Raw genomic sequence first — 54,197 nt, forward strand, 5'->3', positions numbered from 1 at the left:
TTTATACCTTTTGTGATTGGTTCACTAGACTAGCTTATATTAATCTGCTCTGGATTCTATTTACTTTTAGCGGATTCGTCCTTTTTGGATTTTTTCCTGCAACAATCGCGATGTTAGCAACATTAAGACAGTTTATCCGAAAAAATCATCCGCCGGTCTTTCAGACTTTTTGGCATTATTATAAAAAGGAATTCATTAATAGTAATAAGCTAGGATTAATAATAGCAGCAATTGGTTATATCTTATTTATAAATTCCAGCTTTTTACAATCAACAACCAATAACATGACCTCACTTCTTTTTTATTCCAGCATTATTATGAGTTGTATTTACTTTCTCATCATTTGTTATACAATGGCTTCCTATGTTGAAGTGGATCAACCATTGGGAGTCCATTTTAAAAATGCACTTCTTATTACAATTTCCAACCCGGTCCCAAGCCTTTTTATCATTTCTGGTTTTGCTGCGGTTTACTTTGCTGTTACTTATTTATCTGGAATTGGGTTCTTTTTCAGCGTGAGCTTATTGGGTCTTGTGGTACTTTCTTCCGCTAATATGGCGTATAAGAACGTCCTAAGAAAACAAGAAAAATTAAGTGTCTAGAAGAGTTTTATTCTACTTTTTTAATAAATATAAAAAAACACCCAAAATTGTTGATTAGACAACATTTTTGGGTGTTTTCATTTAATCGTAATGATACCGGTGGTCGGGGTCGAACCGACACTCCTTGCGGAACACGATTTTGAGTCGTGCGCGTCTGCCAATTCCGCCACACCGGCATTTGGCAGGGGTAGTAGGAATCGAACCCACACCAAAGGTTTTGGAGACCTTCGTTCTACCTTTAAACTATACCCCTATAATGGTTATTTTGACTACCATGAAGAAACAAATGGTGGAGGGGGACGGATTCGAACCGCCGAACCCTGAGGGAGCGGATTTACAGTCCGCCGCGTTTAGCCACTTCGCTACCCCTCCACAAGAAAGAATGATTCTTAAAAATTATGGCGGAGGAAGAGGGATTCGAACCCCCGCGCGGTTTAACCCGCCTGTCGGTTTTCAAGACCGATCCCTTCAGCCGGACTTGGGTATTCCTCCGCAGTAAAAATTACTTCGCAAAAAACTTTGGTATTTTTTCCTAAGTAAAAATACTTGGTAGCGGCGGAGGGGATCGAACCCCCGACCTTACGGGTATGAACCGTACGCTCTAGCCAGCTGAGCTACACCGCCAAAAATCATAAAATTGCAAGTTATTTTGCTAAGCAAATCTTGGTGGAGCCTAGCGGGATCGAACCGCTGACCTCCTGCGTGCAAAGCAGGCGCTCTCCCAGCTGAGCTAAGGCCCCAAAATTTTTTAAAACATGGTCGGGAAGACAGGATTCGAACCTGCGACCCCTTGGTCCCAAACCAAGTGCTCTACCAAGCTGAGCTACTTCCCGTAAAAATATGGCGCGCCCGAAAGGAGTCGAACCCATAACCTTCTGATCCGTAGTCAGACACTCTATCCAATTGAGCTACGGGCGCATATAATTGATAGTTTATTTTCGCTTTTAAAGAAAAAAACTCTGGTGCCGAGGACCGGAATCGAACCGGTACGGTAGTCACCTACCGCAGGATTTTAAGTCCTGTGCGTCTGCCAGTTCCGCCACCCCGGCAACATTGGAGCGGAAGACGGGATTCGAACCCGCGACCCCCACCTTGGCAAGGTGGTGTTCTACCACTGAACTACTTCCGCAATGTTTTCTTTTTGGTTATTTTCTATCGAAAATAACTTGGTGCGGGTGAAGGGAGTCGAACCCCCACGCCTTGCGGCGCCAGATCCTAAGTCTGGTGCGTCTGCCAATTCCGCCACACCCGCATTAATTAAGCACTACATATACTAACTAGAAAACTAAGTTGCTAACTTCGCCACATCACAGCGGCGACATTGATAATCTTACAACGAATTACGACAAAAATCAACACCAAATTTTAAAGATTTTTTTGTAAGTGAAAAATAATACTAAATTAGCGGGTCGAAGCCTTTAAATCCAATACAGATTTAAACCAAATTAAAAATAAAATGGTTTAGAACCTTTATAATGGGAAAAAATACAATATGAATCATCCCCCAAAAAAGGAGCTGATGTAACCTTGAGTTATTACATGAAAAAAGAAACTGACAGAATTCCTCCAAATCAAGAAAATCAGGAAGAAAACGTAAATACTGTTGAGAAATCACCTGAATTTGATGTATTTGGAACAGCGATAAATGACCTGCACAGTCCTTTTGAATTTTAAAAACCCATCGTATAAAAGAGATGCTCCTCTTTTATACGATGGGTTTTTACTTATCTTTTTACCGCCTTTAGAACTATAGCTTCTCCAACAAAAGAAATTACTTTATCATTTTCAATCAAAATTCTAAATTTTTCTTGAATTTCTTTAGATGATTTTATAATAAGTTGAGTTAAATGATTCCTTTCTTGTTCCGTCAGCTTCATATTTGCACACCATGATTCAAACTGAAAAGACTTCTCAAATCGGTGCCATTCATATACTTCCATACCACTTTCCTCAATCATTTGAATCCATTCGGATTTTTTCCAAGCACGAAAATGACTATAATCGCGTAACTTCTCAATTGTATTATAGAATTGATCAAATTCATCCTTCTCTGGGACTACATTATCATCAAGTAGAAATTGTCCTTTTGGCTTTAATACTCGATGTACTTCCTTTATGAATGAATCCACTTGAGGGAAATGATGCGGCGCTATTCTACAAGTAACAATATCAAATGACTCATCCGAAAATGGCAGCTGTTCAGCATCACCTTGAACAAATTCAACATTTTGATGACCATTGCCTTTAATGAATTTCTCAGCCGCTTCAAGCATTTCTGCCGTAAGATCGACTGCCGTTACCTTTTTAACCAATGGTGCAAATGCATTCGCCGTATGCCCTCCGCCTGTGGCTATATCAAGAAGAATTTCGTGTCCAGTTATTTCAGTCATATCTAACAGCTTCACTAGGTCTTTACCATCCTTATGAATAGGGCTGGAAACGTATGAAGTCGCATTTTTTCCAAATTGCTGTTGAACATCTTTTTTAATATTCACTTTCATCACCTCTTAACTTTAATTTATAGTATTCAGGTAATAATTAAAATTACGAGGTTTTTATGATTTGTTATAAGTAAAACTTATTTTAGATTAAATTTTCAGTTCCAGCACTACAGGGCAATGATCACTCCCCATTATCTCACAGTGAATATCTGCAGAAACTAAGGAGCCACGAAGTTTTTCCGAGACAATAAAATAATCAATCCGCCACCCAATATTCCGTTCTCGAACCTTAGCCATGTATGACCACCATGTATAAGACCCTTCTTTGTCCGGATAAAAATGACGAAAGCTATCTACAAATCCTGACTGTAGAAGTGTCGTCATCTTTCCGCGTTCTTCTTCCGTGAAGCCAGAATTCCCTGAATTGGATTTTGGATTTCTTAAATCAATCTCCCGATGAGCAACATTTAAATCTCCACATAACACCACTGGCTTACTCTGGTCTAATTCTTTTAAATGCGAGAAAACTCGATCCTCCCATTCTAATCGGTAGTCTAGTCTCGCTAAATCTCTTTGAGAATTCGGTGTATATACATTAACAAGATAAAAACCCTCATATTCCAACGTTAGAATTCGGCCTTCATCTTGTGTATCCTCATTTCCTAAACCATAAGAAACTGAGATTGGTTCACTTTTTGTAAAAACTGCTGTACCTGAATAGCCCTTTTTAACAGCGTAATTCCAGTATTGGTGATAACCCTCAAGTTCAAGTGCGATTTGACCTTCCTGCAATTTTGTCTCCTGCACACAAAAGATATCAGCATTAACCTCTTTAAAGTAATCTAAGAATCCTTTATTTACACAGGCCCTCAGCCCGTTGACGTTCCAAGAAACAAGTTTCATAGTAAATTTCTTCTCCCTTACAGCCTTTTTCTATTGCATTGTCTGTCAGGTATTTTACCATAAAACAAGGCAACCCGCAGTCGCCTTGCCTTAAGGTATTAAATATTGTTCTGTTAATTGTGTGGAAAATAGCTTTGACGCAGGGACTATTTTAATGTTGCGTTGTTTAAATTCTTCCATTGATTGAAATATCCCAACAGAGCATATTTTACCAGTTACCCCAACATGTCCAATGGCAATGCCGCTGCCAGTAAATTCAGTGATTTTTGCCAATCTTCTCATTTGTTTTCTCACATGGCTTGAGGAGGATATATCATCCAGGAAGACATCTCTTTTTAGAAGCGGTACATTCATTTCCTTTGTAATCTCTGGAAACTTAGATTTAGGGCTTGTACCGCTATCGATTATATACAATCTTTTCTCCTTAGCAACTTCTACGATTGCTCTAACGATATCCTCGTCCTCGACCGCCAGAGAACCCATATGGTTGTTCAACCCGACTGCATGGGGAACAGATTTTAATGCTTCCTTTACCCTCTGTTTCACTTCTTTTGGTGAAAGATCGACCGTAATGGGTTTTGGACCAAGCCATGAGCGCTTTCCTTTTTTTGGCTGCATAGGTAAATGAACAATGACCTCGATCCCGTTTTTATGGGCCCATTCTGCATGCTTTCTTGAATGTTCTGTAAAAGGCATTACTGCAGCGGTAATGGGGATGTCCCCTTCTAGAAAATCTCTGACTCCTCCTGTTCCGCCGCCAAAATCATCAATAATAATCGCTGCTTTAAGCTGCTTATCATTATTTTTTTCTGCTGACACCGGTGTTTGGATGAACAATAGTAGAAATGAGATAATGATTAAAGCCATTCGTTTCATTAAAAAACCTCCCAAGTAAATATGTTGGCAGTTGATTTTAAATTAATTTGCCCTGAGAGTTTGGATTCATTCTTGCGTTTAATTGCACGAAAAAAAGAGCCCAATTGCTCGGCTCCTTACGTAATTCCTATTCGTCGTATACTTCCACTTTTTCCATAACATCGCCATTACGCATTGCTTTCGCTGCTTCAAGGCCAGAAGTCACTTTACCGAAAACAGTGTGAACACCATTTAGATGCGGCTGAGACTCATGTACGATAAAGAATTGGCTGCCGCCTGTATCTTTACCAGCATGTGCCATTGAAAGCGCACCAGGTACATGTGTATGTGGATTGCCTTGTGTTTCACATTTGATTGTATACCCTGGACCACCTGTACCAGTTCCATTTGGGCACCCGCCTTGGCTTACAAAGCCAGGAATAACACGGTGGAAATTTAAACCGTTGTAAAAACCTTCTTTTGCTAACTTTTCAAAGTTGGCAACTGTACCAGGTGCTTCGTTTGGATATAATTCAAATTCGATTTTTTCCCCGTTTTGCATTTGAATGTGTCCCTTTTTTGCCATAACTAACATCTCCTTTTATGTAAAAAATTCATTTTTATCATACACTTTCCAAAGCAGAAAAGAAAGTTTCTTGGTTTAAAACCTCAGGAAATGTGGTATTATAACAGTACCCCTTCCGAACATTCGCTTGTTGCGGGACACTTAACCACTGTACGGACGGAAGGGGTACGTAGTGTCGTTGGTAGCGGCATTACAAGAAGCCAAGACCTGAGGTCTTGGCTTTTTTAATGGTCTTTATTTGTTAATTGATAAAACAAAAAAATAATTGAAAAGAATATGAGGTAGCCAAAAAAGCTATAGATATGCTTCCAGTCAACAGAATGCTCAAACAAACCAAATAGTTCAGCAAACCTTTCACCTATAGGCATTAGTAAGCTTAGAAATAAAATAATTCCAACCTTCCCCCATTTTGTTACCTTTTTCATCATCATGAGGAAAACCAGCACAAGAATGGGTAATCCTACAAAGGTAAAGGCAATGTTAAATGACAATACCTCAGGAAATGGCCTGATTGGGAACATGTACATTTTCTTGCCAACAAAGTACAGATCTAAGGAAGTACCAAGCAAGATCGTTAATATGATTACGGGTCCATATTCCTTAATTAAAAATGGTGATGACTTTTTTGGCCAAGGCGGTAAGTTCAAGCCTTTCAAGCGTTTTACAGTATTCATCTTCAATCTCCCCAATGATTTGTGTTTCATTTTGCTCCGAGAGATAGTCAGCAATCTTCCAATCACTAAACCAATCTCCCTTTTCCGCTTCTTGGTGTTGAACATTTTTCCATGCAGAACTTAAATCTGGACTATAGATTTTTCTTGCACCCCATCTCAGTTTGCAGGCATTTAAGCGAAGCTGATAGGGAATTCCCGGAATCCCTTCATTCACATTATTAAAAATATGCGGCCAATAATCTTTTCTAGACCCAGTATGGCGGTGTTCATTTGCCCATTGAACAAAATGATTCAATAATTCCTTACTTTGAAAAAGAACGGCGTATAACCTTTTTCCTAAAAGGATACGCTCGTGTAATGATTGAAACTGATGGACTGTTTGCCCCGCAAGGCTATTCTTTCGGTAGGGAAACAAAATATGATTAAATGAAAGTACATCCTGAAGCTTAAACTCGATGGTGTTCAGGACACCCTTTTGATAGATAGGGTTTTGTATTACCCTTTTCTCTAAATAGTTTTGTTCATTAATAACCAGAGCAATTGTTAAGACATAGGAGTCCGATTTTCTCCAAAAATAATTCCAAATACTCTCCATAAAGGTGGATATGTTCATATAAGGGAGCAGATAAAATAATGATTTCTTTTTCTTAATGCTTTCACTATATAGTAATAATTGTGGATAAGCGTCTTGAAAAATCAGCCAATTTCCTCTTTCTATAAATGCGAAAAAGTCATTCCTCTCTTTTTTGGTAAGAAGCCGCGTGAGGAAATCACCCTTTAAATCCGTCATGTTCCAGCCGCCATTTCTAGATACCATATGTCCTAAAAATGCCCAATGGATTTCGGGATATTTTTGATAAATTTCAAAATAGGCGTTAGTCCTTGTCACATTATTTACATTTCTTTCACGTGTTTTCTTTTCTATCCTTTCTAAAAGATCCTGTTCCTCTTTTGGCAGGTTCTTGGAGTCAAGGATTCCCTGATCCTTTTTCATTTTTCCTTTTAATTCATCCTTAATGATTTTAATCGGCGTTTTATCCCTGCTACTGATAAAAAAAATAATCATAACCTCCCTTGAGAATTCTCTGTCTACTTGCTGAATATGTATAGTTGAGAATAATCAATTGGGAGAGGACTGAACGTTGGATTGATTAATACGACGACTGGTATTAACTGGCTGATTGAGATATTGAGAAGGGACCAATCTCCCGATGGCTCATGGCGATATCCTTTTGAAACTGGGTTATCGACAGATGCCTATATGATCATTTTATTACGGACATTGGAAATAAATGATGAAGAATTAATAAAGGGTCTTACTGAGAGGATTATTAATAGACAAGAAAAGAACGGTTCCTGGAAGCTTTTCTATGATGAAAAGAAAGGTAATCTAACTGCTACTGTAGAATCTTATTACGCACTTTTATACTCCGGTTACGTGAAAGGCAATGATAAAGTGCTTTCGGCAGCAAAAAAATTCATTTTATCTAAGGGCGGTTTGGATGAAGTTAATATGTTTACGAAAGTAATGTTGTCTTTAACAGGGCAAATGAAATGGCCATCCTTCTCCCCTCTTCCGCTAGAGTTAATTCTATTACCACTGAATTTTCCAATCAATTTTTATTCCTTTTCTGTATACGGCAGAGCGAATCTGACACCCTTGCTAATTCTGACTGATAAGAAATTTACGTTAACAACGAAAAAAAGTCCAGACCTATCTGACTTACGGAGAGAACGTGCTGATTCTGATACTTGGGTACGGTCGGAGGAATATCGTTCCATATTTTCATTTATTGAAAAAGGGATAAAGAATTTAATTGGACTGCCAAAGCAGCTTCATGAACTAGCACTGCAGCGGGCAGAAAAATATATGCTCGACCACATAGAATCAGATGGTACGTTTTACAGCTATTACAGCTCTACCTTTTTAATGATCTTCGCCCTCCTCGCTCTGGGTTATAAGAAAACCGACCCTGTAATAACCTCAGCTATTGATGGGATTAAAGCGATGAGAACGACGATTAATGGACTGCCGCATATGCAATACACTACAGCTAATATGTGGAATACGTCATTAATTGGATACGCGCTGCAAGAAGCAGGACTTTCAATAGAAGATTCAATGGTTTTGAAAGCGAATCAATATTTATTAAGCCGGCAGCATGACAAATTCGGAGATTGGGTGATTCATAATTCTAACAGTTTGCCAGGAGGCTGGGGATTTTCAGATATTAATACCATCAATCCAGATGTCGATGATACAACATCATCTTTAAGAGCCATTTCTAGAATGAATACTTCAGACGCATGGAGCCTAGGAATAAATTGGTTACTTTCCATGCAAAACGATGACGGCGGCTGGGCTGCTTTTGAAAAAAACACTGATACCAAGCTCTTTGAATTTCTGCCTATTGAGAAGGCACAGTTTATTCTAACTGATCCATCATGTGCAGATATCACCGGCCGTACACTTGAGTTTTTTGGGAACTATACCAATTTATCCAGAGACCATCAAAGTATTAAAGCTGGGGTTAAGTGGCTGCTAAATTATCAAGAGCAGGATGGTTCTTGGTATGGCAGATGGGGTATCTGTTATATTTATGGCACCTGGGGGGCGGTGACAGGATTAGCAGGTGTTGGGGTTTCTGCTCGTGATACTTCTATTCAAAAAGCAATACAATGGCTGCAGGGTATTCAAAATGCCGATGGCGGCTGGGGTGAATCCTGTTATAGTGACAGTAATGGAACCTTTAAACCGCTGGGAGCCAGCACCTTAACACATACCGCTTGGGCACTGGATACATTAATTTGTGTCGCAGAAAAACCCACTGCTGAAATTCAGAAGGGTATAACTTACTTGTTGAAGAACCTAGACAAAGAAGATTGGACCACTTCGTATCCGAAAGGCCAAGGAATGGCCGGTGCATTTTATATCCATTATCATAGCTATCGATATATTTTTCCGTTGCTGACTCTTGCACATTATCGGAACAAGTTCGAAAAATAAACTCGGGCGGGGACATATAATTCCATCGAGTTTTTTAAGAGTATTCATGCTATCACTCTTTTATATCCGTAAGTCCAAGGTAAATTTCTACGATTTCTTCCACTTTCATTCTTACTAGTCCGCTGGATGATGGGGCGACAAAATCAATGGTTCCCGGGACGACTGGTTTCTCCTGTCTCCCCCAGGGAACTTTTTTCATGCCGCTGTACTCCTGATATACTCCCTTTCCTACGAAACAGACTACCTCCGGATTAAGCTGCTCGATTTTTTTCCTTAGGATTTCTTTGCCCTCTTTGTATTCTTCCTTTGTTATTTCATCAGCAGCTTTCGTGGGTCTCGCGACAATATTAGTTATCCCCATTCCCAAATCTAATAGCTTGCCATCTTCAGAAGCATCAAATTTCCTTGGAGTCAGACCGGCATCACGCAAGATACGCCAAAACCGGTTGTTAGGGTTCGCAAAATGATGCCCCGTTTCACTTGAACGAATACTTGGATTAAAGCCTACAAACAGAATCTTCAAATTTTCTTTTATAATATCATTTACTAACTTCAATCTCGTAACCTCTATTCAATGATAATAATCCTATTTTACTAAATCATCTTTATTTTTCATAATGTCCACCGAGGTGATGATTGTCGCCAGCAGCCCAACAATTGAAACAATTAATAAGGAATATAATAATCTTGGCTCCCCAAGCAGCAGCAAGCTCGAGATAATAATAACAGTGTCCATCGCGAAAGCAATGATCCCTACATTTACCTTTGTCCATTTTGCAAACAGTAAAGCTAAAAGATCCATCCCGCCAGGACTTATCTGATTTCTTAACATCGTCCCAACTCCGATTCCGACGATTAGACCTCCGATGATCACCGAACTAATAATGGGTAAATGAAATACATTTCTTAAAGGCACTAACAGTTCAATCATGAAACCTGAGAAAAATGCCCCAATCAATCCATAAGTGAAATAGTTTAAATCAGACTTATACGCCAGCAAGTAAACGGGTATATTCAATACAACAAAAGTCAATCCAATACTAAAATGCCATAAATAGTTGAATAAAATACTGATTCCAAACATCCCGCCATTCATAAGATGGAAGGGCAATATAAATCCGTTTACGCCAACACCTATCATCGTACTTCCAAATCCGATAACACCCAATTTTTTAAGCATGATTCCCATCCCTTGTCCAAAAAATCTATATAACCACTTATATGTGGATACAAGGGAGTTCATTCTTATCCAAAAGGCATATTACGTTAAGCAGCTGTCACCCTTTTTAATTTTCGGACATGTTTGAAAAAGGAAACTACTAATGTTAGGAAGGGTAAAAGCCATAGAAATAAAGCATAGGGCAGATACTCCAAAATTGGAATACCCACGATGGTACTGCACATAATCGCCAACACACTCCAAGGTACCATCCCTGGAAAAAGCATCGTTGTATCTCCCATTACTCTCGCCAATTCTTCTTTTGTGTATTTACTGGACCAATGAGGTAAGAAAGACCTCCCCGTCAGGATAATCGGCAGCGTTTGATTAGCGGCGATAAAACTGATGAATAAAGTCGCAAGCAATGTTTTAAACGTGTCTCCTGTGAGTGTAGTTGAATTTTGCAGCCATTTATCTAGATAAGGCTGAATGACGTTCAATTCCTCCAATAAACCATTATAGGCTCCTGCTAATGCAAGAAAAAGCAATAGTTCGGACATATGAAGAAAACCCCCGCCGAGACCTTCAATTCCATTCCAAAAAGCTAGAATAATATCTAATAACTTAATACCTTCAAACAACGATAGAATGGCAGCAGAAATAATACTTGCTAGAAAAGCATAAACAATACTTACTCGTAACAGAACTAATAGAAGTAAAAGGATTGGCGGAATAAACTTTATTAAAGATAGCTCACTCAATTGCAGGGGCTCTAGCTGACTTCCTGTTTCTTCTGAAAAGAAATCGAAACTCCCATAAAAAAGAATAGACAGTCCTACAGCGAGGATTGTAGTTGGTAACATCGCATTCCATTGTTTTTTTACAGGCAATTCGATTGTATGTGCGAGTAGTTGATGAGCACTCGAAAAGGGTGAGGTTCTGTCCCCGACAAACGCGCCTGATACCAATGCTCCTGCTACAATCTCGGGCTCTAGATTTAGTATTACAGCTGTCCCCAATATTGGAATGCCAATGGCACTTAGAGTTCCAACCGTTGTTCCAAGCAGCATAGAAAAGACCATTGCTGAGATAAATGTTAAACAATAGAAAAAATGTGGATTAATTAAATAAAGTGCGATGTCCACCATTTGTTCAATCGTTCCTGATAGATACCAGGATGGGAGTAAAAAACTAACTAAGAATAAAATAAAAATAACAATCCTAGTCTTATATACACCGCGCATACTTATCAGGAGGATTTGTTTGGCACTCTGCTTTACCTGTTTTGAAAGATAGACTAGAATAAGAAAACCTGGTAAAAACCCAATTACCAGCGGCTGATGAAATATAACGGACCATATTACACCCATTAAGGTAACGGTAAGGAGAAGAATGATTTGTTTCAAAGAAAAACTTTTCATTTCGGACCAACCTTATATTTTAATAAATTTAATTATAATGATTACTAGACCTTTCGAAAAGCAGAAAAATAGAGCCGGGAAAAGCGGCTCCATTCGAATTAATAGATATAATAAATATTTTCATATTCTTCACCAGCAGGCTGGTAGAACAAACAATGACCGTTTTAACTTTTTAATATATCCTCAATTCTATTCAATTCTTCAGATGAGAAGGTAAGATTTTTCAAAGCAGCTACATTCTCCTCTATCTGACTGACCCTGCTTGCACCAATCAATGCGGATGTTACCCTGCCTTCCCTTAGAACCCAGGCAAGTGCCATCTGCGCTAAATTTTGTCCGCGCTCAGCCGCTGCCTCATTCAGCTTTCTCACCTTATTTACTATATCTTCTGTAAATTGGTCTTTACTTAAAAAGCCTGATGTTCCTGCCGCTCGGGAATCATTTGGGATTCCGTTTAAATATTTATTCGTTAACAACCCCTGAGCCAGCGGACAAAATGCAATCGTGCCTACTCCATTTTCTTGTAATACATCCTGTAACCCACCCTCTATCCAGCGATTAAGCATGGAATATCTTGGTTGATGGATCACAAGTGGAGTTCCTAATCTATTTAAGATTTTTACCGCTTCCTGTGTTTGTTCAGCACTATAGTTTGAAACACCAACATATAAAGCCTTCCCCTGACGTACAATGGAGTCTAGTGCACCCATCGTTTCTTCCAGCGGAGTATTAGGGTCTGGACGGTGAGAATAAAAAATATCAACATAATCTAGACCCAATCGATGTAAGCTTTGATCTAAGCTAGAGATCAGATATTTTCTTGAACCCCAGTCCCCATACGGTCCTCGCCACATTGTATAGCCTGCCTTCGTTGAAATAATCATTTCATCTCGGTATGGTGCAAAATCACTTTTTAGCATTTTCCCAAACATTATTTCTGCAGAACCGGGCGGCGGCCCGTAGTTGTTTGCAAGGTCAAAGTGAGTAATCCCCAAATCAAATGCTCTTCTAAGCATTAAACGGCCATTCTCATATGTATCAACACCGCCAAAATTATGCCATAGTCCTAATGATATGGCCGGCAATTGTAAACCAGACCGTCCGCTTCTATTGTATTTCATTGTTTCATAACGGGAATCATCTGCAAGATAAACCATATTATTCCTCCTTTTTCCTTCTTTTTCATTATAAACGCTAACAAAAAAATCCCCAAGAGAGGAGTTCTCTTGGGGATTGATGGTAAACTTAAACGACTTCATCCAGTTGTTTATATAAATGTTCTCTTTCCATTTCAAGCTGCTCTAATTCAGTGTATTGTTTTTGCAGCAATTCCAAATCGATTGCTGATTCCATTCCCTTTTTCAAGGTGTAAATTAGATTTTCTAACTCCTCAAGCTTTCGCTCAATCTCCTCCGCCTTATTGGGAACTGCTGTTTTAGGAGGCTTATCTTTCTTAATTGGTGTTATTTTTTCAGGTGCTGCTGGCTCGGGAACCTTTAATGCATTTAACTTTCCTTTTGCCCAGTCATAGTTGCCATTAAAGAAGTAGACATTTCCGTCCTTTAGCCAATATACCTTTTTAAACAATTTATTGAGAAAGTAACGGTCATGAGAAACAGCCAATATCGTTCCATTAAATTGTTCTAGTGCGTCCTCTAACACATCACAGGAATCAATATCAAGGTGGTTAGTCGGTTCATCAAGCACTAGAAGATTAATATCCTGATACATTAGCTGTGCTAGACGTAATCGCATTCTTTCTCCGCCGCTTAATTGATTCACCTTGCGGAAAACGGCAGGTCCGTAAAACAAAAACCGTGCTAAAATGTGACGTGCTTCCCCTTCGTTAACACTTACTTCCGAACGGAAAACGTCAATTACCTTTTCCTCTCCAATGGTTTGGAATACATGTTGAGATAAATAACCGATTTTTACATTACTGCCAACCTTAACGGTTCCTTGGTCAATATCGCATTCACCAAGGATCATTTTTAACAGCGTAGATTTTCCTGTTCCGTTTTCACCGACAATGGCAGTCCGATCCTTATACTGAACAAGCATATTTACTTTTTCAAACAGAGTTTTACTGCCAAATCTTTTTGAGACATCTTCTAATTTGATAACATCTTTACCGCTCCGGTCATTGGCTTCGAAATCGATTGCCATTTTCTTTACGTCAAGCTTGGGACGGTCAAGTTTCTCCATCCGGTCTAATGCCCGTTGCATATTCGTTGCGCGTTTATGAAGGGCAGCACTTGGCGGATTGGCCCGATTCGCCCATTCACGAAGACGTTTAATTGCTTCTTTCATTTTTTTGATTTTACGCTGCTGCTCCTGATATTCCTGGAACTCCCGTAGTAATCTCTCTTCTTTTTCTTTTACATACCCGCTAAAGCTTGTATGATAGAGCTCAATTTCTCCGTCCTCCATATCAAGAATCTTCGTCACGACTTCATCTAAAAAGTAGCGGTCATGGGAAATGAGAATAATTGTCCCTGAGTAATCCTTAAGGAATGTTCCCAGCCACTCAATCGCCATTAAATCTAGATGGTTAGTAGGTTCATCTAATAAAAGCAATTCAGGTTTCTTTAATAAACTTAACGCTAACCCCACCTTCGTCTTTTCACCGCCGCTTAAGAGCGAAAATGGTTTATCTAAAAGCTCAATTATATTTAAACCATGGGAAACCATGTCCATTTGTGCATCCATTTCATAACCGCCGCTTAGAATGAAATCATCTTGAAGTTTTCCGTATTGATCCATAAGCCTTTGTAAAGATTCAGGGGTCAACTCTTTCCCCATTTCTAACTCTAATTGTTGTAGTTTTGTTTCAGTTTCTGCCAATTGCTCAAACGACGTTTTCAATACTTCTTTCACGGTTAAGTCCTTATACTCAGGGATTTGGGCAAGGTAACCTATTCTCAAACCCTTTCTCCAATGAATGGCTCCACTATCAATTGATTCTTGGTTTGCAAGAAGCTTTAACAATGTTGTTTTACCGCAGCCGTTTCGTCCAACCAGGCCTACTCGATTACCTTCGTGAACTTCAAAAGATAAATCTTCAAAAATAATATTTCCGCCAAATGATTTTGCAATATGATTAACACTACATACGATCATGTTCATTCTCCTTTATTGAACACTCTCTTTACATAAAAAATGCAGGCATCTGTATATACCCGCACCTAAAAATTGGCATGAAAAAAGAGTGCTCAAAAGGCACCCTCTTTTCCCCTATTTTATTAATGGGTAAAGAGATGTGTTATCATTCTATATTCATTTTGTAATTTTGAAAAAAGGACAGACTACCCCCTTTGAAAACTACATCATGAAAAATTGCACGACACAAATAAAGCGCTTCAAGCCATTGCACACGTACAAAAATAGAACGAACCATCTCTTTACACCTCCGTTTCAACTTTAGATAACTTTATTGTAATTATTTTCATCTATCATTGCAAGCCTATTTTTTCTGACTAATCAAAAGGTTTAATTTTTTCCCTGGGATGTCAACATGGGTTTTAGTTAATATTGCGAGAGTGTACTGAAATCCCTTGATAAACTCTTACCTGCCAAAATGAATCCTCTACCTGCGGATTTTGTTCCTTTACCTGCATAGATTTCATTTTACCTGCATTTCTTTTTTGTTTATCTGCCTAACAAAAATCCATACTCCAGCCTAGAAGCTGAAATAGCCAGGCTACCGCCTGGCTCAGGTAATTTTTCCCTATATATGGTATATTGTGCCCAAAATTCAGCGCGGATCAGAAGTGATATGTGCTTTTTTGATACCTTTTTTATAGGAAATCATCTTACCTGCCAAAATGGTTTTTACACCTGCAGATTTTATTCTTTTACCTGCATAAATTCCATTTTACCTGCATATTTCCTTAGTTTATCTGCCTAACAAACTCCCCACTCCAAACCTGAAACTTAAAACAGCCAGGCTGCCGCCTGGCTTAGGTAATTTTTCCCTATATATGGAATAATGCGCCCAAAATTCAGCGCGGATCAGAAATGAAATGTGCTTTTTTGATACCTTTTTTATAGGAAATCATCTTACCTGCCAAAATGATTTCTCTATCTGCGGATTTTAATCTTTTACCTGCATAAATTCCATTTTACCTGCATATCTCCTTTGTTTATCTGCCTAACAAACTCCCCACTCCAAACTAGGACCTTAAAACAGCCAGGCTACCGCCTGGCTCAGGTAATTTTTCCCTATATATGGTATATTGCGCCCAAAATTCAGCGCGGATCAGAAGTGATATGTGCTTTTTTGATACCTTTTTTATAGGAAATCATCTTACCTGCCAAAATGGTTTCTACACCTGCAGATTTTATTCTTTTACCTGCATAAATTCCATTTTACCTGCATATCTCCTTTGTTTATCTGCCTAACAAACTCTCCACTCCAAACTAGGACCTTAAAACAGCCAGGCTGCCGCCTGGCTCAGGTAATTTTTCCCTAAATATGGGATAATCCGCCCAAAATTCAGCGGGGATCAGAAATGAGATGTGCTTTTTTGATACCTTTTTTTATAGGAAATCCTCTTACCTGCCAAAATGATTCCTCTACCTGCGGAATTTATTCTTTTACCTGCATAAATTCCATTTTTCCTGCATACCTTCTTTGTTTATCTGCCTACCAAATTCCACCACTCCCCAACCTTAATGCAAATACTTTTTCCTTCCGCCAAACCGTTTTCTGTACACAAATTTCCTAACGTCTTCTTCGGTAATTTTTCCATCATAAGCAGCAAACAATAAGGACTGGAGCTCGCGGTAGTGCTCCATGACAAAAAGAGCAAACTCCTTCCGTTCGCCCTTTGCCTGTTTCTTAAATTCCTCATCACTAAGGATCGCTTCAATCTGATCAAGATAATATGCCTTGGTATCCTCCCATTTTTTCATTCTATCCTCTAGAATATCACGAGCATATTCAGGCATTTTATCGACCACAAGATCGATATACCCTTGAGACCACATAAGCATTTTGTCTTTTTCAGGCATTTCCATGACCATTTTCATCAGTTCAAGCCCATCTACTTGTTCACTAGCTGCATATCTACCGACCTGATTCATCAAATTCACCTCTTAAAGAAGGGTTAACCAACAACACTTTCCAGACTATTTTCTATATCGTAATCTTTTTTCTTTTCTTCAAGCCAAATAGTGTATTCTGATTCCAGTTTTTGATCGATTAATGTTTCTTTTATTTTGGCCTTACTATCATCAAAGTTTGCCTCTTTTGCTTCCTTTTTCTCTTCAACCTTAATAATATGATACCCATAATCAGATTTTACTGGATCACTAATTTCACCTTTAGGAAGAGAAAATGCTGCATCTTCAAATTCTGTGACCATGGTTCCTTTTGGAAAGAATCCAAGTTCTCCGCCATTTTCTTTCGAGCCTTCATCTGTAGAATATTCCTTCGCTAACTCTCCAAAATCTGCTCCTTCCGCTAGCTTTTGTTTTACCTCCTTAGCCGTTGCTTCATCCTCAACTAAAATATGGCTTGCTTTTACTTGCTCTGCTTCTCCAAGTGAATCTTTGTTTTCATCAAAATAAGTTTTTAACTCTTCATCGGTAATATTAATTTGTGGTTCAATTAATTTACGCATCGTCAAATAGTTTTTCAGATCCTCTTTAAGTACATCGACCGTGGTGTTATTTGAAGCCAGCACTTGGTTAAAAACTTCCTCGCCGCCATATGATTCCTTTAATTTATCTACTTCCTTATCTAAGTCTTCGTTAGTAATTGTAATCTTTTCTTTTTTAGCTTCAGAAGCAACAATTTTATCGGCTATTAATTGTTCCACAGTTGCTGCTCCGAATTGCTTCACCATCACATCATATAATTCATCCTTACTGATGGAATCACCGTTTATTTTTGCAATAGCTTTATCCTTTGGCAGCGCTAAGCTTAGAAAAACACCTATTGCGAGTATGAGTACTCCTATAAGTAAAACTAATTTTTTACTTTGTTTGATAAAAACCATTCGATTGTTTGCTCCCTTAGGTTATTTCGCCAGCTTAACGTTTACAGTGATAAGCTTACCGTCACGATATACTTCAAATTTAACTTCATCGCCAATTTTTACATCCGAATACAAATTTTTTCTTAACTCTGAGGAGTTTGCAATCTTTTTACCATTCATGGAGACAATTACATCCTGTGCCTCTAAACCGCCAATGGCTGCTGCAGAGTTTGGTTCAACCGCGGTAATCATGACCCCATCCTTGACACTATCAGGAAGGTTCTCCCAATATAATTGCGGAACTTCTGTTAAATCAGCGAGTCCCACACCAAGATATGGTCTCTCAACTTTTCCATTTTCAATTAATTCATTCACGATTGGAATAAGGTCATTACTTGGAATCGCAAAGCCTAACCCCTCTACGCCGCTTTCAGAAATTTTCAAGCTGTTGATTCCGATTACTAATCCTTCCGGGTTAATTAACGCACCGCCGCTATTTCCAGGATTAATCGCTGCGTCTGTTTGAATAACATTCGTTTCCCAATTTCCTGCAGACGTAGAAACCGCAATACTTCTATTGATTGCACTTACAATTCCTTCGGTTACCGTTCTTGCAAAATCAAGTCCAAGCGGGTTACCGATTGCATAAACCTGGTCACCAGGTCTTAGTGTAGATGAATCACCAAACTGCGCAATAGCTTCAACGTGTTTACTATCAATTTTCAAAACTGCTAAATCCGTTAAGGCATCGGTTCCAACAATCTCTGCACTTACCTTTTCACCGTTATATAACGATACTTCTAGTTTAGTAGCTCCTTCTACAACATGGTTATTGGTTACAATGTAGGCCGTATCATTCTTCTTTTGAAAAATAACACCTGAGCCTGTACCATTTTCAACATTTTGAGAGGAACTGCTTCCATAAAATCCGCGGCTTTGTCGCTGCTGGTAGTTAACAATTCCAACAATCGTTTTGGATAGCTGCTCAACTGTGTCGGCAATCGAAGAGGAAGACTTTGAAGATGTTGGCTGTGCTGTTACGGTATTCACTTCTGGATTTTGCTGCGTAATGCCGAGGGTTTGTTTTTCATCAGCTTGGTAAAAGTTATCCAAGTAATTGGTGTATGGCAGCACAGTTATGGTCAGAACAGATCCCACGACACCTGCTGCTACCATTGAGACAAAACCTTTTACCTTCCTCTTCTTTTTCTTTGTACTGTTTTTAAACTCAATGCGGTTACCCGGTTGTTCCGTTTCTAATTCTTCAATAATTTTCTCCTCTTCCATATTCTCTGCTTTTTGTAATGGCTCGTACTTTGGGAGTGCAGATTCTTCATCATGTTGTGACAATGGTTCTGTTTCTACTGGTTCCGTATGATAAGAATCTGAGTTACCGTTCGATGTATTTTGAAAATTATTCTCATTTTCTTTTTCATATTCATCTTTGTAATTCATAGCTATTCTTCTCCTTTACACTAAATTTTGAGTTATCATATTTATAATTTAGCCAAAAAATATGAAAAAATTGTTAACAAACTATAACGGGATTTGGAAATTATTAAGAAAAAAGTCGGATATTTTAGACAAAAAAAAAACAGCAGGAATCATCCTGCTGTTTACTGTTTAAATGTAATGGTAAATTTTGTCCCTTTGCCTTTTTCACTTTGTACATCTATTTCGCCATTATGAAGAAGAACCAGCTGCTTAACGATCGATAAACCCAGCCCAAATGCCCCATACGGATTACTTGTTCTAGAAAGATCTGCTTTGTAAAAGCGTCTCCAAATATTTTCGACTTCACTAGGGTCAATACCAATACCAGTATCCTCAACTTCAATAATCGTAGCCTGATTCTCTTTTCTAGCCCGAAGCCAAATCGTACCATCTGAGGTAAATTGAATACTATTCTTGGTGATATTAATTAATATTTGGACAAGTCGGTCATAGTCGGCATTGACCATTACCTCTTCATCAGCTTCAACAATAATTTCTACATTTTTCTCATCAGCTTGTACAGCTAACTGCTCTTGAATAATTTCTAATAGCTCTAATAACTGGATATCTTCCTTAAATAACTGTATTTGATTTGAACGGATTTTTTCATAATCAAGGTTTTCATTGACAAGACGCATGAGCCGCTTTGCTTCCTGGCTGACTAAGTTGATTCCACGTTCCCTATCCTCTTCTGGAATCATGTCATTTTTCAAGCCCTCTATCACGCCGCTTATCGTGGTTAGCGGTGTCCGCATTTCATGAGAAACATCGGCCATAAATTGACGTCTGCGATTTTCAAGAGCGTCAATTTCTTCCATTGAATGATTCAACTTTTTTACCATATGGTTAAAATCATTTGCTAACTCACCAATTTCATCAAAATTAGAAGACGGTACGTGTACATGATAATCTCCGGCCGACACAAGCGAAGTTGCTTCACGAAGCCGTTTAATCCGGTTTACATGGATTTTTGAAAGCAGCCAGCTCAGTAAAAACGAAACACCTAAGGCAATGAGGATGGTATAAATTAGAAATTGATTCACTTGGCGGATCATCGCACTGGACCCGCTGATTGGGGAAGTTAATAAGATTCCTCCCACAAACCTGTCGCGATTATCTATATAGGGTAAAACTACAAAGGTTACACCATCCTGATCAAATCGTTTATAATCACTTTGGACAATAATCGTTTGACCCTTTGTAATCTTTCCCCACTCTGAAGGCTTCAACTCAATGGCAGGCCCACTTCGTCCGACAGCATAAAGATTTGCCTCTTGGTCAAACATGCTGAAGCTAATCTTCCTTGAACGTAACGAATTACTATATTGAGAGATGATTTGATCCGTCGCCATCGGGTTCTGTTCAATATCAGAAATGATGGCTTTTCCATAAGAAATTAATTCGTCCGCTTTTTCCTCATATACCAAATTTCCGACATAATGAGCAAACAATAGACTTAACACAAGGAAAGCAACAATAATGATACTGATGTGGCTGATAAATTGTTGTGAGAAATATTTAATTCTTATCTGTTTGAGTCGACTCATCAAACTTATAACCTACTCCCCATACAGTGTGGAAGAATGGCTGTGATGTCGTTTCTACTTTTTTCCGCAGCCTCTTTATGTGAACATCTACCGTCCGTTCATCACCGTAAAATTGATATCCCCACACCCGTTCAAGCAGCTGTTCTCTTGAAAAAACCTGACGAGGATGTTCTACCATATAATATAAGAGATCGAACTCTTTTGGCGTAAGATTTGTAATTGGCACTTCGTCCACAAGCACTTCACGAGTATTTTTGCTAATTTTAAAATGTTCTGTCTGCAGGAAATCCTCTGTTTGAGCACTCACTTGTGTTTGATATCTTCGCGTGACTGCCTTGATTCTCGCCATTAGAGTAAGCGGACTAAAGGGCTTGGTCACGTAATCATCGGCACCCATTTCAAGCCCCAGCACTTGATCTGACTCTGTATCCTTAGCAGTCAGCATAATAATCGGGACCGTATATTTTTCCTCTCTAATTTTCCTGCAAATAGTGACTCCGTCCATGCCAGGAAGCATCCAATCCACAATCAAAGCATCCCAAGTTCCGCTTTTAAATGTGCTGTATCCTTCAAGACCATCATTGACAAACGTACCTTCAATTCCTTCTTTTGCAAAAAACATCTCTATCATTGAACACACACTTGTATTATCTTCAATCACGAGTATTTTCAAAATCATTCAACTCCCAGCAAAAATCTCTTCTATTCTTCAGTTTATACGATTTCTATCTGTTATCAACTATAACGCAAAAACTTCCCTGCTATTTAATAATTTGTTCATAGTTTGTTAATATAGCCATGAAAAAGAGGCCTGGATTGCCAGACCTCAGGAACACTGCTATTGTGAAAGATTTATGGTTCTAAAATTAACTTACCTGTCGTTTTTCTTGATTGTAATAACACATGTACATTTGCAGCATCCTCTAACGGGTACACACCGCCAATTGTAAGTTTCAGTTTGCCTTCTGCGAGATGTGTTAGTAATTCTTCTAAACTTGGCTGAAGCAGCTCTGGTTTTCTCATAATCTGAGGCAGGAAAAATCCAATAACTGATTGATTTCTTGCCATCAGCGAAGCAGGGTACATTTTACTCTGCTCTCCACTGGCTGCACCAAATACAACAAGACGTCCAAAAGTGGCAAGACATTTTAATGTGTTAGTGAAAACATCGCCCCCGACCATTTCTAGAGCAACATCTACTCCTTTGCCGCCGGTTGCTTCAAGTACCTGTTCTACCCAGTTTGACTCCGTATAGTTTATTAGGACATCTGCACCCATTTGACGGGCTAGTTCCAATTTTTCAGATGAGCTTGCGGTTGCAATAATTTTTCCTGCACCAAACAGCTTAGCCAATTGGACAGATAGAGTTCCAACACCCCCAGCAGCTGCATGAACGAGAACACTTTCACCTTTTTCCAAACGTCCCATCGTTTTTAGTACATGATAGGCACTTAACCCTTGAAGAGGTAAAGCAGCTGCCTTCTTGAAGTCTAATGTCTCAGGAATTGGAATCAGTGATCGTTCATCTGCTATCGCAAATTCTGAATATCCTCCTGATTCGATTAATGTTACGACCCTCATCCCCGGCTTAGCCCCAGTTACCTTATCACCAACAGCTGTAACCACTCCAGCAATTTCTGCTCCTGGAATAAATGGAAGGGTCGTTTTAACAACATATTGCCCTTCTCTTCTTGCTGTATCAGCATAATTTACACCTATTGCCTTTATTTCAATTAGTACCTCACGCCCTGTTGGAATAGGCCTTTCTATTTCAACTAATTTTAAAACTTCAGGTCCGCCAAATTCTTGGAATTGCACTGCTCTCATGTAATAACGTCCTTTCTACCTGCCTTTATATACAGGATTTCTTTTTTCTTTAAAGGCCGCCACGCCTTCCTTATGGTCTTCTGTTTGAACCATCAATACTTGGGTAAGCCGCTCTTCCTCAAGTATTTCTTCAAGAGTTGAATTAAAAGAATGGTCAATTAATTTCTTTTGTTTGCCAAATGCTTTTCCTGGTCCCTGTGCTAAATTAAGTGCTATTTTCGTAGTTTCCTCTTGAAGTCTATCGACTGAGAACAGGCCATTAATCACGCCTAGTTGATAGAGACGCTTGGCAGGAATCGGTTCAGCACTAAAGAAGAACTGCTTAGCCAGGTGAGGTCCAATGAGTTTCGGAAGGAAATAAGATCCACCGCCATCAGATACGAGCCCTACTTTCGAGAAGCTAAGGGCAAACTTACTATCCTCAGCTGCAACAATCATGTCACACGCTAACGCTAAATTGAAACCTGCGCCTGCAGCAAATCCGTGTACAGAAGCGATAATTGGTTTTTCTATGTCCTTCATTAATAGAATAAGCTCATTTAATTTTCCTATATGTTCATAGATTTGATTCCCATCTGCCTGCCCCATTGTTTTCACATCGCCGCCAGCGCTAAATGCGCGGCCAGCACCAGACAGTACAATTACCTGTACATCAAGATCATTCTTTGCCTCATGAAGTGCAGCTTTCAAACCAAGAATCATGTCTGGACTAAATGCATTCAACGTCTCTGGACGGTTTAAGGTTAAAGACAAAATCGGTCCCAGCTTTTCAACTATTAAATCATTACTTTTCAATCAAATTCCTCCCTTGGATACTGGCTATCCGCTAGTAAACTCCGCTTATCCGCTAGTATTCTCCGCTATCCGCTAGTAATTTCCGCTATCCGCTAGTAATTTCCGCTATCCGCTAGTAAACTCACGCTATCCGCTAGTAAACTCACGCTATCCGCTAGTAATTTCCGCTTATCCGCTAGTAATTTCCGCTATCCGCTAGTATTCTCCGCTATCCGCTAGTAATTTCCGCTATCCGCTAGTAAACTCACGCTATCCGCTAGTAAACTCACGCTATCCGCTAGTAATTTCCGCTATCCGCTAGTAAATTCCGCTATCCGCTAGTACTTTCCGCTATCCGCTAGTAACTTCCGCTATCCGCTAGTAAACTCACGCTATCCGCTAGTAATCTCTGCTTATCCGCTAGTAACCCTCGTTTTCCGCTAGTAATCTCGCGCTATCCGCCGCTAGTAAATCTACAGCTCCCCAGAAGCCACCCTAGCAGCATGATCAATCAGCATTTTTGCTTTTTGATTGAAATTAGCAAATCGGAGATCATTGGTTTGTCCTTTTTTATAACGATAGTAAATTTGCTGGCAAATGACTGCTAGTTTAAAGTAGGCAAAGGTCAGATAGAAGTTCATATTGGATACGTCCCTGCCGCTCTTCTTCGCATAAAGCTCAATAAATTGTTTCCTTGTAAAGAAACCATCATTTACTGTTACAGGCGCCATTCCCAGCCCCTTTTTTAAATCTTCTGGGTCATCGGCTTGATTCCAATAGCTCATGGCCACACCCAGGTCTGCAAGCGGATCACCGACAGTGGTCATTTCCCAATCAAAAAGCCCCGCCATTTCCGATAATTCTTCATTAAACATTGCATTATTAAATTTATAGTCATAATGAATAACAGTTGAGGCTGGTTGTACCGGAATACTGCCTGCAAGCCATTTTTTCAATGTTTCAAATGCAGGAACTTCGGTCGTTTTCACTCTTTCATAACGGCCAATCCAGCTATGAACCTGTCTTTCAGTAAAACCCACAGGTTTACTAATTCCCCCTAGTCCTGTCTCAGTATAATCAATACCGTGAAGCTCAACTAATTTATTGACCATCACCTCTGACAATCGTTGGCAAAGCTCTTTCGTTACCAAAATCCCCTCCGGAAAAGAAGTGTCAACAACAATCCCGTTTTTCCGCTCCATGATAAAAAATGGACTGCCCACAATCTCCTCCTGCTTAGAAAACAAGATTGGTTTAGGGGTGACTGAGAAGACCGGATGAAGTTCAGAGATAATTTTATATTCTCTTTCCATATCGTGTGCTTTAGGTGCAACGGGTCCTAAAGGAGGCCGTCGCAAAACCGCTTCCCATTCACCTATTTTTATTTGATAAGTTAAATTAGAGTGTCCTGCGGAAAATTGTAGAAGTTCGAGGGGGCTATTTGGCAGTTTTTCAATATGGCTGCGTAAAAATGGTTCCAACACAGCTAAATTTAATTCCTCCCCTTTTCGGACTGGAATAGTATCTTTACTCATTTGGTTAGGCATAGAGTACCTCCTTACTTTCAAAAAATTCAGTCTCTTCTGTACATACTTACTGACTGGATAGCAGGCAATAAACGAAAGGAGAGTTTAGCTGCCGGACAAAACTCTCCTTTAATTTTAATTAATTTGTTTGAATACCCTCTAATATCATTTCAACAAAAATCTCAGCAACTTCGCGATCAGTATTTACTCCACTTGGATCAAACCACTGATAGCTCCAATTGGCTGCACCTAGAATACCAAAGGTAACAATATGCGCATTTAAGTCTGCTCGGAACTCTCCCTTTTCTATTCCTTCGTTCAGTATCTTTTCAACATTTAAACGGAATTCGTCCCGTTTAGGTACAATTAAGGCTAGTCTTTCTTCATTTAGATTTTTCATTTCTCTAAAGAAGATTTTGGCAGCCGATCCTTGGTCTTTAATGTTATTGATCAGCATGTAAACAATCTCGAACAGTTTCTCCTTGCAGCTATTATTATCGGCTAATATTTCTTTTTGTTTCTCTAGTAAGCAATTAATGTATCCAAGATTAATGTCCATTAAAAGTTCTTCTTTACTAGAAAAATAATAATAAAAGGTCCCTTTTGTTACACCTATAGAATCCACAATGTCCTGTATTGAGGTTTCCTTAAATCCCCTTTTCTCAAACAAACGGATACTATTTTCTGTTATTTTATCTTTCACCACTTATGTCCTCGCAATCTGTAATAGTTCTAGTGAAATTATATCATAATCTTTTTCGCAACAATCAGAGACAATTCAGAGAATTGTTATCCTTCTAGTTCTTAACTGATTCCTCTCTTAGTGCACGACGGAGAATTTTACCGACTTGTGTCTTAGGCAGTTGCTCACGAAATTCAACAATTCTTGGAACTTTGTACGATGCCATATTTTGTTTACAATATTGAATAACTTCTTCTTCAGTTAGTGTTTTGCCAGATTTCAAGACGACAAAAGCTTTTACATCTTCACCACGGTAAACATCAGGAACACCAATTACAACTGCTTCTTGAACCGATGGATGTTCATATAGCACTTCTTCAATATCTCGAGGATAAATATTGAAACCGCTTGCAATAATTAAATCTTTTTTACGGTCAACGATGTATAAATAACCATCTTCATCAACTTTGGCTATATCCCCCGTATAGAGCCATCCATCTCTTAAAGTATTGGCTGTTTCTTCGGGCATGTTCCAATATCCCTTCATTATCTGCGGTCCTTTAATAATTACTTCACCTAGTGTACCAACTGGCACCTCTTCTGTCCCACTCGCAACGTCTACTATTTTATATTCAGTAGACGGCATGCCAATTCCTACGCTACCCGGTTTACGCTCTGCAAAGGGAGGGTTGCAATGTGTGGTTGGCGATGCTTCAGATAATCCATAGCCTTCCAATATCTTTGCCCCTGTTTTTCTTTCAAATTCACGGAGAAGTTCTACTGGCATAGGCGCACTTCCGCTATTGCAAGTTTTTATACTATTCAAACCGAACTCTTCAGCATGAGGATGATTAGTAATGGCCACATACATGGTCGGAACCCCTGGGAATGTAGTAGGCTGTTCATGCTTAATTGTATTTAAAACTTCCTCTAAATCAAAACGCGGCAGCATAATCGATTCCCCGCCTGTAAAAATTGTTAAGTTCATACAGGCTGTCATTCCAAAAACATGAAAAAGAGGTATAACTGTTAAATATCGTTCTCTTCCTAATTCAAATTCGTGTTTAAAAAATTCATACGATTGCAGAACATTTGCCACGACGTTTCGATGTGTCAACATAGCTCCCTTCGACCGGCCTGTTGTCCCGCCCGTATATTGAAGAACTGCGATATCATGCTCTATTTCGATTGTTACAGGAGTCACTTTGCCGTTTCCTGATGCTAAATACTGTTCAAAATTACGGTCTGGAGTAAAGTCTTGTCCAGATGGCTGCAAGCTGACAACAATAATATTTTTTAAGTTTGTTCGTGATTGAACGCTTTTAACTCTTGGATAAAAAGCATCCATTACAACAATGGTTTCAGCTCCAGAGTCATTAAGTATATATTCAAGTTCTCTTTCAACACTCATGGGATTAACTTGAGTTACAATAGCACCTGCACCCAGCGTACCATAATAAGAAATTACATATTGCGGGCAATTCGGCAGCATGAGCGCCACGCGGTCACCCTTTTGAACTTGATTTTTCTGAAGAGCAGAAGTAAATCCTTGAGAAAGTCCAAGTAATTGCTGATAGGTAATCTTTCTTCCAAAAAAGGATAGAGCATTATTTTCAGGATATTTTGCGGTTGTCTCTTGAAGTATTTCTACTAGACTTTTTTCAGGAGTTGAGATTGATGATGAAATTGAGTCAGGATATTTTGCCATTCCTAGTTTCTTTTCAGCCATTTGTTTCCCTCCAAAATTATCAATTTAGTTTAAAAAGTAAGTCCGCCGCCATCCACTGACAGTGTTGCACCTGTAATAAATGATGCTTCGTCTGATGCTAAGAAGAAAATAGCATTTGCCACCTCTTCAGGAGAACCTATTCTGCCAAGAGCATTAGCCTTTGATATAAACGGCCATCTTCTCTCATCCTGTTTCCAGACATCGATAATTTTTGTATCAATAACTCCTGGTGCAACGGCATTCACGCGGATATTGTACTTCCCATACTCAAGTGCAGCATTTTGTGTTAAGAGCACTACTCCAGCTTTGGAGGCATTATATGCTGCTTGATATTTTTTTCCCTTCAAGCCTAGCAAACTAGAAGTATTGATGATCGCACCGCCGCCTGATTTTTTCATTTCAGGAACAGCGTATTTAATTCCTAAGAATACACCCTTTAAATTGATATCAATCACCTGATCCCATTCTTCCTCTGAGAGATCGACACTTCTTACCTCTCTGTGGCCAATTCCAGCATTGTTGACCAAAATATGCAAGCCGCCAAACGTATTCGTTGTAGTGTTAATAAGATCCTTTACCTGGTTGGAATCCTTCACATCACTCTTGATAAAAATGGCCTCACCGCCGGATTCACGAATCAGGCTGACAGTTTCTTCACCGTTTCGGGAATCTAGGTCACAAACAGTCACCTTAGCTCCTTCTTTCGCAAAGCGTATGGCCGAAGAGCGCCCAATCCCGGAACCACCACCGGTTATAATGGCAATTTTTCCATTCAATTTCAAGGTACGGCACCGCCTCTACTCTTTTCGCTATCATTATCACTCTATCCTAAAGATACATTCGTTTGCATATAAAACCTTTTTATTGATATTTTTTTAATTCAAGCTTTGCTATCTGAGAACGGTGCACCTCATCAGGACCATCTGCCAGACGCAGTGTTCTAGAGTTCGCCCACATAGCAGCCAGTGGGAAATCATCTGATACACCTGCACCACCAAATGCTTGAATCGCTCTGTCTATTACACGTAATGCCATGTTAGGTGCCACCACTTTAATCATAGCAATCTCTGTTTTTGCTCCTTTATTTCCTACCGTGTCCATCATATATGCTGCCTTTAGCGTCAATAACCTGGCTTGTTCAATTTCAATCCTAGAGTCGGCAATCCACTCTTTAATAACACCTTGACTTGAAAGCGGTCTGCCAAAAGCTTCACGCTCTTGAACGCGCTTACATAAAAGTTCAAGTGCTCGCTCGGCTGCACCAATTAATCTCATACAGTGATGAATTCTCCCAGGTCCTAATCGTCCTTGAGCAATTGCAAAACCTTTCCCCTCACCCCAGAGAATATTTTCAGCCGGAACCCTTACATTTTCATAAGAAATCTCAGCATGTCCATGTGGAGCATGATCATAGCCAAAAACAGGAAGCATCCTCTCAATTGTCACTCCTGGTGTATCCAGAGGAACGAGAATCATAGACTGCTGTTCATGACGATTAGCATTAAAATCAGTTTTTCCCATTACAATCGCTATTTTACATCTAGGATCTCCAGCACCAGAGGACCACCATTTACGTCCATTAATGACATACTCATCACCATCTTTGACAATGCTTGCCTCTATATTTGTTGCATCGGAAGAAGCAACTCCAGGTTCTGTCATAGAAAAGCAAGAACGAATTTCTCCTGCTAGTAAGGGTTTCAGCCACTTTTCCTTATGCTCGTCTTTCCCATAGCGAACAATTACTTCCATATTACCAGTATCTGGTGCACTACAGTTAAACACTTCAGGACCAATCATAGAGCGGCCCATAATTTCACAAAGCGGAGCATATTCTAAGTTTGTTAACCCTGCTCCATATTCACTATCTGGCAGAAATAAGTTCCAAAGACCAGCATCTTTTGCTCTTTCCTTTAGATTCTCCATTATCTGAGGGACAGCATTCCAGCGGTTTTCCTGCTCGTTTAGTTGCTGCTCAAATACTTTTTCATTCGGATATACGTATTCTTCCATGAAGTTTGTCAGCTTTGTCTGTAACTCTTTTACTTTAGCAGAATATAAAAATTCCATTCATCCCACCCCCTCGCACATACTAACCAGTTGGTATTCCACCATTACTATTATACCTCCAAACATTAAATATTCAAATTTATTTCTAAATATTCTAAAAAAATAATGAATTAATATCTCTTTATACCCATTTTTTGCTTTTTCATTAATTCATATGATTTTTCTATGATATCGGTTAGAACATCACCTTTATATACTCTGCCTAACTTAAGGTTTTCTTGATAATATTCTACAATTTCATCCAATTTGTCAGAGGTTTCTTTTGTAATCCTAACATTTAATTGTATTCTTCCGTTTTCAGCCAAGGGAAACACTCCTATCATATATATAGCATACTGCTAGCACTTTGCAATTTTCGTCTTATTACTTGATTATATACTATTATTCTACACTTTTTTCAACCAAACAGAAAAAAAGAGTGCCAGAGTCATTTGAATGATCTCTAATTTTTCGTGTTAATTTCTTACATAAAAACATAAATTTTGCCTCAAATTATCATGAGGGAGGTTTGTGTTATATGAGTCTTACTTGGTTATTTACTTTTTTATTTATGATTCAACAAATAACACCCCAAGCTGGTGTCGAAATAACAAGAGAAGGAAAACCTATTTCTACTATCAATAGAGAAGATTACGCTGTAGGAAATCCAAACTTTTTAATTTTAGATATCAAAAAACATACTCAACTATTAGACAAATTAGAAAAGCAGTTATCAGTGCGGCCTGAAAATGCCAAGTTGGATTCACATGGTAATATTATTCCTGAGAAGGCTGGTCTCGGCATCAATCGGCGGGCGTTTACAGAGAGCTTTTATTCCTTTTTTTTCGAACAGAACACTGCAGGTTTTGAGGTACCTATGTACCCTGTTTATCCTAAGGTAGACAGTGAATTACTTTCAGATATACGCAGTATTCGAATTGGCCGCTATATTACTTCTTTTAATCCCAGGAATAAAAAGCGATCAACTAATATACAATTGGCAGTCGAAGCTATTAATAATCATGTCGTTTTTCCTGGTGAAACGTTTTCTTTTAATTCTGTTGTAGGCAAAAGGACCACAGAGAAGGGATATGAAAAGGCTAAAGTGATTGTCAGAGGTGAATATGCCGAAGACATCGGCGGAGGCATATGTCAGGTATCATCGACATTATTTAACGCAGTCGATAGCGCAGGATTAAAAATTGTTCAGCGATTTTCTCACAGCCGGCATGTCCCCTATATTCCGCCAGGACGAGATGCAACCGTAAGCTGGTATGGTCCCGATTTTGAATTTAGGAATATGTACAATCAACCCATTTTAATCCAAGCTAGAACAATTGGGAATCTTTTGGTTATTAAGCTATATTCCTCTGAGGGCATTGAATATCAACCCAAAAGGGTCCCCTTCCCGCCACTTTGAAAAAGCCCGCATGAAATATGCGGGCTTTTTTTCTATCGATTTTTATCATTTTTTAGGGCACTTGCTAATAACTCCTCTGAAAATTCTGCAAGTGCTATGTTGCTCATATTATTAAAGTTAGATTTGGGTGTAAAACTTTGGACTATATCTTGGAAAGGCGCTGCAATAGTAGATTTCCGTTTCCCTCTTGTTAGAGCAAAAACGGCGGCACTGATTCCAATTCCAACGAGAGATGCCCACATGGTCCCCCTCGTCTTTCGTTTCTTACCAAACATATTCAAGTACGGCATAATCCTATTTCTCATCCAAAGCACTCCTTTAACTGACATGAGAATGGAAAGTGAAATAACCCTTCCATTAGCTTAATCTTTACATTTAAAGAGAGAATATGTTTGGGAAACAACTGGTGAAATGTTATTTGTTTACATAATCGACCGCAATCATTTTTGTTATAACTTCATAATTCTTATTGGGCTGACCATTAGAAGAGATAATAAAATTGTTATGAATGCGTTACTGTATAGAAAGATTCCCATTAAAGCCATTAACAGGCCAGCTGCCGTAATTGGCAGCCCCATAAAGTAACCTCTGGTTGGCTTAACATTAAATTTTGCTAAACGTAAAGCACCCATCGTTGGGAATAGCATAAATGCAATGGTTGTTAATAAGGATGTTGGTTCTAACGAGTAAAATAATAGTGCAGGTGCTACTCCAAGACTTACAATATCTGCTAATGAATCCAGTTCAACTCCAAACTCACTATTTACCTTGAGTCTTCGTGCTAAGCGTCCATCAAAAAAATCAAATAACGCTGATAAAAATATAAACAAGGCAGCCATTTGTACATATCCATTCATATTAAAGGTGATTGAAAAAACTCCAGATAATAAGTTCCCAATGGTAAATAAATTTGGTACTGCTTTAACCAAATGGTTTAACAAGCAGAGCCCCCCTTTTTAAACACTCCATCCATGGTATGCTTCTACCTATAGTCTGTACCATTTGCTTTAAAGTGAATCTCATTATAGGACAGGTATTAATATTCTGCTTTCGTCAAAAGATAAAATGAGAAAGGATGGGTGAGTGAGATGGATAAAACATTGGGTTATTTGCGTGAAATATTATCTAATTACAGTGATCAGCATTCTGAAGGGAAACAAGTGTACCGTAAATTGTCTGAAGGAAAATTTACCTCTGAAGGAGAGTTTGTTAGACAGCTAAGCCAAAAGGAGATTAACTTTTTAAATGAAATACTTCCTCAAGAGATAAATTATGCAAAAGAAGAGCAAGATGAAAAAAGGGCTCATGAATTAAATGAGGTATTCGAGTTGTTGTTTTAAACTTAAGCATAAAAAAGAGATGTTAGTACTGATGACTAACATCTCTTTCGGGAAATAAACAAATAAATCTCTTATTATTTCCTAGGTAAGCGCATACAACGACAAAAAGCGAGATTCCGACAACGTCATTTTTTCAACATACGACAAAAAGCGAGTTATCGATAACATGCTGGCCCCCCGGGAGAAATTGCACTTCTAATGCATTATTACTCTTTGCTGCCTTTACCTTTATTTTTTTTTAGTCTGCCTGAATCCCTTAAACTTTTTTTAATAAGCAATTCTATTTGTGCATTTACACTTCGGAATTCATCCTCTGCCCATCGCTCAAGTGCATCATAAATTTCTTGATCAATGCGCAGTAAAAACCTTTTCTTCTCAGCCATTACATCACAACCTTAATAGATACTGCCTGTATTGATAATCGGCTGATTACCCTTTTCTGAGACTAAAGCTACCATTAAATTGTTTACCATTTGTGCTTTCTTTTCTTCATCCAGGTCTACAATTCCTTCTGTACTAAGTTGGTCAATGGCAGATTTAACCATTGAAACGGCTCCTTCTACAATTACTTTCCTAGCAGCTAACACAGCCCTTGCCTGTTGTCTTTGCAGCATCGCATGAGCAATTTCACTAGAATAAGCTAGATGCATGATTCTCGCTTCAATTATTTCCACACCTGCCAGTTGCAGCCTTCCCTGAAGGTCTTTCGTTAATTCTTCAGCAACTTCATCTGAATGCTGTCGTAAAGAGATTTCGTAATCGTTATTTAAATTATCGTATGGATATTGACTTGCAATATGACGCAGACCCGTTTCACTTTGAGTATGAACGAATTCCTTATAATCTTCAACATCGAAAACCGCTTTTGCGGAGTCGAATACCTTATAAACGACTACAGCAGCAATTTCAATTGGATTGCCTTCCAAATCATTTACTTTTAATTTATCACTGTTAAAATTTATTACTCTTAGTGAAACATTCTTTCTAACGGTTAACGGAGCTGAAAACCAAAAGCCCTCTTGTTTAATAACACCTAGATAACTGCCAAAAAGTGTAAACACCTTTGCTTGATTTGGCTGGATTATGGTAATCCCTGAAAGAACCAGTACTGTTAAGGTTAAAGATACTAAAGCAGCAACAATCATTATGAAGTTTTCTGACAGAATAAATTGCCTGAAACTTAAAACAGTCAATACACCAAATAATAGGAAAAGAATAACACCAATTAACCCGTTCATTTTGAACATTTCTTTTTCTTTCAAATCCATTCACTCCCCCTGCATACGTTTTCCTTACTATCATTATGATATCACTTTAATATCGAAAATACCACAAAAAAAACCGCCAAATGGCAGTTTTTTCTAATGTATATCTCGTTTTTTAAACCTGCCCCCGCGGACTTCAGCGATATCGGCTACCGCAAGGAATGCATTTTCATCGCTTTCAGTAACAATTTCCTTTAACTTTGCTTCTTCTAGACGGTTGATAACACAGAAAATGACCTTTTTGTCATCACCAGAGTATGCACCCTCTCCGTGGATATATGTTACACCACGACCAAGGCGGTTCATAATGGCCTCACCAATTTCTTTTGAATTGTCACTAATAATCCAAACCGATTTGGATTCATCAAGACCCGTGATGGTAATATCGATGGTTTTATAAGCAACAAAATAAGCGATAAGTGAGTACATAGCGCGATCCCATGAAAAGACAAAGCCAGCGCTTCCAAGAATAAATAAATTAAAAAACATGATAATTTCTCCGACAGAAAATGGAAGCTTTTTGTTAAAAAGAATAGCGAGAATCTCTGTTCCATCCAAAGATCCCCCATAACGGATAACCATTCCTACCCCGATACCAAGGACGATTCCCCCAAATACGGTTGCAAGTAATATATCCTGTGTAAAAGCAGGAACCGGATGAAGAAGTGTAGTGCCAATTGAAAGAATGATGATACCATAAAGAGTGGATAATGCGAAGGTTTTTCCTATTTGTTTATATCCTATAAAGAAAAATGGGATATTTAGAAAAAAGATAAAAATTCCGAGTTTCCAACCAGTCAAATAAGAAAGCATAATCGAAATTCCTACAATGCCTCCATCAATAACATGATTGGGAACGAGAAAAATTTCCAATCCGACGGCCATTAAAGCTGCCCCGATTGTAATGAGCATAATTCTTTGAATGATTTTTCTAGTGGTTAGCCCTTTGTGTTGAACTTTCTCCATAAGTACTTTCTGTTGTTCATTAAGATTGACATTTGGAATTCCTGACATTATCTTGCCCCTTTCGTCTTAAACTTATAATTCAATTATATCAGTTAATTAATAGTTTTTTGAATTTTTATGCATTTTATTTCCCAAATTTCTCTGTAATCCTTAAGGATAAAGATTTATGTTTCAGTTAATCGTCTTAAAAAACAAAATAAAGAAGCCGCCTCGTTTGAGACAGCTTCTTAGGATATTAACCTCTTAGGGGACCCAACCATAACATCAGCCAATAGGTCTTTTATCTTCCGTTTAGTCATTTAACGATCTAATGGAAGATTAAGGGTTTAGCCGATGAGTGTTGTTCCGTTGAAGGAATTAATTCACATGAAAGTTAATGGAATTCAAATTCCTTAAAAGAAACACATTTCGATTAATCAAATGACTCATTTATCCTAATATTTGGATTAGCTTCTTGGCAATGTAAGATTTGTTTGGTTAAAGGGTTAGATAATAATATTATGATAAAGATTCTACATTTATCATATTTCATTATCTGCTTACTACTTCCCGCTTTTTAGGTGAGCACCTATTTCAAATTTATAGACCAAATAGCTTACATAACTATTTGTTTTTAGTTATTGTGTTGATACTTTCTTTTCTTCATTACTTTAGGTTTCTTCACGAATGGAAGCTTCCATAATAATTTTAAGAAAGTTCGTTTTTGGTTTGAGATATTTATCTGCGTACAGTTTACATAGACAGGTAAATGGTTCTTTACTCCCAAATCACAATAACTAATGATCCCTATTTGAATAGATGTTACCTCCTTCACTAAAAAGAAGTTTTGCTTGTTTTACACCTTTCCAATACAATTTACATCGCTCCACCCTCCAAATATAATGCAAAGGGAAAACCTTTACTACTCGTTCACAAACGGAACGAACACGGATGGTTGAGTCTCCTAAGAAGTTAACTTATATCTTCTTTACACTTATAGTATATCACCTCTAATTCCTTCCTAAAACACACTGTTGTGACGGATTAGTGAACTTTTCTAAATTATTAGATTATATGGTTATCCTAAAGCTGGAATAATTTATTATACGTCTGGGATATAGAGATATCGGCAAATGGACAACATTAGGGTTGTACTGCAGTTTTTTAGAACTTGGGATTTTTTTTGTTATTCGGCTGACCCTTTAGGGAAGATTAGCAGTAAGACCTTGTCTAGAAAGGATGTCAGCTAATGTTTGATTCCATAAAAAAATATGCGAAACCCTTTGAATCCGTTGATGATCTAGATCCGCTAATTGAGGCAATCGGTGATGCAAAATATGTACTACTTGGTGAATCTTCCCATGGAACTTCAGAATTTTATTCAATACGAGCTGAACTTACTAAAAGATTAATCAAAGAAAAAGGATTTTCCGTTATTGCAGTAGAAGGAGACTGGCCATCCTGCCAATCCATCAATCGGTACATCAAAAACATTGGTTCCCACACTATTAATGCTGAGGATGTTCTTAGCAGCTTTAATCGTTGGCCAACATGGATGTGGGCTAACGAAGAAATCATTGAATTAATCAGTTGGCTGCAAAATTTCAATCAACAAACTAAGCGAAAAAGCAAAGTCGGATTTTATGGTTTAGACGTCTATAGTCTATGGGAAAGTATGGATGAAATCATTAAATACTTGGAACGCACAGGTAATACAGGGCTTAAACAGGCCCGAAATGCATTCAATTGCTTTGAACCCTTTAATCGAAATAATGAATCGTATGCAGTTTCCGCAGGGTATTTATCAGACGACTGCATGAAAGAAGCGCTTGCGCTTCTTTCAACTATTCAAAAAAATAAGTGGAAATATGATGATGACGAAGAAAGCAGCCTAAACATGGAGGTTAATGCACTCGTTACGGTTAATGCTGAAGAGTATTACAGGACAATGGTTACCAGTGATTCAAGATCTTGGAATGTGAGAGATATACACATGGTTGAAGCATTGAATGCAGTAATGAAATTTTATGGTGAAGGTGCAAAAGTCATTATTTGGGAACACAATACGCATGTCGGGGATGCCAGGGCAACCGATATGAAAGATGCAGGAATGGTCAATGTTGGTCAGTTAATTAGAGAACAGAATTACCCTGAGGATGTGTACATTGTTGGCTTCGGAACTAACAGCGGTACAGTGATCGCATCAACAGAATGGGGAGTAGATTTCCGTGTTACCAATGTACCTTCTGCCCAGAGGGGAAGCTGGGAAAACCTCATGCATCAAGCTGGCGCCATTAATCAATACGTCCTGTTTAACGAGCGTAATCGTGAAGAATTCAGTAAGACAATTGGTCACCGTGCCATTGGTGTTGTTTACCGGCCAGAATATGAGCAATATGGAAACTATGTTCCATCCGTCATGAGCAGCCGCTACGATGGATTTATCTTTGTAGATAAAACACATGCACTGCATCCACTGGAGATGAAAAGTCTTATTTTTTAACGTCGTAAACTCCAACTTCACATAAATTATGAAAAATTCCACATAATACTGCATGTAATATAATTTTAGATGGAAGAAGGCTCTAAACTATGACGGTTGGTACACAAGTTAAACAAGCTTTAGCTGGGTTAAAGAGTGCCCAAGCTAGTTTTGAAACCTTTGCTTTAGCCACAGATAATCAAAATGCAAAAAAGCTCTATCAGGATGCAGCACAGAAAACTCAGTCCATTTTAGATAGTCTTGAACCACGTCTTCAGGAAATTCTAGCTGAAGAGCCTCAATATAATCAATAATAAAGATTTAAGGGTTGGCCTAGTGCCAACTCTTTTCCTCATCGTGTCAGAGAAAGGAGCAGGATTATGACGGTTGCTGCAAACGTTAAGCAATGCCTAGCCAATATGAAAGGAATTGAAGCACAATTATCCTCCCTTGCTCTCAATTCCTTAGACCCAGATGCAAGAAATATTTTTCATGAAACGATGCTTACAATGTGTTCAGTTAAAAAAGATTTACAAACTCGTGTTTTGGAACTTGAAAAGCTCGAGCCACAGTATAAAAGTTGAGACTTAGAGGTGAATAAGTGTGCCTGAATGGATTGACACTGTCATACGTTCCTTTATTTTTTTAGCTGCTTTATTTTTCATGACAAAGATTCTTGGGAAAAAGCAAATATCCGAGCTGTCTTTCTTTGAATATATTTCTGGGATTACAATTGGCAGTATTGCGGGAGAAGCGATAACCGGGTTAGAAAATAGCATCATTCAAGGGCTGCTTTCAATCGCAATTTTCAGCTTAATTACCTTGTTAGTAGACTACTTAGCCTTAAAAAGCAAAACCGTTCGAAATTTAGTGGATGGGAGAGGAACAGTCCTTATTAAGGATGGCAAGGTATTAGAGGATAATTTAAAGAAAGAAAAGTACACTATTGATGAATTATCCGCCCTTCTCCGTCAGAAAGACATCTATCGTGTGGCAGATGTTGAATTCGCTGTACTCGAGCCAAGAGGCACGCTTAGTGCACTATTGAAAAAAGAGCATCGTCCTTTAACTCCCAAAGACATTCAATTGAAGGTAGCAGATGAAAAAGAACCACAAACCATCATTATGGATGGCCAAATAGTGGATGAGGCGCTAAGATCTGCTGGAAAAAGCAGAGGCTGGCTGCTTACTGAATTAGCAAAGCTTGAGCTTACATTAGAAAATGTATTTATCGGTCAAGTGGATTCCTACGGAGAACTAACAGTTGATATTTATGATGACAAAATGCAAGTCCCGTCTCCTTCAGAAAGACCTTTATTATTGGCAACATTGAAAAAAGTACAGGCGGATTTAGAAATATTTTCTTTGGGTACAGAAGACGAGGCATCTAAAGCAATGTATATCAAAAATGCCAAACTCGTGCAGGAGACAATCGATAAACTTACACCCTATCTTTCAAGTTAATATATTTTCGAGCCTAATCACCAAACTGATTAGGCTCTTAATCCATTATGCACTCACTTTTTTCCGATCAGAGATATCACCTTTATGCGACACATAGCTGTGAAGCATCATACCCGCCATAACCAAAAACATTCCCGTCCATGATAGTGCAGATGGAAAGGCCGCTTTCAACAGGATGAGTTCCCCTATTAAAGCAAAAAGAACCTCCATGGACTGTGTTGCTTCTACATTCCCAAGTTTTTGCATATTCCCTCTTACTAAGTCCGTTGCCTGGAAAAATAAAATGGTGGCAATGACACCAGAAGTTATAGCTACAAGCCCTGATTGAATACTTTGTCCGCTGCTAGGCGGGCCCGCCGTAAACAAGCCATACACTGCTAGTACAATCCATAATGGCATACTTGCAAGTGTCATTCCTAATACGCGTTGAAATACATCCAGACGTCCCTCGCACAAATCCATCATCTTTCTATTTCCTAAAGGATAAGCAAATGAAGCGACAATGACGGGCACCACTCCTAATAAAACTTCAATTTGATTAAGAGAACTTGCATGTTCCAATTGCATTAAGATAATACCAAGCAAGATTACTAATGACATTGTCATCCCTTTATATGGTATTTTACCCTTTACTTTAATAGGTCCATTTTTAGTCAAAACCGTCTCAAAAAAAAGCGGAGCTAATAAAGATCCCGAGATAATAGTAATTTGCCAGGTAGAAGCGATTAACCAGCCAGGTGCGTAGGCAGCAGCGAAACAAATCGGTCCGTAGAATAATCCAAAGCCTACAAAACTCCATAGGAACCATGCAAAGGGATTGTTTTTCATCTCGGCTATTAAGGGCTTAAGATTTTTCCTGGCGTAAACAAGCAGTAATAGCGGAGGGATCATAAAAAAGTAACGCAGGGAAGCACTCCATATCCAGCTTCCCCCATCTAACTCCATTGATCGGTTGATGATAAACGTAAAGGCAAAAAAGAAGGCAGCTAAAATACCTAACAATATCGGTCGCATTACTTATATTCCCCTTTATAAATTCATTACCCTCCAATGAAAATTGACGATTACATGGATGCATTTTTTTATTATACCAAACGTCTGAATTATTTGTAATTTACATTTAAAAGCATAAGACAAAAAAATGGTGCATAAATTGTTTTGTCGTTCAAAAAACATGAAACTTCTATAGAACTTGTTCGTATAGTTGAATGGCAACAAAATTTCTTGGAGCGGGGTTGATTGTATGTTTGGAAAAGTAGCTGCGGATATTTTAGGTTTAAGTGATGTTGGTTCTGTCATTAAACCAGAAAATTATGATAAAGTTGATTCCGATGATTATGTTATGCATGAAGATAATGAAAGGATTTACTTTTTAATTAAATCAAAATCGGATGAATATTGTTTTACCAATAATGCCCTTATTCATCTAGATGGAACAAGTGCTGCCAGTAAAAAACGGATGCTGCATCGATATAGTTACGCAACAAATAAAATATCCGATGTGAAGCTTGAAACTGCTGGCACGGTTGACCTTGATGTTGAAATAAAATTTAAAATTGGCTCCCAGCAATTTTCGATAGATGTCCATAAAAAACACATCGAAGAAGTAAAAGACTTATACAAGGCTCTGATAAAGATTTCAGAACTGACACATGATAATGAAATGTCTCTACGATTTGCTAAGGATAGCCTAGATATTGCCTCTACAACATTAGGACGTGTTAATAGCACAGATAACAATCTAGTGGTTCAATTCAAAATGCTGAATCAAGCTGCCTTTCAGTGGCTCGAGGAAAGCAAAAAGCAGTATAACGTAAAAGACTTTGGCTTTGTTTTTGAAAAGTACATTAATAACTAAAGCACAAAAAAAACAGACCATTAATGGTCTGTTTTTTCACATACTATGTGATTAAGCTTTGTTTACGTTAGCTGCTTGAGGTCCACGAGCGCCTTGCTCTACGTTGAAAGTTACAGATTGACCTTCTTCAAGAGTTTTAAAGCCTTCGCCTTGGATTGCTGAAAAGTGTACGAATACATCTTCTCCACCTTCGCGTTCGATGAATCCGAAACCTTTTTCTGCATTAAACCATTTTACTTTACCGTTTTCCATTTTTGTTGCCTCCTAGTGTGTTATCCACACATTGTATTACTATTCTTGCTCTTTAAAGATCCAGGCGAAAAGCTATAACTATTCTTCCCTTTACTACCGAACAAAAATAATTCTTCATAATCATACCAGAGAAAGAAGAATTAAGCAAGTTCTTGTCTGAGTCTTCCACCTTTAACTTGAATAATCACCTTATTGAATGGTCAAGTTATTAAAAATGCCACTAGGAGAATTCCCCTAGTGACACAATTTAGAGCTTAAGCTTTCTTTTCTTCTTCCCAGTCATATAAATCTTCAATTTGGCAATTTAATTCTTTGGAAATCGTCATGGCTGTACTTAGATTCATCACTTTCCTTGACATATAGCCGTTCAGCTGTTCTAAAGGTATTTGTGTGTTCTTTTCCAGACCTTCAAGATCCATGCTGTTTTTAGATAAAAGGGCTTTGAGGTTACTCTTTTTCGCTTTATAAGTTGACAAAATGACACCTCACTTTTTAATTAGTGTAACACAATGAAAAATTAAATGAAAGGGAACCACCTCTCTGGAAGTATTGTTTGCACTTATTTGCATGTCTTTGAAAGAGCTTCATTTCCTAGTAACAGCGATGAAACAAAAAGTATGTTATAATTAAATTTGATGAAAAAAGGGGTGTTGAATTGAGAAACTCTAATAACAGATTCAATAGCGGACAAACGGTTAAATTAAAAGACACGGGCGAGGAAGTTACCATCTTAAAATGGCAATATGTAAAAAATATGAAAAGATATTCATACATTGTCAAGGAGCATCCCGGTACATTTTACTTCGAGGAAGAATTTCAAAGTCAATAAATGATTAATGGAAAAGACCAACCCAAGTGGATTGGTCTTCTTTTAATTATGTTATTGTTGCGCCCGAGCGCTTCCGCTTTTCTGTTTAAAACTCTGCATTTCCTGTTGTTCTTGGGAATGGTATGACGTCACGAATGTTTGACATACCAGTTAGGTACATGATTAAGCGTTCAAAACCAAGACCGTAGCCTGAGTGTTTTGTACCTCCATATTTCCTCAATTCAAGGTACCACCAGTAATCCTCATCATTCATACCCAGTTCATTAATTTTTCCTGAAAGAATATCTTCGCGCTCTTCACGCTGGCTGCCTCCAATTAACTCTCCGATTCCAGGTACAAGTAAATCAGTGGCCGCAACTGTTTTGTTATCTTCATTCAATCTCATATAGAACGCTTTGATTTCCTTTGGATAATCCGTAACAAATACAGGCTTTTTGAATACCTTTTCGCATAAATAGCGCTCATGTTCTGTCTGCAGGTCAAGTCCCCATTCAACTGGGTATGCAAAGGTTTCGCCGGACTCCATCAAAATATTAATTGCTTCTGTATACGTCACACGGCCAAAACTTGATGTATGAGCATTGTTAAGGCGTTCTAGAAGGCCTTTTTCAATAAAGCTGTTAAAGAAGTTCATTTCTTCAGGGGCTTGTTCAAGAACATAACCGATTACATACTTAACCATTTCTTCAGCGAGGTCCATGATATCTGGAAGCTCAGCAAACGCAAGTTCAGGTTCAATCATCCAGAATTCTGCTGCATGCCTTGCGGTATTTGAGTTCTCAGCTCTAAATGTAGGCCCAAATGTATATACATTTCGGAATGCCAATGCAAAAGCCTCTGCGGATAATTGGCCGCTTACAGTCAGGTTTGTTTCTTTATTAAAGAAATCCTTTGTGAGATCCGTTTTGCCCTCTTCATTTTTAGGCGGGTTATCGATATCCAAAGTGGTAACACGGAACATTTCACCTGCACCTTCTGTATCGCTGCCTGTGATAATTGGTGAGTGAACATATACAAATCCTTTATCTTGGAAGAATTTGTGAATCGCATAAGAAGCTAAAGACCTAATACGAAAAACAGCTGAAAAAGTATTAGTACGGGGTCTTAAGTGAGCGATTGTTCTTAAATATTCAAAGGAATGTTTTTTCTTTTGTAAAGGGTAATCGCTATTGGAAAGTCCTTCAACAGAAATACTCGTTGCTTTGATTTCGAACGGCTGTTTTGCTGCTGGCGTATGTATGAAATCTCCTTCAACTTTAATAGATGAACTTATTGGAAGCTTTGCGATTTCTTTGAAGTTCTCCAATTGCTCATCAAATACGATTTGAACACCCTTAAAAAAGCTTCCATCATTCAATTCAATAAAACCAAAGGTTTTAGAATCCCGAATCGTGCGAATCCATCCAGATAACTCTACACTTTGGTCTATGTAACTTTCTGTATTTCTGTACAAATCCTTAATTAGGGCTTGTTTCATTCTTTACAACCTCCAACTCTTAGGTAAAAATAAAAATCCTCCCGTCACAAGGGACGGGAAGCTATTTTCCAGTATCTTTGTTTCTTATATCCCTTCAATATTATATTAAACTCCTGTCAAATAAGCAATATTCAACAAATTTTCCTGCAATCTCTTAGATATTATTCAGAATTTTTGCAGGATTTTCCCCAGCATCAGTCGAATTCATTAAGAAATGTTCGATTCTTGTTAAAAGGAGTGTTGATTGTGGATAAAGTTACCTGTATCGCTTTTCTCCTGTATCATTCTTCTAAGAGTCAAGACATCCAAGAAAAAGCCATTCAATTACTGAATGGTGATGTATCTATTAGAGAATTAAAAAGAATACCTTCCATCCAAGCCCATTTAGTTATGGCAGAATCTGCATTAAGGAAGAATACAATAGACAAACTTCAGGTTCAAAGATTTGCCGAGGAATTTCTGCTGCTTGAGGTTTAGGCTTCCTTCGGGAAGTTTTTTTCATAAACAAAAATTTCCTTGCCATTTTCACTCAAAGCTGTTTTAATATACAGAAAACCCAATGATTCCCAAAAATGCATCGCCTTTACATTTTCTTTAATAACACCAATTCGCGACCGGAATAAACCTCTTTTGCGCATTTCACTTTCATAAAGGGCATATGCCTGTGTTCCAAATCCATATCCTTGGTAATCGCCATGAATCATTAGAAGACCAAGCCACGGACATTGATCTTTTGGATTTTCCATTAGGTAATCCATCACCCCGATATAAGTATCGTCCAGCTTAATAAATAGACTCTTAGTGGCAGGGTTCAGGAACTCCTCTTCAATTTCTGCAAGCTTCCTTTGGGGACGCTCATTTTCAACCATATTATAATGTGAATTTGAATTGATGATTTCAAGCGCAATATAAAGCGTTTCTTTTGTTATATCTTCAAAATAGAGCGGCATGGTAATCCTCCTAATAAAACGTAAATGTATTATATCAATGATTCTATAATGCATTCAATTTTAAATGAGAAAGGTGATATTATGGTCCAAGTTCATGTACTAGTAACATTTGAAGGAAAAAGCTATTTAACAAATGTATTGACCAATCCTAATACTTCAGAAGAAGAAATATATCGTCTGGCTTATGAACAGGTTCAAAAGCAATGGCAAAATAACTAAAACAGCGTCCAACTTCGGGACGCTGTTTTTTTGTTTATTATTCTTCCTTGTATAATGTCTGGTCAACATCCTTCATTAATGGGCTTTTGCCATTCGTAATAAACATATGAAGCCTGTGCATCGCACGGGTACACACCGTATAGAATAATTTCCTCTCGCTTTCACTGGCATATTGTGAACTGTCATATAGTATGACGGCATCAAATTCGATTCCTTTAGCTAAATAAGAAGGTATCACTAAAATCCCTTTTTCATAAGAGATTGTAGCCTTCTCAATCAAATGTACAGGAACCTCACCCTTAATTGCGTTGTATACTCTTTTACTCTCTGCAGCTGTTCTGCAAATAACTGCAATGGTCCTATGACCTTCATTTAAAAACTCATTTATTTTATCTTTAATGACCATATTTAAGAGTTTAGGCTCAGCTTTTTTTATGGTTGGTTTTTCACCATGTCGATTAAAGGGTTCAATATTTTCTCCACCTTCAATCAAAGAGCTGGTGAAATCTACAATTTCCTTAGTGGAACGGTATGTTTTTGTCAAAATGATCTTCTCTATGTCTTCCCCTAGCTCTTCATAATCTGAGATAACAGTAGGCGAACCTGTTGCTCCTGAGAAGATGGCTTGATTAAAGTCACCAAGAAGTGTCATTTTACTATATGGGAAAAGCCGTTCTATTAAAGCAAATTGAAACGGTGAATAGTCCTGTGCTTCGTCAATAAAAATATGTCGTATCCCTGTTGTTGATTTCCTGCCTTTTAATAAATCCTGTAAATAAACAAAAGGAGTTGCATCCTCATATGCAATCTTAGAGTTTGATAGCTGTTCAATCGTCTCGAGCCCAATCTGTGTCCAGTTAGCAAGCAGGACTTCTTTATGATCAGACTCCCTTTTAAACAACTGACTATACAACCCCTGCATATCAATGAAATCCAGCCTTTTTACTCGATTGAATAAAGGTTTGAATTTTTGTTTCACGAACCTGTCAGCGAGAAACTTTTGTTCTTGATCAAAATCATCAAAACTCTTATCGGTAAAACGTTCTTTTTCCTGAAGTTCCTGATATACCTCTAAATAGTCCTCTTTTTCAAGATATTGAATTTCTTCCTCAACCCAGCTTTTTGACCGTTCCTGTTTGACTCTTCTCTTTAACTCTCTTAATAACCAATCCTTTACCATCTCCAGTCTATTAGGAATGGTAAAGCTATCATCTAATGAATAAAAGTAATCATATATTGATTCTTTGGCAAATACAACCTCACCTCGGAAACTTAGATCCTTAAAAAGCAGTCCTCCTCTTGATAAACCATTTACATACTGATCAATAATTTGTTTAAATTCTAGGCTTGATTTAAATCGGATTCCTTGAACTCTAGTTTGATAATCCTCATGCCCTTCCTTGTTAAGCAAAAATTCCATCTGGTCAAAAGGGTCTTCAACTTCAAATTGATTCCCGATTCGATTATTTAAGTATTCCATAAATGTCGCCTGCTCCATGTTCTCTTCCCCTAATTCAGGAAGGACCGTCGATACGTATGAGGTAAATAACGGGTTCGGTGAAAATAGCATAATATTCTCTGACTTTAAGGTTTCACGGTACCGGTAAAGCAAATAAGCAACTCGTTGAAGAGCAGCAGAAGTTTTTCCACTGCCAGCTACCCCTTGGACTATGAGAAGTTTACTCTTCTCGTTGCGAATAATTAAATTTTGCTCTCGCTGAATAGTGGCAACAATACTTTTCATTTGTGCATTTGCGTTATTTCCAAGAACTTCTTGAAGCATTTCATCACCAATCGTTACTCCCGTATCAAACATGGCTTTTATATTGGAAGCCCGGATAATAAATTGCCTCTTTAAATTCATCTCCCCTTCAATTTTTCCTTCCAACGTCAAATAAGAAGCAGGACCTGGGGCAAAATCATAATAAAGGCTGGAAATAGGTGCACGCCAATCATAAATTAAAAATTCCTCATCCTTCTCGTCCATTAGCGATGCAATTCCAAGATATACATGGTCAACACTCTTCTCCCCTGTTTCCAAGAAATCAATCCGTCCAAAATAAGGGGAATATGTTAAACGGTCTAAGATTCGAAGCTGTTTATCCATTTGTTTATATGTGCGTTCCCGTTCTGACAATAATTCTGCTTGTTGTTTTATGCTGGCTGCCGTTTCGATCACATCATCCGGCTCATCCATATTAACCGTTACATCTTCCCAGAAAGTCTTTCGCAGCTCAAGCACATCCGCACCAACTCCTCCGGTATTTTGCTGGAGTTTTTGCTTTTTCTTATCTATTTCCTTAATAACACTCCTGACTCGTTCCTGCTCCAATTGTAAATCACTATTCAGGGTTTCACTCATTTGACCACTCTCCAGACAAAATTTGCTCCCTAAAAATATTTGACAACCATACTTTTGATATGTTATTATATTATTAGGGATATTTTATTCTTTTTAAAATGATATCTCAAGACCAAAATTTATTTTATCATGATTACATAGTGATTTCAATACGAAATTAGCGCCTTGAAGGCGTTTTTTTTATGCCTATTTTTGATTACTCACCATTTGGGTTACTTTTTCATCCTGAAAATCATTTAACTTTACACTTTTGCATTCTCCATACACCCAATCTCGATATTTTCCATATAGAAATATCATTAAAATGCGTATAAGATAATAATCAGCAATATGAAATCTTTCTTTCGCAATCCTTAGTTTCTTAAAAATGAAGTCTAACCCAATGTACATTACCAAGACCCTTCGTTTGGCACTCCAATTATTCTCTTTCAAGAAGGACAAAGTTGAAAAAAAGGATATGGAAATGGCATAAATAGGGACGACGATAAAATGCTCTGTCCAAGAATGATACCTGCCAAACCCGAACCGAATTTTTCGCGAAGATGCAAAGAGAAATAATAAATTGGCTTCTGTCACCATGATCATTAAAAAGAGTGAAATAAAACGAATGAGGTGATTTCTCTTACTTAAAAAGAAATTCCACAAATCACTGATATAGAAGTATATAGGAATCAAAACTAAGGTATACACGGTCTTCCACCAGTAATGTTTATATACTTTTAACCGCAAAAATAAGATTTCTACTAGGGTAAAATAAACACCGCCCAGTACTTTCCATCCCCCGCCTAATTTGAAAGCAGTTATGAATACAGCAGTAAATGGGACAAAAATAGCCTGTGATAAAATAGCACCAAAAATATTATCAAAAAAGTTATTTTTCAATACTCTAGGTTTATATTTATATGCTTTAAAAAGATTTAATACAAAAAACTCCAATAAATACGCTAACCCGATATTTGCCATTAAAAGAGTAAATAAATGCTTTTTCTTCTTATATTTATAAAAAGCCGAGCCAAGAAGAATTGTATGAATTAGGAACAAGATAATAAAGGGTACCTTATTATTTTTTGGATTTTTCATACGCATATCCCATTTCATTAAACAGTCTTAACGGTAGTATTTGATTTACACCCCATTTCATTCCAACATTTTGCTAACATTCCTTTATATGTACTGCAATGTATTGGTTTCAATTTACACAATAGAGAATAGGGCCGGGGCCCGACCCTAATCATTTATTATGTTGGCCTGATTGTTACTCTTGTGCCGTTGGGAACCCTTTCGGCAAGCTGCAGGACATCTCGGTTATGCATTCTAACACATCCCGCTGATACAGCTTTCCCTATCGAGCTCGGGTCATTGGTCCCATGAATCCCATAGCCTTGTTTAGATAGTGAAAGCCACATAACACCAAATGGTCCGCCTGGATTCATCTGCCGGTTAACAATCACAAAATCGCCTGTCGGTGTTGCTGTAAGCATTTTCCCTACAGCAATTGGATAAATCTTCTCCAGCTTTCCATCCCGATATAATGAAAGTCTCCTTTTCCCAATTGAAATGTGTATCGAAAAAGGTATTGTATTTGGATCTGGCAGACCAGGGATTTGAAGTTTTTGCCCAATATATAGCTGCTGATAATTAACTCCGGGATTGGCTGCATATAGACTAGCGAGGCTGACTCGATAATCCAAAGATATTTGGTAGAGTGTATCGCCGCGCTTCACAATATGAATCATGTTATCCCACCTTTTTTTATTAACATATGTCGGGATATAGGAAGCGTTGCCTGCTAATAAGGTGGTTAATGCCCTGGAAGTTCAAACAAATGCGCCATATCATTTCGAATGTGTTGGTTAAAAAAATAATCATTTGTGGCAGGGTCATAAACATAATCCTTTTTCCAATCCTGAATGTTCCTGGATATTTCTTTCATAGCCTCTACAAATAATAAAATCTCCGCATTGGTCATAATCGGATGCAGTGAAAATCGTACCCACCCTGGTTTCATAGACAAATCTCCCTGATCAATTTGCTCAGCAATTTCCTTCGATTTATTTTTGTCGATTTTTAATAAGTAATGACCATATGTTCCAGCACAAGAGCACCCGCCGCGAACCTGAAATCCAAAACGGTCATTAAGTAAACGGACAATTAGATTGTAATGAATATCACTCATCGTAAATGAAACAATGCCTATCCGATTTTTTTGATGGGCCTCCAAGACCTTAAGATTCGGTATATTATTCAGCCCAGATAGCAGCAGTTCAAGCTGTTCTTTTTCCCTTGCTAAGATTTGTTCAACACCCATTTGTTCCTTTAATTTGATACATAAAGCGGTACGAATAGCTTGAAGGATTCCTGGCGTTCCTCCATCCTCCCGGTGTTCAATATCATCTATATACTGATGTCCGCCCCAAGGATTTGTCCACGTAACCGTCCCCCCTCCAGGATGATCCGGGACTTTATTAGAATACAATCTTTTATCAAAAATTAAGACACCGCTCGTTCCAGGCCCTCCCAAGAATTTATGGGGTGAAAAAAAAATAGCGTCTAATTTTTCCATTGGGTCTTTTGGATGCATATCCATTAGCACATAGGGTGCAGATGCAGCAAAATCTACAAAGCATAGTCCTCCATGCTTATGCATGATTTTTGCCAATTGATGATAAGGTGTTTGTATGCCTGTAACATTCGAGCACGCTGTAAAAGAACCAATTTTATATGATCTGTCTTGATAATTGGAAAGAAGTTGTTCCAGATGGCTTATATCTACTAAACCTTGTGAGTCGGGTCTAATAATTTCAACATCTGCTAATGTTTCTAGCCATGAGGTTTGGTTAGAATGATGCTCCATATGTGTCAAGAAAACGACTGGCCTTTCCTTCTCTCGAAGCCTAATGTTTTCTTTCCATTGTTCCGGGACTCTAACCCCCAATATTCTCTGTAACTTATTTAGGACCGATGTCATCCCAAAACCATCAAGAATGACAGCGTCGTTATCATTGGCATTTACATGTTTCTTAATTATTTTTCTTGATTGATTGTAGATTCCGGTCATCATCAGACTTGTGATATTTGATTCTGTATGTGTATTAGCCATATATGGACCAAATACCTCTGTTACCTTTTGTTCAATGGGGCGATACAATCTTCCACTTGCTGTCCAATCCGCATAAATTATCGGTTTTTCACCGTATGGGGAGTTAAACTCCTGATGATTGCCGATAACTTGAGATCGAAATTGTTCAAAATATTCCTCAAGATTATCCGGCAGCCTGTAGCATTTGCTGCCGATTCTTATAGTAATCATACTTCAGCACCTCTCCATAAAAGGTCTTAGTAATTACTATATGCAGAGATTTTTCACTTGCAAACAAAAAAGCCTGATCCAATGGACCAGGCTAATATCCTTTATGATGAAATTGTATTCTTTGCTGATTCCTTACGATTTACCTCATCAATTTTTTGAACAAACATATGAAATACCCTTTGTTTTTCTTCTAAATCTTTAATATATTCTTTTAGTTGATTATAACTTTCTTCAAATGGTTTATGATATCTTTGGCGAATATTTTCAATAAGTTCCTCATTCACCGTTGATTGGATAACTTGCTTAGTAATTCCATACTTGTATGAGTAAACCTTTAATTCTTGTGCTACTTCTTCATATTCTTTATCAATCTCTGTTAGTACGACCGAAATATCATCTTTCCACTCTTCAAGGGATTTTTGTAAATAGGATTTTACCAATGTGTCTTCCATAACTGCACCCGCCCTAATAAAGTCTTATATTATCTTTATTATAGCTGAGATTATTTACAGCCTAATTTCTAGCTGTTTACAAACCCATATCAATAAATAGGAAAATATTCCGATTTACATAAAAAACTAGTTTAATAGATACAGATTAGGAAACCGCCTCAATCATGACCGGGACACTTTGCGTTATATTATTTGCATTTCCTAAATCAATATTAATCAATAAAGAATATTGAAAGGTGCTTTGATTACTGTGAATATCTTCTGGAACATTAATTAAGAATGTAATTTTCCCCTTCTGATTAGGACAGCACTCAAGAGAACAGAAAACGGAATGACTATTAAATGTTTCTTCTACAACTGCCTGTGAATCAATCCCTACTAAATCGATATCATATCTTTTTATTTTATTTTTTAAAAGCCCGCCTGTTATCTCAATGGTTCCATTGATGACACTTCCTGCCTCATATACCTGTTTATCCAGATGGACCATTGTTTTTGGCAAACCAATCTTTAGTTTTGTTAAATAATCTTTTAATGTCATATTCCTCACCGTTCCCTAAAAATAGGCATAAATAAAAGACCAACAGTAGTAGTCAAGCTGCTTAAATGTTCATTAAAACAAAAAAAGCCCCCCTATACTTGGCGGTCCATGACCTCCTTCGCTTTAGCCGACGAAGTTAGCTGACGGGTAGGATGGCGAAAGAGTTCTCATCCCTTCTACATTTGTAGAATTAACCCCAATAAAGTGGTTCCTCCGTACCCATAAAATGGGTTTTGGCCGAATATATTAAATTCATGTTGATTATGACGCTAATTTTATCTTCAACCTGATTACTTGTAAAGAGTGATATTTAATTAAATTTACTGCTTAATCTTCAATTTCATTAAAAAACAATGATTTTTCTATTGATTGCTCATGTTTTATCGTTATTTTGATTGTTTTAATCTCTTCATTAAAGGTAAATGGGATTTATTATCATTTAATTAAGCGCGCGAACTCCTCGAGCGTGGTTGAATACTTAATATAAATTCGCGGCAAATAAAAGAGCTCATTTTTAAAACCCTTTTTGGTAAAGATTTCTGGAGTTGTTGTCAAACCAAATGAATAATACTTTTTTGTTTCCGCAACTACATGTTCATTAAAGTTTCCAAATGGATAGGCTAATGCAATGACTGGTTTTCCTGTAATTTTTTCAATTTTTCCTTTTGATTCTAGTAATTCATCTTGAAGATCAACTAATTTTGTTAAATCAGGATGCGTCGCAGTGTGAGACTGAACAGAAATCACTCCAGATTCTGACATCCATTTTAATTCCTCTTGATCTAAACGATTGGAATGGCCGATAAAATCAGAAATGACAAAAAAGGTTGCTGTTGGTTGAAATTTGTCATCCTTTAGTTTTTGAAGGATATTAAATGCATTTTTATTATTTTTGTAACCATCATCAAACGTGATAAAGATAGGTTTTCTATAACTGTTGCTATGCTGCCAATTTTCAAACGTTAATAAAGTATATCCTTGTTTTTTCAAATACAGCATTTGCTTTTCAAAATTCTCTGGCGTTACAAATAATTCCTTTGATCCTTTTCCGTTATATTCATCGATTGAATGGTAGATAAGAATTGGAATGCTTTGCTCTGCAAATACATTTCCTGGCAGGGTAAGCAAAAAAATAATGAACAGTATTGCCCTATACATAATCATACCTTCCTTTCATTAATGTCTTCTAAGAATATTATTTCTTACTGGGAATATTTTTATCTCAAGTTATTAATGTTAAACTAAACAAAATATATCGATAAAAGGAGACAGTAAATGTCTAAGTACAAGGTTTTATTTCTAGATATTGATGGCACGATCATTAAACCTGATGACTCCATTGAAGACACAACAATTAATGCAATAGCTAAGGCTCAGGAAAAAGGCATAGAGGTTTTTTTAGCTACAGGCAGACCTTTACATGAACTTAGAGAACTTGCTCAACAGTTAAACATCCATTCCTTACTTGGGTACAATGGTGCATTTGCCATTTACCAAGGTAAAGACCTATTCCAAGAGCCGATGGATAAAGAAATCGTAAATATGTTCATAGAGACAGCGAAAAGGAATCACCATGACCTTGTCTTATATACGAAGGACCAAAATATATTCACTAATTTAGAAGTAGAATGTGTAAAAGAGTTTATAAAGAAGTTTCACCTACATAATAATGATGCTCTTTCGTTATCAAATGAATATGAGGTACTGGGAATGACTTTAATCAATTTAGACCCTGACGATACAGCACTATATGAACAGGAAAACCAAGTCCATTTATCCCAAGTAAACCTTGAAGGTATGCGGCATTGCTATGATGTGATTAGAGATAATGTCAATAAAGGGATTGGGATTCAACATATCTTGAACCATCTGGGAATTGAGAGGGAAAATGCCATTGCTTTCGGCGATGGATTGAATGATAAGGAGATGCTCCAGAGTGTCGGGGAAGGATTTGCGATGGGAAATGCTCATCCTGACCTCTTTCAGTATGCCAAACATAAAACCACTTCAGTAAGTGATTCGGGCATTTATAATGGATTAAAAAAATTGGGGATCACCTAAGCTAACAAAAACTGTGCGAATTGCACAGTTTTTTTTGCATAAATTTGTTGGTATTTCGTGGTATCCGTCTTGTTTTGATAGCTTTTGTCAGCCTGCAGGAAAATAGGGTGCGCCATATAGAATTTACTATCCAAAGATGTTTTACCGTAAATTGGATAGAAAGGATTTGAACATTATGCGAACTTTCACCTTAAAGGAAGTTTCCAAAAAAATAAATGTAAAACCAGCTACCTTAAGAAAATGGGAAAAGGAACTTGAGGAATACCTGGATATTCCTAGGACAAGACAAGGAGCAAGAATTTATTCGCAAGTAGAACTTGATTTACTTTTGGATATTAAACAAATGTACGATAACAAATTAACTACTGCGATGATCATACAATCGTTACAAAATAAGGGTGAACCTATAGGAGAAGATCCTGAAGATGTCGACCTAATTGAAGAAGAAGAAATTTCTGAGCAGTCTTCCTCTTCTTTGCCAATGGTCTCAGAAACCATACCAGAAGTAACAAATGAGGAAATTGCCATTCAAAATGCAGATCAATTCTTCGATGCTATGGATACTTATAAACAAACATTCTTAAGTGAGGTAAAAGATGAAATCCGAAGTGTTCTCCGAAAAGAGGTTGTAGAAGAAGTAAAAAAGGAAATCTCAAAAGGTACTTTCTATACAGTGAAGTCTATTTCTGATTCTATCTATAAATCCTCTGCTTCTACAAAAGCCGAACTTGAGGAGCTTTCGGAACACATTGAAAAATCTGCTGAACAGACTACGGAAAGGCTTCATTATTTATCAAAAAGTATTGTCAATGCCTCACATGAAACTTCAGAGGAAATTTATACATTATCGAAGCAATTATCTGAATCGACTGAGGAACTCGCTCACTATGTTGATATTACCAATACAGAGATTAGTAGTTTATCGGAAGCGATTGAATATGATCGTCAAGAGCGCGTGAAGGAACGCGATCACATCCTGCGGGAAATTACTCAAAGAGAAGCTGCTTTTCAAGATTTATTAACAAGCTTCCGTGATGTAGCCGCTGCAAAGGAAAAGAAATGGTGGAAGTTCTGGGAGTAAATGTCATGACGCTTGCTGCTTTGGTCAAATTTTTCTAGTTGGGGGAATGATTATGAACACAAGCGAAGTAGCCAAATTATTAGGGGTATCAGCAAGTACCATTCAACGATGGGTAAAACAGCTTGAACTGCCAATGGAGAGGAATGAACGCGGGCATTACCATTTTAATAATGAGGATATTGATCTATTAAGAAATATTCAAACACAAATACAGAATGGAACCCTGCTTCAAGAAATAGCACCTATCCAAGAGAAAAAGTCTCGTAAAGGGACAGTAAAAGCATCTCCTGAAACAAATGCAGAACTAGAAAGATTGTATACAATTGTTAGTGAAATAGAAGCAAAGGTAAACTCAAAGGCAGATTCAGTCGCCTCGTATCAGCTGCTGCAGCACCGGCGCGAAATAGAAGAACTGCAAGGTCAAGTGAGCGGTTTACTGAAACAAGTAGAAACACTGGAATCGCAGCTTTTTGAGTTAAAGAAGTCTGCCTTACCTGAAGAACCGCTTGTCCTAAATCAGGGGAAAAACAGAAAAAAGAAGAATCTTGTCAGCTCTTTATTTGGATTTTTAGGGTAACAAGTATAGTTGGCATCATTATTGGTATAAAAGAAACTCGCCATTGGCGAGTTTC

At 37.9% G+C, this 54,197-nt stretch carries 57 protein-coding genes, 11 tRNA genes and 1 riboswitch (1 of these 69 only partly in view); of the genes, 15 read left to right on the forward strand and 53 right to left on the reverse strand.

The features are described 5' to 3' along the window. A protein-coding gene (locus SFC47_RS19310; RefSeq protein ID WP_411256000.1) for a YesL family protein crosses the window boundary here: on the forward strand, nt 1-602 show its 3' portion. It extends 28 nt beyond the left edge of the window; only the last 602 of its 630 coding nucleotides appear in the window; its start codon lies beyond the left edge, outside the window; the stop codon is at nt 600-602. A gap of 94 nt (nt 603-696) precedes the next feature. On the opposite strand, the gene SFC47_RS19315 is transcribed toward SFC47_RS19310, so the two are convergent. The 11 genes from SFC47_RS19315 to SFC47_RS19365 form a co-directional block, all read right to left on the reverse strand. Further along, nucleotides 697-778 (reverse strand) — tRNA-Leu (locus SFC47_RS19315). 3 nt (nt 779-781) lie between these two features. Beyond that, nucleotides 782-855 (reverse strand) — tRNA-Trp (locus SFC47_RS19320). A 34-nt stretch (nt 856-889) separates the two neighbouring features. Then, nucleotides 890-974: transfer RNA gene (locus tag SFC47_RS19325), tRNA-Tyr, on the reverse strand. Between the two features lie 27 nt (nt 975-1,001). After that, nucleotides 1,002-1,094: transfer RNA gene (locus SFC47_RS19330), tRNA-Ser, on the reverse strand. Nucleotides 1,095-1,149: 55 nt separating this feature from the next. Next, nucleotides 1,150-1,226: transfer RNA gene (locus SFC47_RS19335), tRNA-Met, on the reverse strand. 40 nt (nt 1,227-1,266) lie between these two features. Then, nucleotides 1,267-1,342 (reverse strand) — tRNA-Ala (locus SFC47_RS19340). A gap of 16 nt (nt 1,343-1,358) precedes the next feature. After that, nucleotides 1,359-1,435, reverse strand: a tRNA-Pro gene (locus tag SFC47_RS19345). An 8-nt stretch (nt 1,436-1,443) separates the two neighbouring features. Continuing rightward, nucleotides 1,444-1,520 (reverse strand) — tRNA-Arg (locus SFC47_RS19350). A gap of 42 nt (nt 1,521-1,562) precedes the next feature. After that, nucleotides 1,563-1,651 (reverse strand) — tRNA-Leu (locus SFC47_RS19355). 5 nt (nt 1,652-1,656) lie between these two features. Beyond that, nucleotides 1,657-1,731 (reverse strand) — tRNA-Gly (locus tag SFC47_RS19360). Between the two features lie 38 nt (nt 1,732-1,769). Next, nucleotides 1,770-1,854: transfer RNA gene (locus SFC47_RS19365), tRNA-Leu, on the reverse strand. A 287-nt stretch (nt 1,855-2,141) separates the two neighbouring features. On the opposite strand from SFC47_RS19365, the gene SFC47_RS19370 reads away from it, so the two are divergent. Continuing rightward, complete coding sequence (locus SFC47_RS19370) at nt 2,142-2,276, forward strand: hypothetical protein (RefSeq protein ID WP_411256002.1); 135 nt, start codon at nt 2,142-2,144, stop codon at nt 2,274-2,276. Nucleotides 2,277-2,326: 50 nt separating this feature from the next. Here SFC47_RS19370 and SFC47_RS19375 read toward each other — a convergent pair whose 3' ends face one another. From SFC47_RS19375 to SFC47_RS19400, 6 genes are all read right to left on the reverse strand, one after another. Beyond that, nucleotides 2,327-3,097 (reverse strand): class I SAM-dependent methyltransferase, encoded by a 771-nt coding sequence (locus SFC47_RS19375; RefSeq protein ID WP_411256003.1) that lies wholly within the window; start codon nt 3,095-3,097, stop codon nt 2,327-2,329. Between the two features lie 93 nt (nt 3,098-3,190). Then, nucleotides 3,191-3,946 (reverse strand): exodeoxyribonuclease III, encoded by a 756-nt coding sequence (locus SFC47_RS19380; RefSeq protein WP_411256004.1) that lies wholly within the window; start codon nt 3,944-3,946, stop codon nt 3,191-3,193. Between the two features lie 90 nt (nt 3,947-4,036). Further along, nucleotides 4,037-4,822 (reverse strand): divergent polysaccharide deacetylase family protein, encoded by a 786-nt coding sequence (locus SFC47_RS19385; RefSeq protein ID WP_411256005.1) that lies wholly within the window; start codon nt 4,820-4,822, stop codon nt 4,037-4,039. Nucleotides 4,823-4,949: 127 nt separating this feature from the next. Continuing rightward, nucleotides 4,950-5,387 (reverse strand): peptidylprolyl isomerase, encoded by a 438-nt coding sequence (locus SFC47_RS19390; protein ID WP_411256006.1) that lies wholly within the window; start codon nt 5,385-5,387, stop codon nt 4,950-4,952. A 224-nt stretch (nt 5,388-5,611) separates the two neighbouring features. Further along, nucleotides 5,612-6,061 carry a CBO0543 family protein gene (locus tag SFC47_RS19395; protein ID WP_411256008.1) on the reverse strand — a complete coding sequence of 150 codons (450 nt, stop codon included), beginning with the start codon at nt 6,059-6,061 and terminating at the stop codon, nt 5,612-5,614. Next, entirely contained in the window at nt 5,988-7,127 is a 1,140-nt protein-coding gene (locus SFC47_RS19400; RefSeq protein WP_411256009.1) for a DUF2515 domain-containing protein, read from the reverse strand. Before SFC47_RS19400 ends, SFC47_RS19395 begins: the two co-directional genes overlap by 74 nt. Nucleotides 7,128-7,208: 81 nt before the next feature. Between SFC47_RS19400 and shc the strand changes: the two genes are divergently transcribed. Continuing rightward, the gene (shc, locus tag SFC47_RS19405; RefSeq protein WP_411256011.1) at nt 7,209-9,068 is read left to right on the forward strand and encodes a squalene--hopene cyclase; all 1,860 of its coding nucleotides are present in this window, start codon (nt 7,209-7,211) and stop codon (nt 9,066-9,068) included. Nucleotides 9,069-9,120: 52 nt separating this feature from the next. On the opposite strand, the gene mug is transcribed toward shc, so the two are convergent. The 19 genes from mug to SFC47_RS19500 form a co-directional block, all read right to left on the reverse strand. Continuing rightward, nucleotides 9,121-9,624 carry a G/U mismatch-specific DNA glycosylase gene (gene mug / locus SFC47_RS19410; RefSeq protein WP_411256012.1) on the reverse strand — a complete coding sequence of 168 codons (504 nt, stop codon included), beginning with the start codon at nt 9,622-9,624 and terminating at the stop codon, nt 9,121-9,123. A gap of 30 nt (nt 9,625-9,654) precedes the next feature. Beyond that, on the reverse strand, nt 9,655-10,248 hold the full coding sequence (locus tag SFC47_RS19415) for a YitT family protein (protein ID WP_411256013.1): 594 nt from the start codon (nt 10,246-10,248) through the stop codon (nt 9,655-9,657). Between the two features lie 86 nt (nt 10,249-10,334). Next, complete coding sequence (locus SFC47_RS19420) at nt 10,335-11,648, reverse strand: Na+/H+ antiporter NhaC family protein (RefSeq protein WP_411256014.1); 1,314 nt, start codon at nt 11,646-11,648, stop codon at nt 10,335-10,337. Nucleotides 11,649-11,812: 164 nt separating this feature from the next. Continuing rightward, the gene (gene mgrA, locus SFC47_RS19425) at nt 11,813-12,805 is read right to left on the reverse strand and encodes an L-glyceraldehyde 3-phosphate reductase (protein WP_411256015.1); all 993 of its coding nucleotides are present in this window, start codon (nt 12,803-12,805) and stop codon (nt 11,813-11,815) included. Nucleotides 12,806-12,893: 88 nt separating this feature from the next. Further along, on the reverse strand, nt 12,894-14,768 hold the full coding sequence (gene abc-f, locus SFC47_RS19430) for a ribosomal protection-like ABC-F family protein (RefSeq protein WP_411256016.1): 1,875 nt from the start codon (nt 14,766-14,768) through the stop codon (nt 12,894-12,896). A gap of 145 nt (nt 14,769-14,913) precedes the next feature. After that, on the reverse strand, nt 14,914-15,045 hold the full coding sequence (locus SFC47_RS19435) for an RAxF-45 family protein (RefSeq protein WP_411256017.1): 132 nt from the start codon (nt 15,043-15,045) through the stop codon (nt 14,914-14,916). Between the two features lie 1,274 nt (nt 15,046-16,319). Continuing rightward, on the reverse strand, nt 16,320-16,733 hold the full coding sequence (locus SFC47_RS19440) for a hypothetical protein (protein WP_411256018.1): 414 nt from the start codon (nt 16,731-16,733) through the stop codon (nt 16,320-16,322). A gap of 23 nt (nt 16,734-16,756) precedes the next feature. Beyond that, nucleotides 16,757-17,650, reverse strand: coding sequence for a peptidylprolyl isomerase (locus SFC47_RS19445; protein WP_411256019.1), 894 nt, complete (start codon nt 17,648-17,650; stop codon nt 16,757-16,759). Nucleotides 17,651-17,671: 21 nt separating this feature from the next. Then, nucleotides 17,672-19,084 carry a S1C family serine protease gene (locus tag SFC47_RS19450; RefSeq protein ID WP_411256020.1) on the reverse strand — a complete coding sequence of 471 codons (1,413 nt, stop codon included), beginning with the start codon at nt 19,082-19,084 and terminating at the stop codon, nt 17,672-17,674. A 161-nt stretch (nt 19,085-19,245) separates the two neighbouring features. Continuing rightward, nucleotides 19,246-20,670: an ATP-binding protein gene (locus tag SFC47_RS19455; RefSeq protein ID WP_411256021.1), complete on the reverse strand. Its 1,425-nt coding sequence runs from the start codon at nt 20,668-20,670 to the stop codon at nt 19,246-19,248. Continuing rightward, the gene (locus tag SFC47_RS19460) at nt 20,642-21,343 is read right to left on the reverse strand and encodes a winged helix-turn-helix domain-containing protein (protein ID WP_411256022.1); all 702 of its coding nucleotides are present in this window, start codon (nt 21,341-21,343) and stop codon (nt 20,642-20,644) included. Before SFC47_RS19460 ends, SFC47_RS19455 begins: the two co-directional genes overlap by 29 nt. Before the next feature lie 179 nt (nt 21,344-21,522). Then, the gene (locus SFC47_RS19465; RefSeq protein WP_411256023.1) at nt 21,523-22,497 is read right to left on the reverse strand and encodes a quinone oxidoreductase family protein; all 975 of its coding nucleotides are present in this window, start codon (nt 22,495-22,497) and stop codon (nt 21,523-21,525) included. 15 nt (nt 22,498-22,512) lie between these two features. Next, nucleotides 22,513-23,292, reverse strand: a complete 780-nt coding sequence (locus tag SFC47_RS19470; RefSeq protein ID WP_411256024.1) for an enoyl-CoA hydratase/isomerase family protein — start codon at nt 23,290-23,292, stop codon at nt 22,513-22,515. A 452-nt stretch (nt 23,293-23,744) separates the two neighbouring features. Continuing rightward, nucleotides 23,745-24,818, reverse strand: coding sequence for a phosphotransferase family protein (locus tag SFC47_RS19475; protein WP_411256025.1), 1,074 nt, complete (start codon nt 24,816-24,818; stop codon nt 23,745-23,747). 118 nt (nt 24,819-24,936) lie between these two features. After that, nucleotides 24,937-25,500, reverse strand: a complete 564-nt coding sequence (locus SFC47_RS19480) for a TetR/AcrR family transcriptional regulator (protein WP_411256027.1) — start codon at nt 25,498-25,500, stop codon at nt 24,937-24,939. A 94-nt stretch (nt 25,501-25,594) separates the two neighbouring features. Then, the gene (locus SFC47_RS19485; protein ID WP_411256029.1) at nt 25,595-27,208 is read right to left on the reverse strand and encodes a long-chain-fatty-acid--CoA ligase; all 1,614 of its coding nucleotides are present in this window, start codon (nt 27,206-27,208) and stop codon (nt 25,595-25,597) included. 29 nt (nt 27,209-27,237) lie between these two features. Next, complete coding sequence (locus SFC47_RS19490) at nt 27,238-27,990, reverse strand: SDR family NAD(P)-dependent oxidoreductase (RefSeq protein ID WP_411256030.1); 753 nt, start codon at nt 27,988-27,990, stop codon at nt 27,238-27,240. A 79-nt stretch (nt 27,991-28,069) separates the two neighbouring features. Next, nucleotides 28,070-29,278: an acyl-CoA dehydrogenase gene (locus SFC47_RS19495; protein ID WP_411256032.1), complete on the reverse strand. Its 1,209-nt coding sequence runs from the start codon at nt 29,276-29,278 to the stop codon at nt 28,070-28,072. A 110-nt stretch (nt 29,279-29,388) separates the two neighbouring features. Further along, on the reverse strand, nt 29,389-29,583 hold the full coding sequence (locus tag SFC47_RS19500) for a hypothetical protein (protein WP_411256033.1): 195 nt from the start codon (nt 29,581-29,583) through the stop codon (nt 29,389-29,391). Between the two features lie 212 nt (nt 29,584-29,795). Between SFC47_RS19500 and SFC47_RS19505 the strand changes: the two genes are divergently transcribed. Continuing rightward, nucleotides 29,796-30,677, forward strand: coding sequence for a VanW family protein (locus tag SFC47_RS19505; RefSeq protein ID WP_411256034.1), 882 nt, complete (start codon nt 29,796-29,798; stop codon nt 30,675-30,677). 32 nt (nt 30,678-30,709) lie between these two features. Here SFC47_RS19505 and SFC47_RS19510 read toward each other — a convergent pair whose 3' ends face one another. Both SFC47_RS19510 and pssA read right to left on the reverse strand, forming a co-directional pair. After that, on the reverse strand, nt 30,710-30,982 hold the full coding sequence (locus tag SFC47_RS19510; RefSeq protein ID WP_411256035.1) for a hypothetical protein: 273 nt from the start codon (nt 30,980-30,982) through the stop codon (nt 30,710-30,712). A 144-nt stretch (nt 30,983-31,126) separates the two neighbouring features. Next, nucleotides 31,127-31,618 (reverse strand): CDP-diacylglycerol--serine O-phosphatidyltransferase, encoded by a 492-nt coding sequence (gene pssA, locus SFC47_RS19515; protein WP_411256036.1) that lies wholly within the window; start codon nt 31,616-31,618, stop codon nt 31,127-31,129. Between the two features lie 147 nt (nt 31,619-31,765). Between pssA and SFC47_RS19520 the strand changes: the two genes are divergently transcribed. Beyond that, a complete protein-coding gene (locus SFC47_RS19520; protein ID WP_411256037.1) occupies nt 31,766-32,017 on the forward strand; it encodes a sigma-G-dependent sporulation-specific acid-soluble spore protein CsgA in 252 nt (83 codons plus the stop codon). A gap of 206 nt (nt 32,018-32,223) precedes the next feature. Here the strand turns inward: SFC47_RS19520 and SFC47_RS19525 are convergent, their stop codons facing one another. From SFC47_RS19525 to SFC47_RS19535, 3 genes are all read right to left on the reverse strand, one after another. Further along, nucleotides 32,224-32,400: a type II toxin-antitoxin system antitoxin gene (locus tag SFC47_RS19525; protein ID WP_411256039.1), complete on the reverse strand. Its 177-nt coding sequence runs from the start codon at nt 32,398-32,400 to the stop codon at nt 32,224-32,226. 12 nt (nt 32,401-32,412) lie between these two features. Further along, the gene (locus tag SFC47_RS19530; protein WP_411256086.1) at nt 32,413-33,279 is read right to left on the reverse strand and encodes an SPFH domain-containing protein; all 867 of its coding nucleotides are present in this window, start codon (nt 33,277-33,279) and stop codon (nt 32,413-32,415) included. A gap of 99 nt (nt 33,280-33,378) precedes the next feature. After that, entirely contained in the window at nt 33,379-34,248 is an 870-nt protein-coding gene (locus tag SFC47_RS19535; protein WP_411256088.1) for a YitT family protein, read from the reverse strand. A gap of 1,228 nt (nt 34,249-35,476) precedes the next feature. Here SFC47_RS19535 and SFC47_RS19540 point away from each other — a divergent pair. The 4 genes from SFC47_RS19540 to SFC47_RS19555 all read left to right on the forward strand — a co-directional run bounded on the left by SFC47_RS19540 (nt 35,477) and on the right by SFC47_RS19555 (nt 38,173). Then, nucleotides 35,477-36,730, forward strand: a complete 1,254-nt coding sequence (locus SFC47_RS19540) for an erythromycin esterase family protein (RefSeq protein ID WP_411256040.1) — start codon at nt 35,477-35,479, stop codon at nt 36,728-36,730. Nucleotides 36,731-36,819: 89 nt separating this feature from the next. Continuing rightward, the gene (locus SFC47_RS19545) at nt 36,820-37,023 is read left to right on the forward strand and encodes a DUF1657 domain-containing protein (RefSeq protein ID WP_411256041.1); all 204 of its coding nucleotides are present in this window, start codon (nt 36,820-36,822) and stop codon (nt 37,021-37,023) included. A gap of 66 nt (nt 37,024-37,089) precedes the next feature. Then, a complete protein-coding gene (locus SFC47_RS19550) occupies nt 37,090-37,293 on the forward strand; it encodes a DUF1657 domain-containing protein (RefSeq protein WP_411256042.1) in 204 nt (67 codons plus the stop codon). Between the two features lie 19 nt (nt 37,294-37,312). Further along, nucleotides 37,313-38,173, forward strand: a complete 861-nt coding sequence (locus SFC47_RS19555; RefSeq protein WP_411256043.1) for a DUF421 domain-containing protein — start codon at nt 37,313-37,315, stop codon at nt 38,171-38,173. 45 nt (nt 38,174-38,218) lie between these two features. Here SFC47_RS19555 and SFC47_RS19560 read toward each other — a convergent pair whose 3' ends face one another. Continuing rightward, nucleotides 38,219-39,187: a DMT family transporter gene (locus SFC47_RS19560; protein ID WP_411256044.1), complete on the reverse strand. Its 969-nt coding sequence runs from the start codon at nt 39,185-39,187 to the stop codon at nt 38,219-38,221. A 229-nt stretch (nt 39,188-39,416) separates the two neighbouring features. Here SFC47_RS19560 and SFC47_RS19565 point away from each other — a divergent pair, with 229 nt between their 5' ends. Then, nucleotides 39,417-40,031, forward strand: coding sequence for a PH domain-containing protein (locus tag SFC47_RS19565; protein ID WP_411256046.1), 615 nt, complete (start codon nt 39,417-39,419; stop codon nt 40,029-40,031). A gap of 51 nt (nt 40,032-40,082) precedes the next feature. Here the strand turns inward: SFC47_RS19565 and SFC47_RS19570 are convergent, their stop codons facing one another. The 3 genes from SFC47_RS19570 to asnS all read right to left on the reverse strand — a co-directional run bounded on the left by SFC47_RS19570 (nt 40,083) and on the right by asnS (nt 42,589). Next, nucleotides 40,083-40,283: a cold-shock protein gene (locus SFC47_RS19570; RefSeq protein WP_063254447.1), complete on the reverse strand. Its 201-nt coding sequence runs from the start codon at nt 40,281-40,283 to the stop codon at nt 40,083-40,085. A gap of 254 nt (nt 40,284-40,537) precedes the next feature. Further along, nucleotides 40,538-40,759, reverse strand: a complete 222-nt coding sequence (locus SFC47_RS19575) for a helix-turn-helix domain-containing protein (protein WP_411256048.1) — start codon at nt 40,757-40,759, stop codon at nt 40,538-40,540. 438 nt (nt 40,760-41,197) lie between these two features. After that, nucleotides 41,198-42,589 carry an asparagine--tRNA ligase gene (gene asnS, locus SFC47_RS19580; protein WP_411256050.1) on the reverse strand — a complete coding sequence of 464 codons (1,392 nt, stop codon included), beginning with the start codon at nt 42,587-42,589 and terminating at the stop codon, nt 41,198-41,200. A 246-nt stretch (nt 42,590-42,835) separates the two neighbouring features. On the opposite strand from asnS, the gene SFC47_RS19585 reads away from it, so the two are divergent. Next, complete coding sequence (locus SFC47_RS19585) at nt 42,836-43,066, forward strand: hypothetical protein (protein WP_411256051.1); 231 nt, start codon at nt 42,836-42,838, stop codon at nt 43,064-43,066. On the opposite strand, the gene SFC47_RS19590 is transcribed toward SFC47_RS19585, so the two are convergent. Continuing rightward, on the reverse strand, nt 43,063-43,539 hold the full coding sequence (locus SFC47_RS19590) for a GNAT family N-acetyltransferase (RefSeq protein ID WP_411256052.1): 477 nt from the start codon (nt 43,537-43,539) through the stop codon (nt 43,063-43,065). The genes SFC47_RS19585 and SFC47_RS19590 overlap by 4 nt on opposite strands. 48 nt (nt 43,540-43,587) lie before the next feature. On the opposite strand from SFC47_RS19590, the gene SFC47_RS19595 reads away from it, so the two are divergent. Then, the gene (locus tag SFC47_RS19595; protein ID WP_411256054.1) at nt 43,588-43,758 is read left to right on the forward strand and encodes a BA3454 family stress response protein; all 171 of its coding nucleotides are present in this window, start codon (nt 43,588-43,590) and stop codon (nt 43,756-43,758) included. A 37-nt stretch (nt 43,759-43,795) separates the two neighbouring features. Here the strand turns inward: SFC47_RS19595 and helD are convergent, their stop codons facing one another. From helD to SFC47_RS19630, 7 genes are all read right to left on the reverse strand, one after another. After that, nucleotides 43,796-46,120 carry an RNA polymerase recycling motor HelD gene (gene helD / locus SFC47_RS19600; protein WP_411256055.1) on the reverse strand — a complete coding sequence of 775 codons (2,325 nt, stop codon included), beginning with the start codon at nt 46,118-46,120 and terminating at the stop codon, nt 43,796-43,798. Nucleotides 46,121-46,306: 186 nt separating this feature from the next. Further along, complete coding sequence (locus SFC47_RS19605) at nt 46,307-47,200, reverse strand: hypothetical protein (RefSeq protein WP_411256057.1); 894 nt, start codon at nt 47,198-47,200, stop codon at nt 46,307-46,309. A 158-nt stretch (nt 47,201-47,358) separates the two neighbouring features. Continuing rightward, entirely contained in the window at nt 47,359-47,856 is a 498-nt protein-coding gene (locus SFC47_RS19610; protein WP_411256059.1) for a L,D-transpeptidase family protein, read from the reverse strand. Nucleotides 47,857-47,921: 65 nt separating this feature from the next. Then, complete coding sequence (locus SFC47_RS19615) at nt 47,922-49,430, reverse strand: aminotransferase class V-fold PLP-dependent enzyme (protein WP_411256061.1); 1,509 nt, start codon at nt 49,428-49,430, stop codon at nt 47,922-47,924. A gap of 101 nt (nt 49,431-49,531) precedes the next feature. Continuing rightward, the gene (locus SFC47_RS19620) at nt 49,532-49,882 is read right to left on the reverse strand and encodes a hypothetical protein (RefSeq protein WP_411256063.1); all 351 of its coding nucleotides are present in this window, start codon (nt 49,880-49,882) and stop codon (nt 49,532-49,534) included. A 145-nt stretch (nt 49,883-50,027) separates the two neighbouring features. Next, nucleotides 50,028-50,423 (reverse strand): sporulation protein, encoded by a 396-nt coding sequence (locus tag SFC47_RS19625; protein ID WP_411256065.1) that lies wholly within the window; start codon nt 50,421-50,423, stop codon nt 50,028-50,030. Between the two features lie 110 nt (nt 50,424-50,533). Beyond that, nucleotides 50,534-50,672: riboswitch (cyclic di-AMP (ydaO/yuaA leader) on the reverse strand. Nucleotides 50,673-50,858: 186 nt separating this feature from the next. Continuing rightward, nucleotides 50,859-51,581, reverse strand: a complete 723-nt coding sequence (locus tag SFC47_RS19630) for a polysaccharide deacetylase family protein (RefSeq protein WP_411256067.1) — start codon at nt 51,579-51,581, stop codon at nt 50,859-50,861. A gap of 117 nt (nt 51,582-51,698) precedes the next feature. On the opposite strand from SFC47_RS19630, the gene SFC47_RS19635 reads away from it, so the two are divergent. From SFC47_RS19635 to SFC47_RS19645, 3 genes are all read left to right on the forward strand, one after another. Then, nucleotides 51,699-52,484 carry an HAD family hydrolase gene (locus tag SFC47_RS19635; protein ID WP_411256069.1) on the forward strand — a complete coding sequence of 262 codons (786 nt, stop codon included), beginning with the start codon at nt 51,699-51,701 and terminating at the stop codon, nt 52,482-52,484. Nucleotides 52,485-52,659: 175 nt separating this feature from the next. After that, nucleotides 52,660-53,565 (forward strand): MerR family transcriptional regulator, encoded by a 906-nt coding sequence (locus SFC47_RS19640; RefSeq protein WP_411256071.1) that lies wholly within the window; start codon nt 52,660-52,662, stop codon nt 53,563-53,565. A gap of 52 nt (nt 53,566-53,617) precedes the next feature. After that, the gene (locus SFC47_RS19645) at nt 53,618-54,142 is read left to right on the forward strand and encodes a MerR family transcriptional regulator (RefSeq protein ID WP_411256073.1); all 525 of its coding nucleotides are present in this window, start codon (nt 53,618-53,620) and stop codon (nt 54,140-54,142) included. Nucleotides 54,143-54,197: the final 55 nt, after the last annotated feature.

Source organism: Neobacillus niacini, from assembly GCF_046591715.1.
Classification (GTDB): Bacteria; Bacillota; Bacilli; order Bacillales; family Cytobacillaceae; genus Neobacillus; species Neobacillus niacini_L.

Excerpts from the sequence above, each read along its gene's own strand:
- SFC47_RS19640 (WP_411256071.1), top strand. The coding sequence starts at position 52,660 with ATGCGAACTTTCACCTTAAAGGAAGTTTCCAAAAAAATAAATGTAAAA.
- SFC47_RS19485 (WP_411256029.1), bottom strand. The coding sequence starts at position 27,208 with ATGGCTGAAAAGAAACTAGGAATGGCAAAATATCCTGACTCAATTTCA.
- asnS (WP_411256050.1), bottom strand. The coding sequence starts at position 42,589 with ATGAAACAAGCCCTAATTAAGGATTTGTACAGAAATACAGAAAGTTAC.
- SFC47_RS19440 (WP_411256018.1), bottom strand. The coding sequence starts at position 16,733 with ATGAATCAGGTCGGTAGATATGCAGCTAGTGAACAAGTAGATGGGCTT.
- SFC47_RS19610 (WP_411256059.1), bottom strand. The coding sequence starts at position 47,856 with ATGATTCATATTGTGAAGCGCGGCGATACACTCTACCAAATATCTTTG.
- helD (WP_411256055.1), bottom strand. The coding sequence starts at position 46,120 with ATGAGTGAAACCCTGAATAGTGATTTACAATTGGAGCAGGAACGAGTC.
- SFC47_RS19570 (WP_063254447.1), bottom strand. The coding sequence starts at position 40,283 with ATGGAAAACGGTAAAGTAAAATGGTTTAATGCAGAAAAAGGTTTCGGA.
- SFC47_RS19520 (WP_411256037.1), top strand. The coding sequence starts at position 31,766 with ATGGATAAAACATTGGGTTATTTGCGTGAAATATTATCTAATTACAGT.
- SFC47_RS19465 (WP_411256023.1), bottom strand. The coding sequence starts at position 22,497 with ATGAGAGCAGTGCAATTCCAAGAATTTGGCGGACCTGAAGTTTTAAAA.
- SFC47_RS19445 (WP_411256019.1), bottom strand. The coding sequence starts at position 17,650 with ATGGTTTTTATCAAACAAAGTAAAAAATTAGTTTTACTTATAGGAGTA.
- SFC47_RS19385 (WP_411256005.1), bottom strand. The coding sequence starts at position 4,822 with ATGAAACGAATGGCTTTAATCATTATCTCATTTCTACTATTGTTCATC.
- SFC47_RS19545 (WP_411256041.1), top strand. The coding sequence starts at position 36,820 with ATGACGGTTGGTACACAAGTTAAACAAGCTTTAGCTGGGTTAAAGAGT.
- SFC47_RS19400 (WP_411256009.1), bottom strand. The coding sequence starts at position 7,127 with ATGATTATTTTTTTTATCAGTAGCAGGGATAAAACGCCGATTAAAATC.
- SFC47_RS19535 (WP_411256088.1), bottom strand. The coding sequence starts at position 34,248 with ATGGAGAAAGTTCAACACAAAGGGCTAACCACTAGAAAAATCATTCAA.
- SFC47_RS19625 (WP_411256065.1), bottom strand. The coding sequence starts at position 50,423 with ATGACATTAAAAGATTATTTAACAAAACTAAAGATTGGTTTGCCAAAA.
- SFC47_RS19380 (WP_411256004.1), bottom strand. The coding sequence starts at position 3,946 with ATGAAACTTGTTTCTTGGAACGTCAACGGGCTGAGGGCCTGTGTAAAT.
- SFC47_RS19615 (WP_411256061.1), bottom strand. The coding sequence starts at position 49,430 with ATGATTACTATAAGAATCGGCAGCAAATGCTACAGGCTGCCGGATAAT.
- SFC47_RS19475 (WP_411256025.1), bottom strand. The coding sequence starts at position 24,818 with ATGCCTAACCAAATGAGTAAAGATACTATTCCAGTCCGAAAAGGGGAG.
- SFC47_RS19415 (WP_411256013.1), bottom strand. The coding sequence starts at position 10,248 with ATGCTTAAAAAATTGGGTGTTATCGGATTTGGAAGTACGATGATAGGT.
- SFC47_RS19420 (WP_411256014.1), bottom strand. The coding sequence starts at position 11,648 with ATGAAAAGTTTTTCTTTGAAACAAATCATTCTTCTCCTTACCGTTACC.
- SFC47_RS19450 (WP_411256020.1), bottom strand. The coding sequence starts at position 19,084 with ATGAATTACAAAGATGAATATGAAAAAGAAAATGAGAATAATTTTCAA.
- mgrA (WP_411256015.1), bottom strand. The coding sequence starts at position 12,805 with ATGGTTTATCTTGCAGATGATTCCCGTTATGAAACAATGAAATACAAT.
- SFC47_RS19510 (WP_411256035.1), bottom strand. The coding sequence starts at position 30,982 with ATGAGAAATAGGATTATGCCGTACTTGAATATGTTTGGTAAGAAACGA.
- SFC47_RS19590 (WP_411256052.1), bottom strand. The coding sequence starts at position 43,539 with ATGCCGCTCTATTTTGAAGATATAACAAAAGAAACGCTTTATATTGCG.
- SFC47_RS19620 (WP_411256063.1), bottom strand. The coding sequence starts at position 49,882 with ATGGAAGACACATTGGTAAAATCCTATTTACAAAAATCCCTTGAAGAG.
- abc-f (WP_411256016.1), bottom strand. The coding sequence starts at position 14,768 with ATGATCGTATGTAGTGTTAATCATATTGCAAAATCATTTGGCGGAAAT.
- SFC47_RS19435 (WP_411256017.1), bottom strand. The coding sequence starts at position 15,045 with ATGGTTCGTTCTATTTTTGTACGTGTGCAATGGCTTGAAGCGCTTTAT.
- SFC47_RS19560 (WP_411256044.1), bottom strand. The coding sequence starts at position 39,187 with ATGCGACCGATATTGTTAGGTATTTTAGCTGCCTTCTTTTTTGCCTTT.
- SFC47_RS19505 (WP_411256034.1), top strand. The coding sequence starts at position 29,796 with ATGAGTCTTACTTGGTTATTTACTTTTTTATTTATGATTCAACAAATA.
- SFC47_RS19595 (WP_411256054.1), top strand. The coding sequence starts at position 43,588 with ATGCATTCAATTTTAAATGAGAAAGGTGATATTATGGTCCAAGTTCAT.
- SFC47_RS19370 (WP_411256002.1), top strand. The coding sequence starts at position 2,142 with ATGAAAAAAGAAACTGACAGAATTCCTCCAAATCAAGAAAATCAGGAA.
- SFC47_RS19455 (WP_411256021.1), bottom strand. The coding sequence starts at position 20,670 with ATGAGTCGACTCAAACAGATAAGAATTAAATATTTCTCACAACAATTT.
- SFC47_RS19390 (WP_411256006.1), bottom strand. The coding sequence starts at position 5,387 with ATGGCAAAAAAGGGACACATTCAAATGCAAAACGGGGAAAAAATCGAA.
- SFC47_RS19550 (WP_411256042.1), top strand. The coding sequence starts at position 37,090 with ATGACGGTTGCTGCAAACGTTAAGCAATGCCTAGCCAATATGAAAGGA.
- SFC47_RS19495 (WP_411256032.1), bottom strand. The coding sequence starts at position 29,278 with ATGGAATTTTTATATTCTGCTAAAGTAAAAGAGTTACAGACAAAGCTG.
- SFC47_RS19525 (WP_411256039.1), bottom strand. The coding sequence starts at position 32,400 with ATGGCTGAGAAGAAAAGGTTTTTACTGCGCATTGATCAAGAAATTTAT.
- SFC47_RS19395 (WP_411256008.1), bottom strand. The coding sequence starts at position 6,061 with ATGAATACTGTAAAACGCTTGAAAGGCTTGAACTTACCGCCTTGGCCA.
- SFC47_RS19540 (WP_411256040.1), top strand. The coding sequence starts at position 35,477 with ATGTTTGATTCCATAAAAAAATATGCGAAACCCTTTGAATCCGTTGAT.
- SFC47_RS19605 (WP_411256057.1), bottom strand. The coding sequence starts at position 47,200 with ATGAAAAATCCAAAAAATAATAAGGTACCCTTTATTATCTTGTTCCTA.
- SFC47_RS19630 (WP_411256067.1), bottom strand. The coding sequence starts at position 51,581 with ATGTATAGGGCAATACTGTTCATTATTTTTTTGCTTACCCTGCCAGGA.
- SFC47_RS19635 (WP_411256069.1), top strand. The coding sequence starts at position 51,699 with ATGTCTAAGTACAAGGTTTTATTTCTAGATATTGATGGCACGATCATT.
- SFC47_RS19565 (WP_411256046.1), top strand. The coding sequence starts at position 39,417 with ATGTTTGGAAAAGTAGCTGCGGATATTTTAGGTTTAAGTGATGTTGGT.
- SFC47_RS19645 (WP_411256073.1), top strand. The coding sequence starts at position 53,618 with ATGAACACAAGCGAAGTAGCCAAATTATTAGGGGTATCAGCAAGTACC.